This is a genomic window from Paenibacillus turpanensis (assembly GCF_011421635.1).
GTDB classification, from domain to species: domain Bacteria; phylum Bacillota; class Bacilli; order Paenibacillales; family YIM-B00363; genus Paenibacillus_AK; species Paenibacillus_AK turpanensis.
Window position 1 is genome coordinate 1 of the sequence record NZ_WTLI01000016.1, and the last position, 57,671, is coordinate 57,671.

Below are 57,671 nucleotides of genomic sequence, written 5' to 3' on the forward strand. Positions count from 1 at the left end.
GGCATGACTCCGGAATTAGGGGGCCTAACCGTTATCGGCATCAGATTTCGTGATTTTTGTAAATTAATACAAATAACTTGTATTAGCTAGTCGGGTGCATCGGGTCAACTAAGTGCAGCAAATGCTAACTAGGACTAGCTAGGACTAGCTAGGTATGGTCAAACAAACCAAGGCAACCAAGCAAAACATGACAAGCTAGCCATACAACCAAAACTACCAAAACAACCAAGCAGCAAAAGCAAACCTTAAACCAAGACACAAGACACAAGACACAAGACACAAGACACAAGACACAAGACACAAGATCAAACTAGCTAACCATGTAAACTAAGACAACAAGAGTAACCATAACTAACCAATTCATCTCAAATTTAGACAAGCAAAAAATCTAAGTAATTTCAGTCGAGTTTTCTAGATAAATACAAGTTCAGAGGAGCATGACGACTGCAACCAAGTCGACTCAAGTCCATTGGAATAGAAGAGTCTAACCACAGCCTATCGGATTGTAGACAGTCAGCCGGTCAAACCAAGTCCGGCGACCTTGCTTCATTTCTGATATAGTTCGAAGAGTTCTCATGCTTGGCTTTAAATAAACGTCTGGATGGATTCGAAACGGAAGACTAGAAGTTGGAATCTGAAATCTGAAATCAAAAATTGAGTTTGGAAGTTTGATTGGAAAGTCGGTATCTATTTCGTACGAGATAGGTATCGGCTTTTTGTTTTTTTTGAAGAGGAGGGCGGTGCATTTATACCTGTCGTGATATACGTCGTCCGTTTGTTTGTGTCGTCGGCAAAATCGTATGTTACCAGCCCTATGAAACTCCGCATCCACTGCGATGTGCGGGACGGCACATCCTTTTGAATGTTAGAAGATAAATAGTTCATGTTGTAGATCCAGTGTTGAGGCCTTCATTCATGCTAAGTGCCGCAAGATAAATAGATGGCCTATGAATGCAGCAATGAATGCAACAATGAATGCGACATTAACGAGCTGTTCTAAAAACGAAGTTACCAAAAAACCGAACATGCGATCCCTATTTTTGTATGTTAAAATAGCATAAAGAATCAAAAGCAGGAGAGTCTATTTGCCTTCATGAGATTTTGGGCTAAATATCTAGGCTTTTTTCATAGATCAGGGGTGTTGACATGGCAGTTCGGTTTATTATCGGCCGCTCGGGCAGCGGAAAGACGGAGCGATGCTTGTCGGAAATTCGCGACCGTTTGCGGGAAAAGCCCGACGGCGGGCCGCTTATTTTTTTAGTGCCGGAGCAGGCGACCTTTCAGGCGGATTATGCGCTGGTTTCTAACCCAGAGACAGCTGGTGTGCTGAGGGCGCAGAGCCTTAGCTTTCGGCGGCTTGCGTTCCGCGTGATGCAGGAGACAGGGGGGACGGCGGCAACGTACATAGACGATACCGGCAAAAAAATGCTGCTGTACAAGCTGTTCCACCGGAAGCAGAAGGAGCTGAAGCTGTTCCGGGGGACCTCACGTCAAGCTGGTTTTATCGATAAGCTGAACGATATGTTTAATGAGTTTAAACGGTATCGGGTAGGGGCGAAGGAGCTGCTTGACTACGCACAGGAGGCGGACGGACATGGGGCTGCCCTGCAGGACAAGCTGTCGGACATTTCGCTGCTGTACGAGGATTTTGAGCAGTCCCTAAAGGGGCTCTATGTGGATTCGGAGGATTACTTGGCGCATTTGGCGGAAGGGATTCCGCATTCACCGTCGATCCGCGAGTCGGAGATTTGGCTGGATGGGTTTAACGGGTTTACCCCTCAGGAGTTGGCCGTTGTCGAGCAGTTGTTCGTCCACTGCCGCTCCGTCACAGTATCGCTCTGCGTGGACCGGGAATACCGCGCGGGAGAGCAGCCGGACGAGCTGGAATTGTTTCATCCGACAGCTGTAACGATGCGGAAGCTGAACGAAATGATAGACGAGCGAGGCGTTACGAGAGAGCCGGCGCTCGTGCTGAAGGAGCAGGCAAGACATACGCACAGTCCGGTGCTAGCTCATGTGGAGCAGGGCTATGGACGGCGCACGGCTTCCGCATTCACCGCAGTGGGAGCAAATGTGGACAGCGAGCTCGCGCTGCGAGCGGCATTAAACCGCAGGGTTGAGGTTGAAGCTGCGGCGAGAGAGATTTTGCGCCTTGCAGCTGAAAACGGCCGCAGGTTTCGGGATTTTGCCGTTCTTGTGCGCAATGCCGAGGCTTATGAGGATTATATTTCGGCCGTGTTTACGGACTACGGCATTCCGTACTTTATGGATCAGAAGCGAAGCGTGCTGCATCACCCGCTTGCCGAGCTAATTCGCTCCGCCTTGGAGACGGTCACTGGCTACTGGCGGTACGACGCTGTTTTTCGCGCAGCGAAGACGGAACTGCTGTTTCCGCAGGAGGCGGCGAACAACGAAGAAGCGCTAGAAGCGGCGCGAACGGGAATGGACGCTCTGGAGAACTATGTGCTGGCGTTCGGCATCCAAGGCTCGCGCTGGACGGACGACAGGCCGTGGACGTATACGCATTCCGCCGGACTGGAAGAGCAGGATGAACAGAGCAGACAGGAGCGGAACGAAGCCTTTTTACAAAAAATCAACACGTATCGGCGGTGGATTGCCGGTCCGCTTGGAGCGTTTGAACGCAAGCTGAAGGGGGCCAAAACCGTACGAGACATGGCTGCCGCTCTGTATGCAATGCTGGAAGGGATCCAGGTTCCCGAACGGCTGGAAGCTTGGAGCGCACAGTGCGAGGAACGCGGCGAGCCGGAAAAGGCACGAGAGCACGGGCAGATGTGGGATCGCATTGTCGATCTTTTTGACCAGATTGTAGAAATGGCTGGGGATGACGAGCTCCCGTTGGAGTGGTTTGCAGGCATGGTAGAGACGGGGCTGGAGAGCATCAAGCTCGGCCTGGTCCCGCCTTCGCTGGACCAGGTGCTGGTGGGGAGCTTGGAGCGGTCTAAGACGTTCCGCATTAAGCATTTATTTCTGCTTGGCGTCAATGACGGCGTGCTTCCGGCTAAAGGCGCGGAGGGCGGCAGCTTGTTTTCCGAGCCAGAGCGGGAAACGCTGGCGGCTACAGGGCTTGAGCTGGCTCCGGGAGCACGGCGCAAGCTGCTGGATGAGCAGTATTTGATTTATACGGCGCTGTCGGCGGCCGAGGAGCGGCTGTGGCTTAGTTATCCTCTTGCTGACGAGGAGGGAAGAGGGCTGCTTCCGTCTGAGGTCATCCGCAGAGTGAAGCAGCTCGTTCCGGGCGTGCAGGAAAAGCTGCTGGCCGGCGAGCCGAACACCTGGGAACAGGCAGCGGCGCAGCTGCCTTTTATCGCGCATCCGAAAACGGTTCTGCCTCTCCTGCTGGCACAGCTGCGGAAGTGGAAGGCAGGGGAAAGCATTCATGCATTGTGGTGGTCGATCTACAATTGGTACTGCATGCAGCCGGATTGGCGCGAGGAGCTTCGCCTGCGGGTGCGCTCATTATTTTATACGAACGAGGAATCACCGCTATCCGGTACGTCGCCGGAGCTGCTGTATGGAGGCAGCCTGACGGCGAGCATATCCAGGCTCGAGCGGTTTGCCGCTTGTCCGTTTTCGTTTTTTGCGGCGCATGGGCTGCGGCTGCAGGAACGGCGGGTGTATAAGCTGGAAACGCCTGATATCGGGCAGTTTTATCATGCGGCGCTGCATGCCGTGCTGGCCGAGCTGGCGCGGCGGGGCATCGATCTGCGCGAGGTGACGGAGGAGCAGTACGCCGAGCTGGCCGCGCATGCGGTAGAGCAGCTGATTCCGCGGCTGCAAAACGAAATCCTGCTCAGCAGCAAGCGGCACGGCTATATTTCCCGAAGGCTGCGCGAGGTTGTTTCGCAAACGGCGGCGGTGCTCGGCAAGCAGGCCGGTTACGGGGAATTTGTCCCGGCGGGACTGGAGCTGCAATTCGGGCGGGGCGGGCATCTGCCCGCACTTGAGCTTCCACTGGAAGCGGGCCGGTCAATGCAGCTGGAAGGGCGGATTGACCGCGTAGACCGCGCCGTCATCGACGGTGACAGCTACTTGCGCGTCATCGATTATAAATCGAGCAGCCGCGCATTGTCGCTGGCTGAAGTTTATTACGGGCTGTCGCTGCAGCTGCTCGCTTATTTGGACGCGGCCGTGACCCATGCGCAGAGCTGGCTCGGTGAACCGGCCAGAGCGGCCGGAGTGCTTTATTTCCATGTGCACTATCCGATGCTTAAGCCGGGCAAGGCGATTGGGGCGGAGTCGGCCAAGGAGCTGCTGTTCAAGACATATAAAATGCGCGGACTGCTGCTGGAGCATAAAGAAGTGATCGAAAAAATGGACGGGACGCTCGAAAGCGGCTACTCCGAGGTCATTCCGGTGCGGCTGAAAAAGGATGGGGGCTTTGCTCACGGTTCCTCGGTTGCTCCGGAGAAGAAGTGGAACGAGCTTCGTACCTTTGTGCGGAAAAAGATGAGCGACATCGGCTCGAATCTTCTATCGGGTAATGTTGAGATCGCGCCGTACCGTCTCGGAAACAAGACAGCCTGCTCTTTTTGTCCCTACAAGCCGGTTTGTCAGTTTGATCGCTTGATGGAGGGCAATGATTATCGGAATCTCTCGCCTGTGAAATCAGAGCAGATATGGGAACACGTGGAAAAGGAGGCGGAGCGTGATGACATCGGCTAATCAATCTAACGCAGCGGGTCCGAAGTGGACGGATGATCAGTGGAATGCGATCACGGTACGCGACACGAATTTGCTGGTCGCTGCGGCAGCGGGCTCGGGCAAAACGGCGGTGCTCGTGGAACGGCTCATTCGCCGGATTACCGATCCCGATCGGCCGACCGATGTCGACCGCCTGCTGGTGGCAACCTTTACGAAGGCGGCTGCGGACGAAATGCGGCACCGGATTCGCGACGCCTTGGAAAAGGCGCTGGAGCGCACTCCGGAATCGAGGCATATCCGCAAGCAGCTGGCGGTGCTCAATCGGGCTTCAATCACAACGCTGCATTCGTTCTGCATGGAAATTTTGCAGCGGTATTCTCATGTAATCGGGCTGGACCCCGGCTTCCGCATTGCCAACGAAACGGAAGCGGCGCTGCTGCGTCAAGAGGTGCTGGGCGAGCTGTTTGAGGGCTATTACGGCGAAAACGGCGAGGAAAGCGGATTTTGGCGGCTTGCGGAATCGTTCGGGGGCGAGCGCGGCGATGAAGAGCTGTATGCTCTCGTAGAGCGGCTGTATGATTTTTCGCGAAGCCATCCATGGCCGGATTATTGGTTATCCGAAATGGCCGGACAGTTTTTGACCGATGGCGGCAATCAGCTGTGGATGGACAGCCTGATCGAGGATATTGCTCTGGAGCTTGACGGGATGCAGCAGCATGCCGAGCAGGCGCTGGCACTCTGCCGCAAGCCGGGAGGACCGGCGCCTTATGCGGCGGCGATTCAAGAGGATCTGGATATGCTCGCCCGGTTGACCGAGCAGGCGACGGCGCGTTCTTGGGACGGCCTCTATGCGCAATTCGCTGTAGGCGGCTTTGCCGCTTTCAAGCGTGTGAAGGCGGACGAGACGGACGCGCGGCTGCAGGAGCAGGTCAAAGCGCTGCGCGAGCAGGTGAAGAAGCAGTGGAAGGCGCTGAAGGATCAGCTGTTTGACCGGCCGCCTGAAGCCTATCTGGAGGAGGTTCGCGCGCTGGCGCCTGATATGGAGCTGCTGGCGCGAATCGTAAAGGAATTTTCAGCCGCATACAGCCGTGCAAAATCCGAGAAGGGGCTGCTTGATTTTTCCGATCTGGAGCATTTTGCGCTGGAAATTTTGCGGGATCCTTCTTCTGAGCCGGATCGTCTGCAGCCTTCTGAGGCGGCGCTCTCTTACCGCGAGCAGTTTGACGAGGTGATGCTGGACGAGTACCAGGATACGAACCGCGTACAGGAGACGATTGTGTGGCTGCTTTCACGGGAAGGTACGGGCAACCGGTTTATGGTCGGCGACGTGAAGCAAAGTATTTATAAATTCAGGCTGGCGGAACCGGAGCTTTTCATGGAGAAATACCGCACCTATGGCGATGGGAAGCCGAAGGGCCAAGTCCGTGAAGCAGCCGAACAGCAAGCAAGCGGACACGGTTTAGCGGATTTCAATGGCTTGCCAACGAGGGGAACGAACGGAGAAGAACAGGCTCTGTCCGGTGCTCAAGCGTCGTCTGCAACAGGACGCCGAATCGACCTTGCGCGCAATTTCCGGAGCCGTGCGGAGGTCGTCGACGCCGTCAACTTTATTTTCAAGCAAATCATGCATGAGCGCGCTGCTGAAATGGACTACGATGAGCGGGCGGAGCTGGTATGCGGTGCGGAATACCCAGATCCCGGCTTTAGCGGACATGATCTCAGCACCGAGCTGCTGCTCGTCGATCGTGACTTCGGAGACATTTCCGACGGCGAAGCTTCCGTGGAAAGCAGTGATTCCGCCGAAACGGAAGAAACGGCCGTGGACCGGATTGCCGAGGAAGCGCGGGAGCTGGAGACGGCGCAGCTGGAGGCGCGTCTGATTGCGGAGCGCATTCGGGCGCTGATGGGCCAGGTGCCGGGCATCGAAGCGATGCGTGTGGCGGATCGAAAACAAGGACTGCGCCCGATCCAGTTTCGCGATATCGTCATTCTGATGCGGGCAACCGAGCAGTGGGCGCCGGTATTCATGGAGGAGCTGCGCATGGTCGGCATTCCTTCCTATGCGGAGCTGAGCACGGGGTATTTTGCTGCGGTTGAGGTGGAGGTGGTGATCTCGCTGCTGCAAACGATCGACAATCCGCTGCAGGATATTCCGCTTGCGGCTGTGCTTCGCTCTCCGGTGGCCGGGCTAACGGCTGACGAATTGGCACGGATCCGATTAGCCGACCGCAAAGCGCCGTATTATGAGGCGGCCGCGGCTTTCGTCGCCAGCGAGGAAAACCGCTCGGAGCTGCAGGACAAGCTGGGCCGGTTTTTAGAAAAGCTCTCGGGGTGGAGAACACGAGCGCGGCAAGGCTCTCTGGCTGATTTGATCTGGCAGCTGTACCGCGAAACCGGCTATTACGACTTTGTCGGCGGCTTGCCGGGAGGCACACAGCGGCAGGCCAATTTGCGCGCGCTGTACGACCGGGCTAGACAGTTTGAGACAACCTCGATGCGCGGCTTGTTCCGGTTTTTGCGTTTTATCGAGCGGATGAAGGAAAGCGGAAGCGATCTGGGAGCGGCCAGGGCACTTGGCGAGCAGGAGGACGTTGTCCGCATCATGACCATTCACAAAAGTAAAGGCTTGGAATTCCCGGTTGTTTTCGTGGCGGGAATGGGCAAGAAATTCAATGAAATGGACTTGAACGGAAACTTCCTTCTGCATAAGCGGCTCGGGTTTGGGCCTCGGTATACCGATAGTGAGCTGCGGATCAGCTATCCTTCGCTTCCGGCAGTGGCGATTAAGCGGAGGCTGCGCAGAGAAATGCTGGCGGAGGAAATGCGCGTGCTTTATGTCGCGCTTACCCGCGCGAAGGAAAAGCTGATCCTCTGCGGCACGCTGCAAAATGCAGCGAAGCAGCTATCCCGCTGGTCGGCGCTGCTCAGCCGCGAGGAGCTGCAGCTGCCGGGGGCGGCGCTGCTTGGCGCCCGCAGCTACTTGGATTGGCTGGGCGCGTCCTTGATCCGCCATCCGGATGCGGCTGTACTGCGCGAAGCTGCGGCGGAAGGGTCGGAGGAATCGGCTCCGGCGGGTACGCGTGGCCGGCTTGCAGAAATGCTGCACGGCGAGCGCTCGCGCTGGCTGGTCGGCTTTGCTAAGCCGGAAATGCTCGCCCAGGCCGCCGTAGCGCTGAGCGCGGCAGATCCGGCGATGGAGGCTGCAGTTGCGCGAGTGGAGCCGGTGCCGGCAGAGGAGCTGCCGGAGGCACGGATAGCGGCAGCACGGCTGGAGTGGGCTTATTCCTACCCTAAGGCGCCGTATGTGTTTTCGAAAACGACGATATCGGAGATGAAGCGGCGCTTCTCGGAACGGGAAAACGAAGAAGAGGCTGCTCATTTCGATTTAATGCGTGCTAGAAGCGTCGACAAGGAGCGAAAACACATCGATCAGCCGCACCGCCGTCCAAAGTTTTTGGAGGCGCAGTCGCTCACCGCTGCGGAGCGCGGGATTGCTTATCATACGGTGATGCAGCTCATTCCACTGGATGGCTCGGACGCTATCGATTCGGAGAAAGCGGTAGAGGCGCTGGATGCGATGGTAGAAAAAAGGCTGCTGACGAAAGTACAGCGGGAGGCCGTTGATCCAGCGTTGATCACGTCATTTTTTGCCACGCCGATTGGACAGAGGCTGCTTTCTGCTAGAGATGTTCGCAGGGAGGTTCCGTTCTCACTTGGATTGCCCGCCGAAGAGGTATACGGTCAGGAGCTGGCAGAGCAGCTGCAGGGGGAAACCGTGCTTGTGCAGGGGGTTATCGACTGCTTGTTCCAGGACGAGCAAGGTTTGGTGCTGCTAGATTTTAAAACCGACGCGGTCTATGGCGGAAGGCTGGAAGAGCTGCGGGAACGGTACCGGCTGCAGCTTAGCGTGTATCGGAAAGCGGTGGAAATCGCCTGGAAACGCGAAGTTACGGAATCTTATCTGTTTTTCTTCAATGGAGCGCATTTAATAGAGATGAACTCGTAATACGGCCGTTCGAATACGGGGGCCTAGCATTTTATGCACCGATGAGATGATTGGATTTAGTAGAGAAACGAGATGAGGGGAGAGGGTTCCGATCCGAATTTTGCACACCGCGGACTGGCATTTTGGAAAAATGCTGGAGGGCCGCAGCCGGCTTCCGGAGCAGGAATTATTCATTGACGAACTGGAGCGCATCGTCCGTGAAGAGCGCATCGATCTTATTTTAATGGCGGGAGACGTTTACGACTCTGTGAACCCTCCGGCAGCGGCCGAGCAGCTATTCTACGACGCCTTGAATCGTCTATCAGACGGAGGGAAGGTGCCGATTGCGGCGATCGCGGGCAATCACGATCACCCGGACCGGCTGGCGGCTTCGGCGCCGCTTGCCGCCAAGCAGGCGATTACGCTGCTTGGACTTCCGGTTAAGGAAGCGGTAACGATTCCTGTCCGCCGGACGGGCGAGCAGGCTGTTCTGTACGGACTGCCGTATCCCTCGGAAGCACGGCTCAATGAACTATTGGAACTGGAAGCCGACGAGCGAAAGCTGCAGCAGGCGTATTCGGAGCGGATCGCCCGTCTTGTCGCGGGAGGAGCATCCGGGTTTCGAACGGACACAGTCAATCTCGTCATGAGCCATGTTTTTGCCAAGGGGGGCAAGGAAACGCCGGATTCCGAGCGCCCTATTCAGGTTGGCGGCGCATACACCGTGGATAGTGCGGCGCTTTGCGGCGTCCTCGGCGCATCCGGTCAGGAAGAGGACGGAGGCGAGGATGCGGGGGGGCAAGCGGGACTGTTTTCCCCGGCTTCTTCACTGCTGCTTCCGCAGTACGTTGCGTTAGGGCATTTACATAGGGCGCAGACGTTATCTGCCCCTTCGCTGGTCCGCTACAGCGGCTCTCCGATTGCTTACAGCTTCTCGGAAGCGGGTCATGCCAAGTCCGTTTCTATCGTGGAGGTATCCCTCGGCGGATCGCCGCTTGTTACGGAAATTCCATTATCGAGCGGCAGGCCGCTTGTGAATTGGAAAGCGAAAGGGGGGATCGCCGAGGTGTACGGCTGGCTGGAGGAAGGACGCGATGCCAATGCGTGGATCGAGCTGGATGTGATGATGACCGAGGCGCTCACGATGGAGCATATTCACAACCTGCGCAAGGCGCATCCCGGAATTACAGTGATTCGCCCGGTTTATCCGGATAAAGAGGAGACCGGTTCGTTCGGTGTGGATCGGGAACGTTTATCGGTAGACGAGATGTTCCGCCGCTTCTACGTCCGCCAAACTGGCGGAGCCGAGCCGGAGCAGGAGCTTGTACAGCTCTTTATGGAGCTGCTGCAGCATGACCAGAACGACGATGAGGAGGCGGCGGGATGAGACCGATCAAGCTGACCATTTCCGGACTGCAAAGCTATAGGGAACCGCAAACCGTCGATTTTCAAACGCTTACGGAAGCGGGCGTTTTTGGCATTTTTGGTCCTACCGGAAGCGGAAAATCCTCTATTCTGGATGCGATGACGCTGGCGCTGTACGGCACCGTGGAACGGGCATCGAGCGGTACGCACGGGATTATGAATCAGGCGGAGCAGCAGCTCGCCGTTTCTTTTGAATTCGAGCTTGCTTCCGCGAAGGGGCGCGAGCGTTACCGTGTGGAGCGGACCTATAAGCGGAAAAATGAAATTTCCATCGAGCAAAAGATCAGCCGCATGGTGCGGGTTGCTCTAGGGGATGAAGAGGATGCGGTGCTGGCCGACAAAGCAGGGGAAGTGACGCAGTCGGTCCAAAAGCTGCTCGGACTGTCCATGACCGACTTCACCCGGGCTGTTGTGCTTCCGCAGGGCAAATTCGCGGAGTTTTTGTCCCTCACCGGTAAAGATCGGCGGCTGATGCTTCAGCGTCTGTTTCATCTTGAACATTATGGAGATCTACTCTACCAAAAAATTAGTAAACGGTATAAGAACAATGAAGCGCTGCTGAAGGAGCTGGAGGCGGAGCAGGCAGGGCTGGGCCATGCTTCGGAAGAAGAAGTGCGCGAGCGTGAAGCGGCGTTAACGAGCCAGCGTACGGCAACGGCTGTACGGCGCACTCTGTTTCACAAGGCGGAGTCCGAGGAGCAGGAGGCACGCCGCTTGTGGGAGCATTCGGAAGAGAAGCGTAGGCTCACGATCCGGAAGCAGGCGCATCTAGAGCAGGTCGAGCGTATCGGTGTCATGGAGCGTGCGCTGGAGCGCAGCTTGCAGGCCGAGCAGCTGCGCGCGCTGCTTGCGGAGAAGGAGGCGGCGGGGCAGATAAGAGGCCTAGCCGCCGCTGAAAGCGAAGCCGCCGTGCGCCGCAAAGAGGCCTCGGCGGAGCAGACGGCTGCCGCCGGCCAGCGGCATGCCGCGGCAAGAGCGGCGCTGGAGGCAGGCGAAGCGCCGGCCATTGCGAGGCTGGCGAGGCTCCGCGACGCGCGGGAGCTGCAAAGCGAAATCGCCCGCCTCTTGGCGGAGCGGACCCGGCTGCAGCAGCGGCTCCAGGCCGAGCGCGGCGAGCTGAAGGCTGCGCTGGAGCAGGCGGCGCGCGAGGAGGAGCTGCTCGCGAAGGCGCAGCAGCGCCAGCAGGAGCTGCGAACGCAGCTCGCCGCCGTCGAAATCGGCGCCGAGCAGCGCAAGCGGGCGTCGCAGGCCGCCCGCCTGGAGCAGCAGCTTACGGCGGCTCAAGAGAGCCGCGCGGAGCTGCTGGAGCAAATCCGCAGCCGCAAGCAGCGGCACAGCACGCTGGCGGCTGCGGAAAGCGAGTGCCAGCAGCTGACGGCCGCGCTGCTGGACAAGCTTCACGCCGCCGATGCCGCGCTGCGTGAGCTCGACGCCGCCGGCGAAGGCCTGCTGCAGCTTGCGCAGCAAGCGGCGGAGCAGCTGCCCGCGCAAATCGACGCGCAGCGCCGCCTCCTGCAGGAGCAGGAGCTGCAGCAGCTCGCGTCGCGCTTGGCGCACGCCCTGCAGGACGGCGCGCCATGCCCCGTGTGCGGCTCCGCCGAGCACCCGGCGCCCGCGCACGGCACGGCCGGCGAGGACGCCGCCGCGCCATCGCCGCTGCAGCAGCTCGAGCAGCAGCTGCGCGAGGCCCATGCGGCCTTGCAGCGGCTCGAAAGCGACCGCCACCGCCTGCAGGCGCTGCAGCGCACGGTCGCGGCCGAGCTCGGCCAAGCCGCGGCGTCGCCGGAAGCCGCTGCCGCACGCGAAGCGGCGGCGGCAGCCGAGGCGCTGCGCCTACCGGAGGCTGCATCGCCTGCGCAGCTGGCCGCAGCGTTAGCGCAGCTCACGGCCGAGCGCCAAAAGCTGGTCGGCGCAATTGAGCAGGCGGAGCGCCAGCTCGCCGAAACCGTGCAGCAGCTGCATGCCTCGCAGCGCAAGCACTCGTCGGCCCAAGCCGAAGCACAGGCCGAGGCCGCCTTTCTCTTGGAGCTGGATCGTAAGCTCCAAGAGACTAACGCCAAAGCCGAATCGCTGCTCCAAGAGTGGACAAGCACCTTCCCGGAATGGAAGCCGGGAGAAGCGGCCGAGCAGCAGCGCCGCATCGAAGCGGCCGACGAACAAGCTGCGGACGTAAAGGAGCGGCTGAAAAAGAGCGAAACCTTTATCGCCGAGCGGGCGGAAGCCGGCGAACAGCTTCGTAAACGTTCGGCTGCGCTGGATAAGCAGCTTGCTCAAACGGAAACCGAGGAAACGGGTCTCGGCAAGCTAATTTTGGAAAAGCAAACCCGCCTTACCGAGTGGATCGGCGGTGAAGACGCGAATCAACTGATCGAGGAAACGGAAGCGCAGCTCAAGCAGCTGCGCGAAGAAGAGCAGCATTCCCGCGCCGCGCATGAGACGGCGCGTACCGCGCTCGAGGAGGCCTCCTCGGCGGCTTCCGCCGCTCAGCAGAAGCTTGCGCATGCGGAAGAAACGGATGCAAAAGCAAGCGGCCGCTGGCAGGAGGCGCTGCAGAGCAGCAGCTTTACGAGCGAGTCTGAGGTGCACGCCGCACTCCTAGCCGCAGACCGCAAGCAGCAAATGGAAGCTTCCATCACCGCCTACAGGGAAGAAGGGCAAACGATCGCGGCGCAGGAAGCACGCGTTGATCAGCTTTTGCAGGGACGCAGCATGGATGAAGCGCAGTGGAAGCTGGTTCAGCAGCAGCTGGCGGAAGCGAAGCAGGCATACGAAGAAGCCATTGAACAAATGGCGCGGGCGGAACGGGATTATGAGGACATTCGCGAAAAGCATTTGCGCTGGAAAGAGCTGGAACGGAAAAAAGAGGGCATTCAGGCCGAATACAGCCGCCTTCAACAGCTGCTCAGCGTATTCAGAGGCAATGCATTCGTAGAGTATATGGCTGAGGAGCAGCTGATGGCGGTCAGCCGAACCGCCTCGGAGCGGCTTCGCGGATTAACCCGCGGCCGCTATGCGATCGAAATGGACTCCTCGGGCGGCTTTGTCATCCGAGATGACGCCAACGGCGGGGTGCGCCGTCCGGTATCGACCCTTTCCGGGGGGGAAACGTTTCTGACAAGCTTAGCGCTCGCCCTTGCATTGTCTGCACAAATTCAGCTGAGCGGAAAGTACCCGCTTGAATTTTTCTTCCTTGATGAGGGGTTCGGAACGCTCGATCCCGACCTCTTGGAAACGGTCGTCAGCTCGCTTGAAAAGCTGCATGTCGACCGTCTCACGGTCGGTGTGATTTCCCACGTGCCCGAGCTTCGCGCACGGCTCCCGAGAAAGCTTGTCGTAGAGCCGGCTGAGCCTTGGGGGCGGGGGAGCAGGGTGCGCTTAGAAACGTTGTAATCTAAGCGCGATTTACCTTTCCCTTTTCTAGGAATGCTTTAAAATAATCGCTTGGAGCACGTCGGCTGCGTCCTCGCAGCGGTCTGTCGTTTCCTCGAGGCGCTCGTACAGCTCCTTCAGCTTGAAGTCGTGGTACGGATCACTCTTCGACAGGAAAATGCTGCGGATGCCTTCCCGCATAAGGATGTCCGCCTCGTGCTCCAGCTTATTGATCTCAACCGTGTTTTCGCGCATTTGAATATACTTTTTCGCGGAAAGCAGCTTAAAGGCTTCGACCAGGTGATGGCAGCAGGAAACAATTAATGCGGAAAACTGCTGCATAATTTTATCGCTAAAGCCGATATCCAAGTAGTCGAAGCGAGCCATTGCCGCTTCAATACCGTCCAGAACGTCATCGATGCACTGGGCGAGCTCCATCAAGGAATCGCGTCCGATCGGGGCGGTCTGAACCGTGCTTAAGCCGGAAAGCAGCTGCTGAGTCAGTTGATCTCCCTTGCGCTCGTATTCCACAATCGTTGGAAAATAGGACGCGGGAGGATTTCCGCTGGTCATGGCCGCACGGAATTCATGGGCGGCATGCATTAAGTTGTCCGCTGCTTTAAGAAGTAGCAAAATAAATTCTTCATCATTGGTTTTACCGAAAATAGCCAATTATGGACCTCCATTCAATAACTAGCACTTTTTGTAAAGGTTTTCACTCGTAAATTCGTAGTAATCGAGTATACCATATCCTTATGGTTTTCCAAAAAACGTTATGTATGCAGGGTAGATTATTAAATTGATCATGCTTTCTTCAAAACGTCACGCCTGCATTGTGAATAAGGGCATTCGCCCAAAAATAACCGGGACAGTCGCCGTTTCGGGCGCACCGCATATACTGCGAGGGAAAGGCTGAGGAAACTGCCCAGCCGACTTTAAGAACTGCGGGAGGCGTAAAGCAAACATGGTAACAAAAGAAACGGCGTTGTCGATGTGTCAAGAACATATGAAAAAATATGTACTCATGCAAATGGCTGACGGTACAGAAATTGACGGAATTATTGATCATGTGGATGAAGAAAATGTGTATTTGATTGTACCGGCCAACGAAGCGGAATTGGCTGCTGCTGCTCAGGCTCCGAATCCGATGCGTGCTGTGGTCAGCGGTTATCCGGGTCTTGGCTATGGAGCCGGCTACGGCCCTGGTTACGGCTATGGTCCTGGCTACGGTTATGGACCGGGTTATTATCCAGGCTATGGCACTCCTTACGGATATCCGTATGGCGGTTACCCGCGCCGCAGATTCCGTCGTTTGGCGCTCCCGCTGGCAGCGCTGTTCGGCTTGACGGCACTATCTTACTTGTAAACATATAGAAAAAAGACCGTCTTCCAAAGCCCCTGTTTCCTTTCGGGCGGCTTCGGAGTCGGTCTTTTTTTTATGGGCTTCGGCTAAACCAAAGGCTTCCGCCTATCCGTGTTACCGGAATTCGCGGGGGATCCGGCGGGCAAGACCTGAGTCAATCGCCGCTCTCACCACTTTGTCGCGAATCAGCTTCACGACATCCTGATTGAATACGGTTGGAATGATATAGAACCGGTTCAGTTCCTCTTCCTTCACAACCGAAGCGATTGCTTCGGCTGCCGCCAGCTTCATGCTCTCATTTATTTCTGATGCTCTGCAGTCAAGCGCCCCGCGGAAAATGCCCGGAAAGCAAAGCACGTTATTGATTTGATTCGGAAAATCTGATCGCCCTGTTGCGATGACGCCCACGATATCCTCGCATTCCTCCGGGCGAATTTCCGGCACTGGATTGGCCATGGCAAATACGATCGGATCACTCCCCATGGTTTCGACGTAATTCCGTTTCAATACGCCGCCAGCGGATAGGCCGATAAATACATCGGCGCCTTTAATTACTTCCTCAAGAGAGCCTGACACCCGTTTCGGGTTCGTGTTTTCGGCGTACCACTGCCATACCGGATTTGAATACGTTTTGTCCGCGGTAATCGCCCCTTCGCGGTCAACCCCGATTAATTCACCAACTCCAGCGGCAAGCAGGATTTTGCTGCAGGCGACTCCCGCGGCCCCGATACCGCAAACAACGACCCTCACGTCTTGAATTGATTTATTCACGAGCTTTAGCGCATTGATGAGGCCGGCGTATAAAACGACCGCTGTTCCATGCTGATCGTCATGAAATACAGGAATGTCGAGCTCCTCACGCAGCCGCCGCTCAATTTCAAAGCAGCGAGGAGACGAAATATCTTCTAAATTAATGCCTCCGAAGGCGGGAGCGATCCGTTTGACCGTTTCAATAATTTCTTCGGTATCCTGAGTATCCAGGCAGATCGGAAAAGCGTCAACATCGGCAAATTGCTTAAACAGCATCGCCTTACCTTCCATGACCGGCATCGCCGCATAAGGGCCGATGTTCCCGAGTCCAAGCACTGCGGTTCCGTCCGACACGACGGCAACCGTATTTCGTTTCACCGTCAGTGTGAACGCTTTTTGCTGATTCTCATGGATCGCCATGCACACCCGTGCGACATCGGGGGTGTACACACGTGACAAATCATCACGGTTTTGGATCGGATGCTTTGGCTTTGTCTCAATTTTTCCGCCGAGGTGCATTAAGAACGTCCGGTCGGATACGTTGACGACAGAGACCCCGGGTGTTGTCTGTAACGTTTCCGTAATTTTGTCGATGACGGCCATGTCGCTGACCGTGACGGTAATGTCGCGGGTCGTTGAGGTTCGGTCGGTGTGAATAACGTCAATTGCAATCGTATCGCCGCCGGCTTCTGCGATCACCGCTGCAACCGTTCCGAACGAAACGAGTGCGGTCTGCAGCTCAAGCCGCATAATTACACTTTTGCCTCCGATAGCGGGATTTGCCATAAATACCTCCTTCAAAATTGGACGTGACACGTAATCTTTTGTAAAATCATGTTAGGCAGATAGGACGAAAGGGGTCTTTTGATGGACTGCATTTTTTGTAAAATTGTAGAGGGGACAATCCCTTCAAAAAAGGTGTTCGAGAATGAATATGTTGTTGCGTTTCACGACATTCAGCCGGCGGCTCCAGTACATATTCTTATTATTCCAAAAAAGCATATTCCTACGATGAATGACGTCTCGGATGAGGATGCGGCAGTCATAGCGGAAATATTCAAGGCGGCCCGCACGATTGCCAAGGAGCAGGGGATTGCAGAGAACGGATACCGTTTGATCAACAACTGTAACGCGGACGGCGGACAAGTTGTGTACCATCTTCATATTCATCTGTTAGGCGGAGAAAAGCTTGGTCCTCTGCTGTCCAAATAATCCATGAATAAGAAAGTTGACACTTGGTTTTCTTTTCGCCTATAATGAAGTTTAATGAACCGCGTTTGTCTTGGACGGTCTGTCCGGAGGGAGGGAAAACTGGTGTCTGAAACGAAAGTTCGCAAAAACGAAACGATCGATGCCGCTCTCAGACGTTTTAAAAAGTCTATTGCGAAAGACGGCGTTTTGGCTGAAGTAAAGAAGCGCAAGCATTACGAGAAGCCAAGCGTAAAGCGCAAGAAGAAGTCTGAGGCCGCGCGTAAGAGAAAGTTCTAGGAGGATTTGGCTGGGAATGACCTTAAGTGAACGACTGAACGAAGATATGAAACAAGCCATGAGGAACCAGGATAAGTTTTCACTTTCCGTCATTCGCATGGTTCGTGCTTCGATCAAGAACGTTGAGATCGACCAAAAACGGTCCCTCGAAGATCATGAAGTGCTTGATATCTTGAATAAAGAAGTTAAGCAGCGCAAAGACGCCCTCCAAGAGTTTGAAAAAGCCGGTCGAGAAGACCTGATTGACAACGCGAAAGCCGAAATTGAAGTAATTTCCAAATACTTGCCTCAACAGCTTTCTGAGGAAGAAATCCGCGCCATCGTTCAAGAAACGATTCAGGAAGTAGGAGCTTCGTCGAAAGCCGATATGGGTAAGGTCATGGGTGCCTTGATGCCCAAAGTGAAGGGTCGTGCCGATGGCAAACTGGTCAACCAAGCGGTTCAGCAATTGCTTCAATAATCACAAATGAACGCTGCTTTCGCAGCGACAAACGAAAAGGGAACCCGAAATCCATCCGGACAAGGGAGCCCTTTTTTGTTATGTATTGAATCCTTAATCATTACTTTGACGTATATACGGATATATTGATAAAGACTGTACAGCAAGGAGGGTCGATACATTTGATGAGAAAATGGTTTTTTATGCTTTTTACCAGCGTGATGCTGTTAGCCGGTGTTTTACCTGCAGCGATGGTTAGAGCGGAGACGCAGCCTGTGCCAGCTGCAGGTGTTACTGTTGTGATCCCGGTTGAACAAACGATTGAAACCGGACTTGAGAAGTATGTTAGACGGGCGTTTGCCGAAGCGGAAGCGCTGAATGCTGACCGTGTCGTGCTGGAAATCAATACGTACGGGGGGCGGGTGGACGCAGCCGAAAACATCGGCGCACTAGTTCAAGCATCCAAGGCGGAGACGATTGCGTTTGTACGAGAAAAGGCGGTTTCCGCCGGTGCATTCATTGCGATTAACGCAGACCGGATTATCATGACGCCTGGCAGCTCGATCGGATCTGCCGCGGTCGTTGATCAATCCGGGACTTTGGTTCAAGATCCAAAGACGGTTGCCCACTGGGTCAGTAAAATGAGATCCGCTGCAGAATCCAACGGGCGTAAGCCGGATATTGCCCATGGTATGGTCGACACGTCGATTGTTGTGGAAATGCCGGAGATTGCCCGTACCAAGCAAAAGGGAGAGCTCGTCTCGCTCACAGCGGAAGAAGCGGTTAAAGTAGGCTATGCTCAAGGCATTGCTTCAAGCCGCCAGGAAGTGCTGGCCTCGATCAATGCGGAGCAGACCACAGTGGTAGTGATTGAACCGACGGCTGCGGAGAAGGTCGCCAGATTTTTGACCAATCCGGCAACGATGGCGATTTTATTCATCATCGGAATTGCAGGCATATTGATTGAGCTGTTCGTACCGGGCTTCGGCATTCCGGGCTTGGCGGGAATGGGGGCTTTCGCTTTATATTTCTTTGGTCAGTACATTGCTGGCTTTGCGGGGGTGGAGGACGTGATCCTCTTTATAGCGGGTATTATTCTGCTGCTGCTCGAATTATTTGTGCCAAGCTTTGGTATTCTTGGTATTCTAGGCTTTGCCGGAATTATCGGTGGGGTGGTTCTCGCCGCATACGACAGCCAAAATGCTTTGGCGACGTTAGGTTACGCTTCCTTGGCGGCTCTCGTGATTGCAGGTGTCTTTATATGGTATTTTAGACATAAGGGCATTTGGAACAAATTTATTTTGAGGGATCGTCTCGGCGATGAGGAAGGGTATTTTTCTTCTGAATCGAAGAAGCATCTGGTGGGATTGAAGGGGATCACGGTCACTCCGCTTCGTCCATCGGGCACTGCCGAGCTGGAAGGGGCTCGTTACGACGTTGTGTCGGAAAGCCAGTTTATCGGTGCGGGTGTTTCCATTGTTGTCGTAAAGACCGACGGAACGCGGATTGTCGTAAAAGAAGTAAGAGAGTAAAAAATTCTATCTAACTTGTGGAGGTTTTCAAATCATGGATCCGATGTTTTCTCTTTTAATTACGATTGCGTTAATTGTAATTGGTCTTTCCATTCTACTTAGTGTCGTTCCGGTCATGCTCTGGATTTCCGCACTGGCTTCGGGTGTACGAATCGGCATTATTACGCTGATCGCCATGCGTCTTCGCCGCGTTATCCCGAGCCGCATCGTCAACCCGATGATTAAAGCAACCAAGGCTGGGCTTGGCTTAACGATAAACCAGCTGGAAAGCCACTTCTTGGCGGGGGGGAACGTCGACCGTGTCGTGAACGCGTTGATTGCCGCACAGCGTGCGGACATTCCGCTCGGCTTCGAACGTGCGGCTGCGATCGATTTGGCTGGACGCGATGTCTTGACGGCCGTTCAAATGAGCGTTAACCCGAAGGTGATCGAAACTCCGATTGTCGCTGCAGTAGCGAAGGACGGCATTGAGGTAAAAGTACGCGCAAGGGTTACGGTCCGCGCAAATATCGACCGACTTGTCGGCGGTGCCGGCGAGGAAACGATCATTGCCCGTGTAGGGGAAGGGATTGTTACGACTGTTGGTTCTTCGGATACGCACAAAGGCGTGCTTGAAAATCCGGACATGATTTCCCGTACCGTTCTTGGCAAGGGCCTTGATGCAGGAACAGCGTTTGAAATTTTGTCCATCGATGTTGCGGATGTTGACGTAGGCAAAAACATCGGTGCGCATCTTCAAACGGAGCAGGCGGAGGCCGATAAGCGAATTGCACAGGCTAAAGCGGAAGAACGTCGTGCAATGGCGGTGGCGCAGGAGCAGGAAATGAAGGCGCGTGTCGTAGAAATGAGAGCGAAGGTTGTCGAAGCGGAATCGCAGGTGCCGCAGGCAATGGCCGAGGCGCTGCGTGACGGCAAGCTGGGTGTGATGGATTATATGAACTTGAAAAATATCGAAGCAGATACGCAAATGCGCGGCTCGATTGGGAAATCCGGCGATGCGAAGAACGATAAGGCCTAACGGCAAGCAAAGCTGCCGCCAACCGGCTGTAAAGGAGGCTGATCGCCGTTGCTGGAACGAATAATTGATTTTGTGATGGGCAATATTTTCTTCATTGCCGTCGCATTATTTTCACTATTTTCGCTGTTTAAGAAGACGGTGCAGGGCGAGCAGGAGAAAAAGCCGCAGCAGTCGATGCCGCCCTTCGGCAACGGGGGACCGGGGCCGCAGAAGACAGGGCGGCCGCGGGCGGCTCAGGCCGAGCGCAAGGAGCAGCCCGAAGGGCCTCGCTCGAGCCCGTTCGGCTCGCCGGAGCCAGCGCAAGCGGCTCCGGCGCAGTCTTCCGCTGGGCGGGAACCTGAGCCGTCCAGCGCCCGGATGAGAGCCGCGGAAGCGCCGGCGCCTTCCCTGCTGAGCGGGGAAGGTGTCGGCTCCGGCGAGGGCGGCTTCGGCCCGGAAATCGGCGAAGGCGGCTTTTCTGTCGCCTCGGTGAAAACGGAAAGCGGCGCCATTGCCTTTGCCGATGAGGAAGCAGGGGCGGCCGTATCCGTGGACGACGCCCGTCAAGGATTGATTTGGGCGGAGGTTTTCGAACCTCCGCGTGCAAAAAGGCCTCTCTCCGGCCCTAGAGGAGGCTGGCCAAGATGAATCGAAGCCAGCGGGTTCGGCTGCTTACAGCAGCCGGACTCTTCGCTATGTTCGCAATGGCTGCAGCACTGGCAGGCTGCAGCAAAGGGGTTCAAGCCCCGGGAAATGAAGGCTCAGCCGAGGTGAAGATCTCCACGGAAGTGATCGCATCGGGCTTGACGGCCCCTTGGTCGATTGCTTTTGCCCCAGATGGGCGAATCTTTGTCACGGAGCGCCCTGGAGCGCTGCGGGTGATCAAGGACGGCAGGCTGCAGCCTGAGCCGGTCGCGGTCATGCCCGAGCCGTTTGAAGCGAAGGGTGAAGGTGGACTGCTTGGTGTCGTGCTCGATCCGGCGTTCGCGGAAAATCAGAGCTTGTATTTGTATTACACGTATGAGGAGCCGGATGGCCGAATTTTTAATAAGGTGGTTCGTTACAAGGAAAACGGCGGCAAAGCAGAGCCGGACAAGGTGCTCCTCGAAGGCATTCCAGGGAGCATCAACCACAACGGGGGCCGGATGAGGTTCGGTCCGGACGGTCATCTTTACATTACAGCCGGCGATATGTACAAGCCGACCTTGGCCCAGCAGAAAGACTCGCTTGGCGGAAAGATCCTTCGTATCACTTCAGACGGGGGCATTCCGAAAGATAACCCGTTTCAGGGCTCCCCGGTATACAGCTACGGGCACCGTAATCCGCAAGGCTTGGCATGGCATCCGGTAACGAAGGAGCTGTATGCTTCCGAGCATGGGCAGTCCGCACATGACGAGATCAATAGAATTCGTCCGGGAGCCAATTACGGATGGCCGGAAATCGAGGGCGACCAAACGGCGCCCGGGAAGGAAGCGCCGCTGCTTCATTCCGGTACGGTGACCTGGGCTCCGTCGGGCCTAACCTTTATCAGCAGCGGGCCGTGGAAGCATCGACTGCTTGCTGCTAACCTGCGTGGCACACAGCTTCTCTCCGTTGAACTGAACCCCGCCGGCGACAAAGTTGTTGCTGCAGAAGGGCTCCTAAAATCGGAATACGGCCGCATCCGCGATGTTGCCGAGGGGCCTGACGGCAGTATTTATTTCATCACAAGCAATCGGGACGGCAGAGGGAATCCGACAGAGCAAGACGACCGTCTCATTCAATTGCGCTTATCCAAGCCGTAAGGCTGGATAGGCGCTTTTTTTCGTTTTCATAAATCTTTTCGGCGGCGCATATGGTGTAAGAGTACAGGGGAGGGGGCTCGTATTACATGCGCAAGTGGCGCCGTCAATTGAATCAATGGGCAGCGGGCATGATGGACCTGCCCCAGGACGTCATTTTTGATCTGCCGCGCGTTACCATGATCGGGGACATGCAATTATATATCGAAAACCACCGGGGTGTCCTCCATTTTTCAAGTCAGGAATTGCAGCTTGCACTTAGTAAAGGGACGTTGCAGGTTTTAGGGAGCGACCTCGTTATTCGTGCGATTTTGCCGGAGGAAGTGTTTATTGAGGGTAAAATCATCGGGGTCCGCTATATCTAAACAGGGAGGGTTTGCGCGATGCTTTCGCATTTAATGCTGTCCGCCGTAGGCTTTATCCGCGTGCGGATTTTGGCCGGTCGTAAAAAGAGACTACCACAAGGGCGCTTCGAGCATTTCGTCAATGAGGCGCTTGCCCGCAAGCTAACGATTTGGGATATTCGCCGCGATTCCAGCGGCGAATATGTTGATATGTGTATCGCATTGCCGCATTTTTTCAAGCTGCGTCCGCTGTTAAAGCAGACAGGCTCCCGGATTCGGATTTTGGAAAGAAGAGGCCTGCCTTTTATGGTGGACAAACTGCTGAGGCGCAAAGTGCTGGCGTTCGGCGTCCTCGCCTTTTTAATCGGTCTTTATACCTTATCCTCCGTCGTATGGCAGGTGACCGTCAGCGGAACGGACAAAATCCCCGAGGAGGATGTTCTGCTGGCCGCAAAGGCCAACGGCATTCATTCGCTGCAGTGGAAATTTCGACTCGACGAACCGGACGTGCTTGCCAAGCGTCTGCAGACGGCGCTGCCGGGCACTTCCTGGGTCGGTGTTGAGGTAACGGGCACACGCGTACATATTAAGGTCATCGAAGCGACGATTCCGGAAAAGAAGCCGCTATTAAATCCAAGACATATTATTGCCGACTCTGATGCTGTAATTTCCGAAATTCAAGCGGAGCGCGGACGCCCTTTAGTACAACCGAATCAGCATGTGCGAAAAGGGGATATTCTGATCTCCGGTATTCTTGGGGACGAGGAATTCAGCGAGACCGTAGTAGCCAAGGGAGAAGTCCGAGGACTTGTTTGGCACCAATATACGATCGAAGCGCCTCTAACGAAAAAATATAAGGTGTTTACAGGCGACGAGCGAAAGCGGTTTTATGTCGTATTCGGTGACAGAGGGCTTCAGCTGACAGGCTACGGGAAGCTCGAATTTTCCCAATATGAATCGCTCCAGGACCGCAATGCGCTGCAGTGGCGGGAATGGGTGCTGCCGATCGGCTGGATGAACGAGACGCTGAAGGCGTATGAGATTGTCGAGCAGCCGATTTCTGAAGAAGAGGCGAAGGCGGTTGCTTTGGAGCAGGCTCGGGCGGACGTGCTGCAGAAGGGCGGAGAGGGCGCCGCGGTGCGAAGTGAAAACATTTTGCATGAAAAGTCGGAGAATGGTAAAGTTTATATGACAGTACTTTTCGAAGTGGAAGAAAATATTACGGCTGAGCTGCCGATCGTACCTGAAGCCGAGTCTCAAGCCGAATCTCAAGGAGAATGATGCACTGTTGACGTTACAAGCGCGTATAGCCAAGATCAAACTGAACAGCACGAATGAAGGATTGGCCCTTTTCGGTCCACAGGACAAATTTTTGCACATTATCGAAAACGAGTCGCAGGCGACCATCTTCACAAGAGAAGCGGAAATTGTGATTCAAGGTCCCGATGAAGAGGTCGAACGTCTGGAACATCTGTTCACCGTTTTACTTGCGTTGGTACGCAATCAATACGTGTTATCGGAACGTGATATCTCTTATGCCCTCGAGCTTTCAAAGACGCTTCAAGCCGATCAGCTGCTTGATTTGTTTAAGGGCGAAATCGCGACGACGTTCAAAGGCAAGCCGATCCGCGTCAAGACGCTTGGACAGCGTCACTATGTGTCGACCATTCGCAAGAAGGACATCGTGTTCGGCGTCGGCCCTGCCGGTACGGGGAAAACGTATTTGGCCGTCGTGCTCGCTGTTGCAGCGCTCAAAGAAGGCAAGGTGAAGCGGATTATTCTTACCCGCCCAGCCGTCGAAGCCGGTGAAAGCCTTGGATTTTTGCCGGGTGATCTGCAGGAAAAGGTTGACCCTTACCTTCGCCCGTTATATGATGCACTTAACGACGTTCTCGGTCCGGAGCAGGTGCTCAAATCGCTGGAACGCGGCTTAATAGAAATTGCCCCGCTTGCATATATGCGCGGCCGGACACTCGATGATTCGTTTATTATTTTGGACGAGGCGCAGAATACGACACCAGAGCAAATGAAGATGTTTTTGACCCGCCTCGGCTTTGGCTCCAAGATGGTCATTACCGGCGACGTCACGCAGATCGACCTTCCTAGGGGCAAGAGCTCCGGATTGATCGAAGCGAAGCGGATTTTGCAAAATATCGATGAAATTGGTTTCGTCATTTTTGCGGAGCAGGATGTTGTACGTCACTCTCTCGTTCAAAAAATTATTGTGGCCTACAACGTGGAGAGTGAAAAACAAGGCTAATGGAGGGAGGACCTCCCATGTCGAATAAAGAGATGATTATTAAAGGAAAATTCCGCTACCGCCCGACCGGTTGGAAATTCAGCAACTCGGTGCGGTTTTTGCTTTTTGTTGCTCTTGCTTTCTTTTTGTATACGGCGCTAGCTGGGGAGATGCTGAAGGAAACGTATGATATTCGGCTGAACAGCGTGGCGGACCGCAATATCCTGGCGCCGGAGCAGATTGAGGATAAGAAAGCGACAGCGAAGGCAGAAGAGGAAGCGGCTCAAAAGGTTCAACCGGTGTACACTGCGGTTTCTCTGCCCAACGAACAGCTCGTGGATTCGATCTTCCGCGAGCTGGAGCAGATTAACGCGGATGAGCAGGTAACCTTCGAGGATAAGGTTAACATTTATAAGACAGTGCTGCCTCGGATGTACGATGAGTTTTTTGATTCTTGGATCCGCTCCAGCAAATCTAAAGGATTATACAGCGAGCAGTTTTACAAGGAAATGAAGTCCAAGCTGGAGGAGCAAAAATACCGGCTGCAGGAAGAAACGTTTTTTAAGCTCCCGCGTCTGACACGGGAGGAGCTTGCCGAAATGAAGCCGGTGGCGATGGGGATCGTAGAGCGGCTGATGACGGAATCGGTTGTTGATGCACAGACGGTAAGAGCGAAGGTGCCGGAAATGGTCAACACCTCGTCTCTGACTAAAAAGGTGACCCGTGAGCTTGTTCAAGAAATTGCCCGGTTTAGCGTAAGCGCGGGTAAATTTGCCGATACCGATGCCACGGAGCGGGAACGGGCAAAGGCTAGAGAGAATACGCCAACGGTCTACATAAGCAAAGGTGATATTCTCGTAGCGGAGGGTGAAACGATTACCGAAGACCTTTATCAGAAGCTTGCTGATTTAGAGCTTTTGAAGGATCGCGTCCAATATTGGCCGCAGCTTGGTCTTGGCATGCTGGTTGCCGTATTATCGCTGCTGCTCTACTTGTTCGTACGGGACAGCCGGCTGCCGGTACGTACGAATAACGCGCAGTTGATTATGCTCATGCTCATCGTCGTTATTAATGTGCTTGTGCTTAAGCTGGTATCGATTGGGCAGGGCTTTAATGCGCCGCTTGGGCTCATTGCTCCGGTAGCGATGGGAACGATTTTGATCGCGATTTTACTGGATGATCGTCTTGCTTTCATATCTTCGATTCTTTTTGCTATTGTTTCAAGCATTATGTTTAACCAGAATCAGGTCGAGCTGTTTAATTTCAAGTATGGCTTTATTGCCATTGCGGTGTGCATTATCTCGATTTTCGCCATTCAAAAGGCGAGTCAGCGGTCCTCGATTTTGAAAGCGGGCATTTTGATATCGCTGCTGGCCTGCTTCAGCCAAGGTGCCCTGCTCCTGCTTGAAGACAACTACGACCCGCATTTACTGCTGCTGTCGCTTGCCTACGCCTTTGGCGGAGGACTGCTGACGGCGGTGCTGGTCATCGGCATTATGCCGTTCTTTGAGGTTACCTTTGGCATTCTATCACCGCTGAAGCTGGTGGAGCTGTCGAATCCGAATCATCCGCTGCTGCGCAAGCTGCTGACCGAAACGCCGGGCTCCTACCACCACAGCATCATGGTCGGCAATTTATCCGAAGCGGCCGCAGAAGCGATCGGCGCCAACGGACTGCTTTGCCGGGTCGGCTCGTTCTATCACGATATCGGCAAGACGAAGCGGCCGGGTTATTTTATTGAAAACCAGATGGGCGGAGACAATCCGCATGACCATATTAATCCGGAGCTGTCTAAGTCGATTATTATCGCACATGCCCGGGACGGCGTGGAAATGCTGAAGGAGTACAAAATTCCGAAGCAAATTTGCGATATTGCCGAGCAGCATCACGGAACAACCCTGCTTAAATATTTTTACGTAAAAGCGAGAAAACTTCAGGAAGAGCGCGGTGAAGAGCCGAATATTCCGGAGGAAACGTATCGGTACCCTGGACCAAAGGCGCAAACGAAGGAAGCGGCCATCGTCGGAATTGCAGACTGTGTCGAGGCCGCGGTGCGTTCGCTGCGAAGCCCGACGATTGAACAGATCGACTCCACCGTTCAAAAAATTATTAAAGGACGGCTGGACGACGGGCAATTTAACGAATGTGATTTAACGCTGAAAGAGCTTGACGTTGTTGGCAAAACGTTAAAGGAAACGGTGCTGGGCATTTTCCACTCGCGCATTGAGTATCCTGAAGACTTAACCGCTAAAAAACCGAGCGATAATGAAAAAGGAGGCGTAAGCGCGTGAGCTTAACGCTGGAATGGTCTAATGAGCAGGAGCAAATGCAGCTTCCGGAGCAGCTGATCGGACATTTGGAACAAATATTGCAGCTGGCCGGAAAGGCGGAGGGCATCGAAACGGGCGAGGTTTCCCTCACCTTTGTCGATAATGAAACGATCCATGAGCTTAACCGCCAATACCGGGGCATCGATAAGCCGACGGACGTGCTATCCTTTGCGATTCAGGAAGATGGCGAAGGTGAGATTGACATCATGTTTGAAGAAGATGACAATCTCGATGATATGCAGGACCTGCTCGGGGATATTATTATTTCCGTTCCGAAGGCGAAGGAACAAAGCGAGGAATATGGACATTCCTTAGAGAGGGAGCTTGGCTTCTTGTTTTTACACGGATTCCTTCATCTGATCGGTTATGATCATGAGGACGAGGCTTCCGAAAAGGTGATGAATGATAAACAGGAGGCCATTCTGCTTCAAGTAGGCTTAACGCGATGAGAAAATGGCTCCTTTCCGTAGGATATGCTTGGGAGGGCATTGCTCAAGCGGTCTCAACCCAACGCAACCTGCGTATTCATCTGGTTGCAGCGGCTGTTGCGGCCGCTTTCGCATTGTGGCTTGAAGTAAGCCGGACGGATTGGCTCATCTTATTTTTAACGATAGGGTATGTGATCACTGCAGAGCTAGTCAATACAGCAGTAGAGTATGCAGTCGATTTGGCTTCGCCTCAGCGTTCTCCGCTTGCGAAGGCGGCTAAGGATGCCGCTGCAGGCGCCGTATTGGTGGCCGCGTTCATCTCGGTTATTGTTGGGGTTATCATTCTAGGAATTCCGCTTATACATAAGGTGTTTGGATAAGGAGCAGCGCATATGATCAACGAAAAAGAAGTGAACCGTCTTCTCGAAGCCGCAGGAGAAGCGATGAAAAAGGCTTATGTCCCGTATTCCCAATTTCAAGTGGGTGCGGCCTTGTTGGATTCACAAGGTAACGTTCATCTCGGCTGCAATATCGAAAATGCAGCTTATGGGCCGACCAACTGTGCCGAACGGACGGCGATGTTCCGGGCCGTTGCAGACGGTCATCAGCCGAGATCTTTCCAAGCAATGGCCGTCATTGCCGACACGAAACGGCCGATTTCTCCTTGCGGCGTATGCAGGCAGGTCATGATTGAGCTTTGCGGACCGCATATGCCCGTGTTTTTAACCAATTTGCAAGGCGATCTGCAGCAAACCACGGTTGCGAAGCTGCTTCCGGGAGCATTCAACGAGGAGGATCTGCATGAGCGCCCATAATAAAAATGCATTTAAATCCGGTTTTGCGGCGATGATTGGAAGACCGAATGTGGGGAAATCGACGCTGCTGAATCAAATTGTCGGCCAAAAGATCGCGATTATGTCGGACAAGCCGCAGACGACCCGCAATAAAATTCAAGGCGTGTATACGACTGACGACAGCCAGATCGTATTTCTGGACACGCCGGGCATCCATAAAGCGAAGCATAAGCTTGGTGACTTTATGGTGCAGGTGGCTACGGGCACGCTCAAGGAAGTTGATGTGGCGCTGTTTCTCGTTGATGCCGAGGAAGGCATGGGGGGCGGAGATCGGTTTATTGCCGAGCAGTTTGCCGGGCTGAAGACTCCTGTTTTTCTGGTTATTAACAAAATCGACAAGGTTCATCCTGACCAGCTCCTGCCTTTGATCGACAGCTATAAGGAGCTGCATGATTTTGCTGAGGTCGTTCCGGTATCGGCACTGCAGGGCAACAATGTGAATACACTGCTGCAGCAAATTACCCGTTATTTACCAGAAGGACCGCAGTATTATCCATCGGATCAAGTGACGGATTATCCGGAGCAGTTTATTTGCGCGGAGCTGATTCGCGAGAAAATTTTGCAGCTGACGAGAGAAGAGGTTCCGCATTCGATCGCCGTGACCATCGAGGATATGAAGGTGGAGGACAATGGCGTGGTCCATATCTCCGCTGTTATTTTCGTAGAGCGCGATTCCCAAAAGGCAATCGTCATCGGCAAGCGCGGCGCATTGCTGAAGGAGGTTGGCAAGCAGGCTCGTGGGGACATCGAGGCGCTGCTCGGCTCGAAAACCTTCCTGGAATTATGGGTTAAAGTGAAAAAGGATTGGCGCAACGAAATGCGGGTGTTGAAGGAGCTCGGTTTCCGGCACGACTAAGCTGGAAATTGCCTTCCACTTTTTTCATGGATAGTGTCGTCGGGTTCGTACCATCCTATAAATACAACTGCATAGTCATTCCCTTACAACCGAAAGGATGAATACGAATGCGCGATTTTTCCTGGAAGTACTTTGCGATGACCGGTGACGTAGAGTCCTATCTGCTGTATAAAGAAGTGGATCGACCGGAGCCGTTAACGCTGGAAGACTATGAAGACCAATGGCAGAACGATGCCGATGACGAAGTATTGATGTAATTGTGCAGCATTTTTTGATTTGAAATGGAAGTTGGCGAAGCAGTGCTGTATCGAGTCGAAGGAATTGTGGTCCGCAGCATGGACTACGGGGAAGGCAACAAGATTGTAACGCTATATACAAAACAGACGGGTAAGATCACTGTCATGGCTCGCGGGGCGCGAAAGCTGAAAAGCAAATTTGGCGCTCTCGCGCAGCCGCTTACCCATGGGGAATTCGTTTTTTTTAAAACGGGCTCCGGGTCCATGGGGACATTAAATCACGGTGAAATTGATCGTTCTCACAGCCGCCTGCGCGAGGATCTAACGCTGGCGGCTTATGCTGCATACATAGCCGAGCTGACTGACCGTTTAACAGAGGATGGAGAGGCGAACCCTTTTTTATTCGAACAGTTAAAAGCGAGTCTCGTCTCGCTTGAAGAAGGGAAGGATCCGCAGATTGTCACCCATCTCTTCGAGTGGAAAGTAAGCGCGGCAGCAGGCTACGAGCCGATGCTGGAAGCCTGTGCCGCATGCGGAGCGGACCCTTCGGAGGGGCTTGCCTTCAGCGCGGCAGCAGGGGGCTGGCTTTGCCGTATCCATAGGCTCCAAGATCCGCAAAGCATACCCATGGATGGTTCAGCATTCAAGCTGCTGCGGCTGCTTGTCGCCTTGGATGCACGGCGGATGGGCAGTATTGCCGTAAAACCGGAATCCAAGCTGCTGATGAAGCAAATGGTCAGACTGTGGTTCGAACATCATATCGGGATTCGTTTCAAATCCCTCCATTTTCTCGATCAGCTTGAGGGCTTGTTCGACAAAAAAGAGTGAATCTTGTTTTTCCTTGTGGAAAAGCAGGATTTTTTTTCTTAGGAGCGTATATAATAATACGACTAGGGCTTTGATAAAGCTGGTGATATGACAATGAACCATGTAAAGATTAAAATTTTGGTTGACGCGGACGCCTGTCCCGTCAAAGAGGAAATCGCCGGCGCCGCCCGGCGATTCGACATCGAAGCATGGTTTGTCGCTTCCTACGCACACCGAATTCCGCCCATGGACGGGGCTAAGGTGATGCAGGTCGACGACAGCAGCCAGTCGGCCGATTTATTTATTGCCAATCATTTGAGCAAGGGAGATATCTTAGTCACTCAAGATTACGGGCTTGCAGCGATCGGTTTAGGCAAAAAGGCGGTTGTGCTTTCGAATCGGGGCCAACAGTACGAAGAAGAAACGATTGACTTCATGCTGGCGCAAAGGCATGAAGCGGCTAAACAGCGTAGAAACGGAAGGTATGGGAAAGGGCCAAGACCTTTTACAAACGTAGACCGGGACAAGTTTCTACAATGTTTGACAAAAGTTTTACGTTCTATGCAGGAAAACGGGGTCTTATAGCGAATACTATTACGTGTTAATGCGGGTGTGGTGATATTTAGGTGTTACGGGGAAACATACCGGATGAGATTATAGAGGCGATCCTCAAGCACCATGATATTGTCGAAACCGTCGGGAAATACGTGAGCTTGTCGAAGAGAGGCAAAAACTATTTAGGATTGTGTCCGTTTCATTCGGAGAAAACACCATCCTTCACGGTATCTCCAGACAAACAAATTTTCCATTGCTTCGGATGCGGTGCCGGAGGTAACGTCATTAAGTTTGTTATGGACGTTGAGGGCATGTCGTTTCCGGAGACGGTGCGCCAAATGGCGGAGGATATCGCCCTTCAGGTCAGTTGGGAGGATTCGGCGGAAGACTCCGGGGCACAACGGGATGCGGATTTATACGAGGCTCATGAGCTTGCAGCGAAATGGTTCCATTATATATTGCTGAATACCGAATACGGTCGAAGAGCAATGGACTATTTGCGAAGCAGAGGCTTTAGCCAAAAGCTGATCGATACGTTTCGCATCGGTTATGCGCCGGACAGCTGGGATTCACTGACGCAATTTTTAGCCAAGAAGGAATTCGATTTAAGCCGGATGGAAAAAGCGGGGCTGCTTGCAGCCAAGCAAGACGGGAGCGGATATGTCGACCGCTTCCGTGACCGAATCATGTTTCCAATCGCCGATCCCAAGGGGAAGGTTATCGCGTTCGGCGGCCGGGTTTTGCAGGACGGACAGCCAAAGTATTTAAACAGCCCGGAAACACCGCTCTTCACGAAAAGCCAAAGCTTGTACAATTTTCATCAAGCGAGGGCAGCGATTCGCAAGAAGGGCAGTATCGTGCTGTTCGAGGGTTATGTCGATGTCATCAAAGCCTGGTCGGCCGGAGTAGAGAACGGTGTCGCTACTTTAGGAACGGCGTTAACCGAGCGTCACGCCGGCATTTTGAAGCGCAATGCAGAGCATGTCGTTCTGTGCTATGACGGTGATAACGCGGGGCTTAATGCAGCGGGCAAGAGCATACCTTTATTGGAAGCGGTTGGACTGAAAGTGACCGTCGCTCAGCTTCCGGACAAAATGGACCCGGATGAATATGTAGCGGCATACGGGGCGGACCGTTTTGTAAAAGATATTATAGAAGCTCCGGTTTCCGTCCCGGCGTTCCGCCTTTCCATGATGAAGCGCGGGTACCGGCTTCATGATCACGAAGATCGGCTGCGCTACATAAAGTCTGCCGTGAAATTCGTATCCGAGCTTGCTTCGCCAACGGAAAGGGAACACTACTTAAGGCAGATCTCAGAAGAATTTCAGTATTCTTTTGATGCGCTTAAGCAGGAAACCAATGAAATCAGGTCGAATTATCAAAAAAAACAATCCTCCGGGGATAATAACGAGATTCCGTGGAATAATGTTATGAATGTAAAGCGTTCTGTGCGCAATGACATTCCCCCGCTGCGTCCAGCCTATTACAATGCAGAACGACAACTGCTATTTGTAATGATGAGCGACAGGGATGCGGCTATGCATGTGCAATCTCACCTTGGCGACCGATTCAACGTAGATTCACATGCGGCCATAGCAGCGTACTTATACGCTTATTATGCTGAGCATGACGAACTGAATCTAGGTTCTTTTTTGTCGGCGCTGCAGGACGCGAAATTGGAACGGGAGGCAAGCTCGATATCGCTAATGGATATTAACGCTTCAGCCGGCTTGAATGTGTTGGACGATTTGATCGGCGTTATAAAAGATCGTTATGAGGGACATACGGTCATCAACCGGCTAAAAGAAGAGGTAAAAGAAGCGATTCAGCGCGGCGACGATATTCGAGCTGCACAAATTGAACTTGAGATTATAGCCCTAGAAAGAAAGTTGAAGAAACAAGACGTCTAGGGAGGAGGAGCAGAAAGATGGCGAACGACCAACATACTGAACTGGAAACGGAGCAGACGCTGGCCCAAGTCAAAGACCAGCTAATTGAGCTCGGCAAAAAAAGATCTTCCTTAACATATAAGGACATTATGGAGAAGCTCTCTCCATTTGAGCAGGATCCGGAGCAAATCGATGAATTTTTCGAGCAGCTTGCCGACCTTGGGATCGAAGTAGTAAATGAGTCCGAGGAAGATCGTATGCCGATCGGTGCGGATGATAGCGATCACGAGGATTTTCAGTTTGACGAAGATTTTGCCCTGCCGCCAGGCATTAAAATCAATGACCCTGTGCGGATGTACTTAAAGGAAATCGGCAGAGTGCCGCTGCTGTCTGCTGACGATGAGGTGGAGCTTGCGAAACGAATCGAAACCGGCGATGAGGAAGCGAAGCGCCGATTAGCGGAAGCCAACCTTCGACTTGTCGTCTCGATCGCAAAACGTTATGTTGGGCGAGGTATGCTGTTCCTCGATTTGATTCAAGAAGGAAACATGGGTCTGATCAAAGCTGTAGAAAAGTTTGATCATACGAAGGGCTACAAGTTCAGTACGTATGCGACATGGTGGATTCGCCAAGCAATTACACGGGCCATTGCGGACCAAGCGCGGACAATCCGGATTCCGGTTCATATGGTTGAAACGATTAATAAGCTAATCCGCGTATCGAGACAGCTCCTTCAGGACCTTGGGCGCGAGCCGGCACCGGAAGAAATTGCAAAGGAAATGGATTTAAGCACGGATAAGGTTCGGGAAATTATGAAAATCGCTCAAGAGCCTGTTTCCTTAGAAACACCAATCGGTGAAGAAGACGATTCTCATTTAGGGGATTTTATCGAAGACCAGGAAGCTCTTGCACCAGCCGATGCAGCTGCATACGAACTGCTGAAGGAACAGCTTGAGGATGTACTGGACACCTTGACCGAGCGGGAAGAAAACGTCCTTAGACTTCGTTTTGGCCTTGATGACGGACGCACCCGGACATTGGAGGAAGTTGGAAAAGTATTCGGTGTTACTCGGGAACGGATTCGTCAAATTGAGGCTAAAGCGCTTCGTAAGCTGCGCCATCCTAGCCGGAGCAAACGCTTAAAGGATTTTCTTGAATAGATCGGAAACCGTAGACTTTCTGCTTGCAGAAGGTCTTTCTTTTTAACTGTAGCCAGGGAGTGACAGACGATGGATGCCGACAAAAAACAGACGATTATAAAAGAAATTGAAAGGTGGCGGAGAAGCAAGCTGCTTCCGGAGCACTACTGCGACTTTTTATTAAATTTATATTTGGACGAACATACCGAGAAGGAAAAAAAGGTGCTTGGAATGTCGTCAACGCAAATTCAAAGCAGCAGCCCGAAATGGTGGATTCTGTTCGCTGTAGGAATTGGTATCCTCGCCTACCTTATTCTTAATTTTACTTTGTTTCCAGACTATGTGCAAATCGGGATTTCTGCCGCTTCCGTCGGGATTCTTTACATCATGGGTTTCCGCATGCGGGATACGAAACCGATTGGTTCCCTTGTGCTGACCGCTTCAGCTTCCGTACTTATTTTAGTCATTGGTATGCTACTGTTATATTTGCATGGGTTGCTCGGAGAAGCTTCAGCAGTGATCGCTTATTTATTGTTTTGCAGTGTGGTATGGGTGGTTTCCGGGATTGCCCTGCGGCAAGGGATATTTCATTTATGCGGTTGGATTGGATGCTCTTTTGTTTATGCATGGCTGCTGCATCATCAAATTGATGCCATCTCATGGCCGATTGCACAGCTTTGCTGGCTTCCTCTATCTTTTTTATTCGGTTGGATTGCTTGGCTCGTACACCATCGCTCCAAAAAGAACGCCGTTGTGTTATTCATAACCGCACTCCTTCTTTGGTTTATGCCTGAAATTTATGTTATGGTTTTAACGCAAGAGTCGGCTTCCGTGATGCAGCTTTCGTTATTTGGTAAAATAGGAGCTGCAGGCGTACTGCTTTTTAGGTTTCGAAAAACATGGACAGAATGGGTTGTATAAACATGATTGTAAAGCTTTCAAAGCGATTGCAAACGATAGCGGAGCTAGTGCTCCCCGGTTCGAAAACCGCCGATATCGGCTCGGACCATGCTTTGCTTCCGGTGTATCTTGTTCAGCTTAACAAAATTCCTTTGGCCATAGCAGGGGAAATTAATGAAGGACCTTATGATGCGGCGGTCCGCGGGGTGGCGGAGGCAGATTTGAGCAAACAAATCACCGTCCGTCGGGGAGATGGCTTATCGGTTCTTATTCCCGGTGAAGTCGATGCTGTTACGATTGCAGGCATGGGCGGAGCATTGATTTCGCACATTTTAGAGAGTGGCAAGGAGAAGCTTGCTGGAGTGCGGCAGCTGGTCCTTCAGCCTAACGTTGGAGAAACATTTGTCCGGCAATGGCTGCGGGCGAATGATTGGTATTTGCAAAGTGAAACGATCTTAGAGGAAGATGGAAAGATCTACGAGGTGCTGAATTCGGTAAGAGCACCGGATGCTCATCAGCGTAATGCGGAGCTGTATTGCGTGGAATCGGAGGCCGGACTACAGATTCACGAAGAAATGAAGCTAACCTTTGGTCCATACTTACTTTTTCAAGAAAACTCTGTCTTTGAGCAAAAATGGAACGGTGAGCTCGCTAAGCTGCAAATGATCGCCAAGCAGATGAAGGAATCCGATTCGGAGCAATCCAAACGGAAGCTGCAGCAGTTTGAAGAAGAGATGAAGCAAATTACGGAGGTGCTTGCATGGCGGCAAAAGGCCAGACGATCATCCAAGTAATGGAGAAGTTTGCTCCGAAGCATTTGGCGATGGAGGGGGATAAAATTGGACTGCAGCTGGGCACTCTGCAAAAAGAGATCAATAAGGTGCTTATAGCGCTTGATGTCACGGATGCGGTAGTGGATGAGGCAATTCGTCTCGGCTGTGAATTAATCATTGCACATCACGCCATTATCTATCGTCCCCTTTCATCGATCCAAACGGATACGCCGGCAGGACGCTTGTATGAGAAATGCATTCGCAACGATATTGCGGTTTACATCTCACATACGAATTTAGATGTGGCCGAGGGCGGAGTCAACGATATGATGGCCGAAGCAATCGGGCTGAACGGTCCGTTTGCGGCGCTGGAAGAGGTACATACGGATAAGCTGTTTAAATTGGTGGTCTTCGTGCCGGAAGATCATCATGAACGGGTGCTGAATGGATTGTTTTCGGCAGGTGCGGGATGGATCGGCAACTACAGCCACTGCAGCTTTAATATCCCAGGTACGGGCACGTTCGTTCCTCGGGAGGGCACAAACCCATATTTAGGCGAGCAGGGGAAGCTGGAGCGCGCTTCAGAGGTGCGGGTTGAAACCATTGTTCCGGATAGCGTGAGGAAGGCGGTCATTCAAGCCCTGCTAAAAGCTCATCCTTATGAAGAGGTTGCTTATGATCTGTACCCGGTAGATTTAAAAGGCAGATCGTTTGGAATCGGGCGGGTAGGCAAGCTGGAGCAGGCGGAAAGCCTTGCGGATTTTACGGACAGAGTAAAGAAGGCATTGGGGGTCAACGCGGTTCGCGTAGTAGGTAGCCTGCAGAAGCCGGTGCGCAAAATCGCTGTTCTTGGAGGATCCGGCAGCAAGTATGTGCGCCATGCGCTTTTTGCGGGAGCGGATGTGCTTGTAACCGGGGACATCGACTATCACACCGCACATGACGCTGCGGCAGCGGGGCTGGCGATCGTAGATCCGGGTCATAATGTAGAAAAGATCATGAAGGAAGGCGTGGCTAAAGTGCTCCGGCGTCAATTGGCAGAGCGGAAAATTGAAGCGGAGGTCATCGCATCTGCCATCGATACGGAAATCTTTCAATTTTTGTGAGTTGTGATTTCGGGTGAAACCCGTTATACTAAGGTTCGTGTCAATTGGAACGGGAAGTTTGACAGACAATCGCCGGCGGCTTGGCCGCGGGAGGAAAGTCCGGGCTCCATAGGGCAGGGTGCTGGATAACGTCCAGTCAGCGCGAGCTGAAGGATAGTGCCACAGAAATGGACCGCCGATGGCGCGAAAGCGCACAGGCAAGGGTGGAACCGTGGTGTAAGAGACCACGAGGGGTACTGGTGACTTTACCCCTGGTAAACCCCACCTGGAGCAAGACCGAAGAGGGACGCAGTGTACAGGCGGCTTGCCGCCGAGAACACAGCCTCGGCCCGAGGCGCGTCCGGGTTGGTCGCTTGAGCCAGTCAGCAATGGCTGGCCTAGATAGATGATTGTCGCTCCCAATGGTGGGAGGGCGCTTTATGCGTTCGTTTGCACCACTGGGGAGAACAGAACCCGGCTTACGGCAAACTTTCTACATGACACATCAATTAACTAATGAATTGAAAAAAAGCTGTCGTTTGCAGTTCACTGCTGACGACAGCTTTTTTGATTTCGTTGGTGTTCTTCTTTTTTGTACAGAGATCTAACCGGCTTGACCCGTCTGCTCGCGGGCAATTTCCTGTTCCACATCGTTCAACTCCCGGCTGAGCCAATCATCCTGAAAGAGGATCGATTGGCGGCTTTGACCGGCCAGCTGGAGCGCTTTGGGCACGTTTATTAACCCGAAGCCGAAGTAAGGGTCCTTCCCCTGCGTACCAAGATCCTGGGCTGTCTGCCTCATGATCTCGTAGACCTCGGTATTTTTAAGCTCAGGGTTGACGGACCGAATGAGAGCCGCCAATGCAGCGACGTGCGGGCTCGCCATAGAAGTGCCCGAGAGAGCTGCGTATTGATTGCCGACATACGTGGAGGCAATGCCTACGCCCGGAGCTGCTACGTCGATGTAATCGCCGTAATTGGAGAACGATGCCTTGCGATTCCGGCTATCCGTCGCTGCCACCGCGAATACTTCCGGATAAGCTGCGGGGTAACCCGGCTGCTGCGTATTGTCGTTGCCGGAAGCCGCGATCAGCACGACATCCTTATCGAAGGCGTAGCGGATGGCGTCATGTAAAAATCGAGCATTGGCGTAGTTGCCGAGGCTCATATTTATGACCTTGGCTCCGTTATCAGCTGCCCAAACGATGCCTTGAGCAACCGAGTATGTGCTTCCTGCACCGGTTTGGTCAAGAACTTTCACCGGCAGGATGCTGTTGCGCCATGTCATGCCGGCAATGCCCTCCCGGTTATTGGTAATGGCACTGATTACGCCGGCTACATGCGTGCCGTGACCTACATCATCCTCCGGGGTGGTGTTTTTGCCGACGGCATTATAGCCTGCAAGCAAATGACCGCGCAAATCCGGATGATCCAGATCAACTCCAGTATCGACTACTGCTACCGCAATTTCGTCATTTCCGGTTGAGACGGTCCAGCCGTCCGGCGTTCCGGTAATCGGCAAATTCCATTGATATCTTGAAAAGAGAGCATCATTTGGCAATACGACGTCTTTTCCAGGTCCGGCATCGAATCCCCTCAAAGCAGCCCTGTTATCCTGCGGGATGTTTTCATTAGTCATATATAAGAAATGCGGCTCCGCATACTCGACCCCGCGTTTTTGGAAGTATTCAATCATGTCATCCGTCGTTGTATCCACGGATTGTATAACATAGGTGTAGCCTAACTTTTGAATGCTCGTTGCTTTAATATCGGAACGGACCTTCTCAAGATCTTCTTCCGAAGGTTCATCCCGGAACTTCACAACAACCTCGCGGCGGTAATAATGGCTTGTTCCTTCGTTGTCCTCAGGGTGATCTACCTCGACTTGTTCTAACGTCTTGGGATCCACCGCTTTAATGCCGAAACGCCCCTCCGAAGGGTAGGGCACCATTCGTAAATTTCGCACTTGATGCTGCTTTACCTCATGCAGGATGGACTGGCGAACGATCGCGATCAGACCCTTTCCTTCGCTTGCAGCTGCTGCCAAAACAAAATGCGGCTCATGCTGTACGTTAAACGTAGGAGACTGGTAGCTGCTGCCGCTAGAAACCGCCTGTCTGGCTTCTGTAAGATAGGCCGCCGTTTGCCGTTCGTTTTCGGGATCGATGGTGCCTGCGGTTAATGCAGGAGCCTCTTGATCCAGCCAAATTAACCGCAGCATATGCGGATGCTCGGCAATCATTTCCACTAAGTATTGCTGATTGGCTGCAGCACTTTGATTTGGCTTGGAGAGCTCGGCCGCGGCCATACTTAAATCGGTGCGGCAGCTAATCCGGCAAAGTGCATTTGTTTTCGTAACGTCGTCTTCCATAATATGCTGCTTCACGGCAAGCTCTTGGTTCGGACCGAGACGCTGGGACGGATTGTCATTCCCTAACCAACGCTGCCCGGCAGGCAATACAAGAGCGGCGCCAAACAATATTAGTAAAAATGCACCGAATTTATGCTTCATCTCGTTTTCCTCCAGAGGCAATTTATCTTTAGCTTGAAAATCCGTCAAAGGAATTATGCATCGTGTATTCAGTTCCGAGCGGATTTGTGATAGGATGATACATAAATGCTTTTGTCCTAACCACTTCAAGGAGGTCTATAGCTGCATGGCTGTATACAAAGTTCAAAGTTTATGTGAAACGACCAGCGCCAAACTGAAGGAAGCCATTCAAAAGCTGGAATTGTTTTTGAATACGAATTCCTTGACCCAATTAAATCCTGAGCAAGACGCCTCCATGGAAGAGTTTTACCGTGACTACCTATCCGATCTTCGCCGTCTTTCCGTGTTCTCTGAAGTATGCTATGAGAAAGTCGGATTGAACCTGCGCCGTCCAAGCTTTAATGTGGATCAAGCTGAAAAGGCCCTCTACGAAACGTATCACAACTGTGTTAACAACTTTTTCTACCCGAAAAATGAATGTTATTCCGAAGACGGGCGTTACGCTTACACCGGTCAGGATGCGATCCGTTTCCGGAAGAAGCCGTCGCGGGAAATTCGTGATTTAACGCTGGAGCTGTCCAAGGTGTTTGAAGTGCTTCGTGAAGAGCTTGCTTATTACGAAACTGACTACATTACCCAGCGCCGCATGCAAGGGGAAAAGGTGTAAAAATAAAGTACGTTAATTTAGCCGCTGGGGCAAACGCCGGCGGCTTTTTTTTCTGCCCCCGGTCATAAAACCGCCCTTAGAAGGGAATAATATTGCCGGGGGTGATAGGAATGCCACAAGTAAAATGTGCGGTATCCAACTGCGAGTATTATGCTGAGGGGAATCGCTGCAATGCCGACATGATTATGATCGAGATCGACAAACATGCGGACAAAACGTTTGACGCTGAGTTCGCAGGTGAAGGCTTCGATTCGGATCATCAGGACGTTGCAAAAAACGCGTCGACGACATGCTGCCACACGTTCAAACCGAAAAAGGGATAAATATCCCCGATAGGAGGTTTTTCACGTGGAAGAGCGTAACAACCGCAAGCAAACTGTCATAACGGGTGATGAGGGCACACGTTATGTAATTGCTGATGTACCGGATGTTGAAACCGAGGTGTCGGCGGGATTGGGAAGTGAGGAGCTTCCGGAACCGGAGGATCATCGCCTTTATGACGATCTTGCTCCGGCGGTACGTCCGTCCAATCAGCGCGACATGGAAGCCGCTGCAGAGCTGACCGGCGCAGCGCCTCTGATTCAACCAGAAGACGATCGTCCGGCAGATATCCGCAGGACTAACGCTCAAGCAAATGCTGGAGCATTGGATCAGAATGGAGCAATGATGGGATGGTTGGCCCTAGTATTGGCCATTGCATCTTTATTTGTTTGGCCTTCTGTATTAGGTCCTTCCGCAATTGTTGTCGGTTTTATTTCGTACGTTCGCGGTACTCGTGCGCTTGGTGTATGGTCGATGGTTTTAGGGTTAATATCGTTTGTCACATTTTTAGCGATACTCAATATAACCCGATAGCAGCAGGCAGCCGTATCTTCGTATACGGCTGCTTTTTTGCATAAAATGGCGAATTGCGCCTCTTTGGGTAAAGGTGTACAATACATAGTAGTATGTGAAAAGGAGCATGAGCGATGAGTATCGATCCACGGCTGCTGCAGACAATGATCCAGATGCAATTCATGAGTAATTTATCAGCCGCGGGCTCCGCACGCTCTCCATTAGGAGGCAGTGTTACAGGAGGGCTGGACTTTGCTTCGCTGATCCAGCTGGCTATGCAGGCCGAGCCGCAGCAGGCAGCTGCACCAGAGCTAAAGACGGCGACTATTCCTGCGAATTTCGCAAGTGCTGGAGGAATTTCTGGTTACTCGACTTCCTTAAAGCAGGTCAAAGGCGAAAATTCGGGATATGACAGCTTGATCAATCAAGCGGGGCAGCGACACGGGGTGGATCCTTCGCTTGTGAAATCCGTTGTTCACGCGGAATCCAGCTTTAATCCGAATGCGGTATCCCATGCTGGGGCAAAAGGATTAATGCAGCTGATGGATGGAACGGCGCGGATGCTTGGCGTAACCAATTCGTTTGATCCGGTGCAGAATGTAGATGGTGGAACCCGCTTCCTTAAAAATATGCTTCGTAAATTTAATGGGAATATCGGGACGGCCTTGGCGGCTTACAATGCGGGTCCGGGTCGAATAAATCGCCTTGGCATCAGTAACGATGCTGAGCTGCAGGAAAAATATCATCTTCTCCCTAAGGAAACGCAGGGCTACGTTCGCAAGGTGTTGAACTTATACAACCAGTATCAGGCGTAACAGTTTTATTTTATTGCTATTATAACGTTTACGGAGGCGGACGAAACGGTTGACTGAAGTTCAACCGCTTCGTGCGCTATTTTTATTGAATTGTGGTGATCTGCAAATGAAATACTTCGATTATAGTGCAACGACGCCGCCTTTTCCTGAGGTGGCTAATGCTGTGAAAGATGCGATGCTTCAGCTTTATGGCAATCCTTCTTCTTTACATAAGCTAGGGGTGCAGGCCGAGCGTCTTCTTGAGCAAGCGCGGGACGCCATTGCAGGTCAATTGAAGCTGCCTGAGGGGTACAGGGTCATTTTTACTTCCGGAGGGACGGAAAGCAACAATTTGGCGATCAAAGGCGCTGCGTTTGCTGCTATGGAGGCAGGGAGAGGGAAGCATGTCATTACGACTGCTGTCGAGCACGCTTCGGTTCTGGAGAGCTTTACGCAGCTTAAGGAACGCTTCGGCTTTGAATTAACCGTGTTGCCGGTGGACCACCACGGCAGAGTTTCCCCGGTAGAGGTTGCTGCTGCTCTACAGAAAGATACCGTATTGGTTAGTGTAATGCACGTGAACAATGAGGTGGGGGCGATTCAGCCGATCGACGAAATCGGCAAAATCGTCAAAGCGGCGGGTAGGGCGCTGTTCCATGTTGATGCCGTGCAAAGCGTTGCGGCCGGAGGCCTTTCTTTGTCCGGCGGATGTATTGACATGCTCAGCATGTCTGCGCATAAATGCAAGGGGCCCAAAGGCATCGGGCTGCTTGCCATGAAGGAGCATGTGCAACTGCTTCCGCTCTTGTCCGGAGGCGGCCAGGAATTTGGACTGCGCTCCGGGACCGAGCAGCCGGCTGCAGCGGCCGGGTTTGCAAAAGCGCTCCGTTTGAGCGCTGAGCGAACCGAACGCGAGCCTGACCTGCTGATGCGTTATCATGGTTTGGTGACGGAGTGCATCCGCAAGCTGCCAAACCTTATCCTCAACGGAGGCGAGGCGGGAGAAGCATTTTCGCCGCACATTATTAATTTTTCGTTTCCCGGGATGAAGTCGGAGGTCATCGTTCATGCCCTTGAAGAGGAGGGTATTGCGGTATCGACTCGTTCGGCCTGCTCATCGGGGGAAGACAAGGCAAGCCATGTGCTCGCAGCGATGGGGGTTGGAGAGGCGAGGGCCAAGAGCTCCATTCGGATTAGCGTAAGCCATGATCATACGATGGAAGATATGGAGCATCTTTGCAGAGCGCTTGAAAATGTAAGCAGGAGGTTTTCTTAACGGATGGATTGGCTTATTGTTCGATACGGCGATTTAACCTTGAAAGGAAAAAATCGCGGCAAGTTTGAAAAAGCGCTCTACCGGCGTTTGCGCCGAAGTCTTGAGCGTTATCCTCTTGTCTCGGTTCGTAATGAGTTTGGAAGAGCCTACATTCAGCTGAATGCACAACCGATGGAGGAGATCATTGAGGAACTTCGTCGAATTCCAGGGTTGTCCTCCTGCAGTCCGGCGCTGCAATGCGAGCCGGAGCTTGAGCAGATGAAGGGTGCGGCTCTGAGCGCCTTCCGCACCGGCTATAAGCCGGGACAGACGTTTAAGGTGTCCGTGAGGAGAGTGGATAAAACCTTCCCTCAGGATACCAACGAGCTGCTTCCGATATTAGCTGGGCATATTTTGAAAAACTCGGAACAGGTTAAGGTCGATGTAAGGAACCCTGATTTTGATTTAAAGGTGGAGATTCGGAGCAGCCAGGTGTTTGTTTACGGTGAGCAAATTGATTTGCTTGGCGGCTTTCCATACGGCTCCAATGGCAAGGCTGTGTTAATGCTGTCCGGCGGCATCGATAGTCCGGCGGCCGGCTTTTTAGCAATACGCCAAGGGCTGGAGGTGGAAGCCATCCACTTTCACAGCTATCCTTACACCAGCGAACGAGCGAAGCAGAAGGTCGTTGATTTGGCGCGTAAGCTGACGGATTATACCGAATCGATTACGCTGCACATGATTCCGTTCACAAAAATTCAGGAGCGGATTCGCTCGAGCTGTCAAGAAAAGCTATGGATTACCCTGATGCGGCGTTCTATGCTGCGAATTTCGGAAAAGGCCGCTATTGAGCTTGGCGGGCTTGGAATTGTTACGGGGGAAAGCATTGGGCAGGTCGCGAGCCAGACGCTACCCAGCATGAACACGATCGGCAGGGGTACGGCTTTGCCTGTGCTGCGGCCTTTAATTACGTCCGATAAGCTGGAAATTATGGAAATGGCGAAGCGGATTGGAACGTATCCGATTTCGATTCTGCCGTATGAGGACTGCTGTACGCTGTTTATGCCGCAAAATCCAAGCACCAACCCAAATCTTCATATTGTGGATAAAATCGAGCAGTCCATAACCGATTTGCCTGAGCTGCTGGATGAAGCGTGGAAAGAAAGAGAAGTCCTCCACCTTCACCGTCAAGAGAAGGAAGAGGACTTCGCTGAGTTTTTATAAATTTACTTCGGAGGCGGTGACTGGTTCACTGCCTTTTTCTTTTTGCTTCTTATTGTTAGCGGCTCTGCCTAACAGAAGAACCGCGACGATGACGATAACTTCGAAGCCGTACTTCAAGTATGTATTTGCGAAGAACGGCGTTAGGAAGTGCTCGGCAACAATCATTTTAGCGGCGGTGTAAGCAAGAATTCCTGCACCCGCATAAATAATCCAGCCGTATCTGTTTACAAGCTTGATGAATAAGGTGCTGCCCCAAACGACGAGAGGTACGCTGATGAGCAGACCGAGAATAACAAGCAGCTCTGTTCCGTGTGAGGCCCCTGCTACTGCAATCACGTTATCGATTCCCATGGCCGCATCCGCTACAATGATCGTCTTAATAGCTGCGCCAACGGTGCTGCCCGCTTTTACATCGTGTCCGTCATTATCGTCAATGAGCAGTTTATAGGCAATCCATAAGAGGAGTAGCCCGCCTACCAAATGAAGTCCGGGAACCTCAAGTAAGTATACAACGAGCAGCGTTGCCACGATCCGGATTGCTACAGCGCCGAACGTTCCCCAGAAGATAACCTTCTTTTGCTGTTCCTTCTTTAAGTTTCTTGCCGCCAATGCGATAACAATCGCGTTGTCGCCCGCTAACACAAGATCGATGCCGACGATGATAAGTAGTGCAACGATAAACTCCATTCCTGTCACGAGAATCCACCCTTCCTGTCTTGTCTGCTTTGGCACAAAAAGAAAAGACCTGTGCCTCGCGGCAAAGGTCTTGCGAACAACGTTTGACGTTGCCATTAAAGCCGGGGAAAAATTTTCCCGTAATGACGACTTTAATGTACAGCTACTCCCCTTTGATGAATATGATTATAAAGAAGCCAACCTGTCCTCGTCAAGCCTGCGATAGGCGGGAAAGGCGACAAAAATATCGATTTTTCTATTTGGGAGGAACCATCATGGAAACGCTTTTGCTTTTGCTGCAGATTTTACTTATTAATATCGTATTAAGCGGGGATAACGCGGTCGTTATCGCTCTAGCCAGCAAAAAATTGCCCGAAGAGCAGCGTAAAAAAGCGGTATGGTGGGGAGCGACGGGTGCTGTTCTGTTGCGAATTGTTTTAACGTTTGCCGCCGTGCTTTTGCTGGATGTTCCTTATATCCAAGTTGCGGGTGGCATTCTTTTGCTTTACATAGCCGTTAAGCTTATGCTGGACGATGGCGGGCATTCGGACGTGAAGGCGGCGCCGGGTTTATGGTCTGCGGTATGGACGATTATCGTTGCGGACTTTGTCATGAGTCTGGACAACGTGCTTGCCGTGGCCGCGATCGCAAAGGATAATGTGCTTGTGCTTATCTTAGGAATTGTGCTCAGCATCCCCTTAATCATTTGGGGAAGTCACATAATTATGAGGTTGTTGTCACGCTATCCGGTATTAAATTACTTAGGAGCGGGCATTTTAGGCTTTGCTGCCGGAGAAATGATCATCGCCGATCAAGCGATGATCCATTTTATGGAGGGAAGAAGTCCGAGTCTGCATTGGCTGTTTCCAGTAGGCTTTCCTATTATCGTTATTGCTTCAGGGTTGATGAAGAAGCTGCTGGCTCCGCGGGCAATCTAGTTTTTTCTAAGGTTTTCCTGTACAATATTTGGTAGTCGGTGTCGCATCGCGTCGATTTGCCGCTACCATGTACAGAATTGGAGTGGAGACTTATGAATCGCAACTTTTCTCTTGGTGTATTGATCCTTGTACTCGGCTTTTTTATTTTGCTCGGGAAGCTTGGCCTGTTTAGTTTTCTCGGAGCAATGCTGTGGCCTGCATTTGTTTTAATACCGGGGCTGATTTTGCATTTTTTATATTTTTCGAAGGTGCTTCCATCGGGGGTGTTGATTCCCGCCGGGATTCTAACTACATACTCCTTCTTATTTTTCTTCTGCAATATTTTTGGCGGGCACCTATACAAATATTTATGGCCTGTGTTTATTTTAGGCGTTGCGATTGGGCTGTACGAGTTTTATTTGTTTGACCGCAGCCATCCTCGCGGAGTATTTATCGCATCGGCCATTCTAGCCGGGATTGCTTTGGTCTGTTTTTCAATTGTTTTGCTTTTTTCGTCAGCAGTCTATTTAATTGCCTTGGGCTTAATCGCTTTTGGATTTTTCCTTATTTATCGCAGGCCCAAAGCTTGGTGATTTGATTTTTCGACGAATTTTGCTTATACTATAGAAAACGGCGTCGGTCACACAATGTACCGACGCTTCATTTTTGTTCGAGGGAGAGAATCACAACAATGCATTCAAGGGATAAGATTCGAAATATTGCGATTATCGCTCACGTTGACCATGGTAAAACGACGCTAGTCGATAAATTGCTGCAGCAATCCGGTACGTTTCGCAATAACGAGGCACTGCAGGAACGCGCGATGGATTCCAATGATCTGGAAAGAGAGCGCGGAATTACGATCCTTGCAAAGAATACGGCGGTTCATTATAAGGATTATTTGATTAATATCGTGGATACGCCTGGGCACGCGGATTTCGGCGGCGAAGTAGAGCGCATTATGAAGATGGTTGACGGCGTTCTTCTGCTCGTGGATGCTTTTGAGGGCTGTATGCCGCAAACGAAATTCGTACTCCGCAAAGCGCTGGAGCAGCATCTTAAGCCGATCGTTGTTGTGAACAAGGTTGACCGTCCTAATGCTCGTCCGATTGAGGTTGTGGATGAAGTGCTCGACCTGTTTATCGAGCTTGGTGCCGACGATGAGCAGCTGGAGTTCCCGGTTGTGTACACTTCGGGCTTGCAGGGAACAAGCGGTAAAAATCCGGAAGAGCTTGGCGAAAATATGCTCACACTCTTTGAAGAGATTGTAGACCGTATTCCTTCCCCGACGGAAAGTGTATCGGATCCTTTGCAATTCCTGGTTACATTGATGGACTACAACGAATTCTTAGGCCGTATTGCCATTGGCCGTGTGAACCGCGGCGTTATTCGCCAAGGACAGCCGCTCGCAGTATGTACGCGCGAAGGCAATATAAAGCAGGGCAGAATTGAAAAGCTGTTCGGCTTCCAAGGGCTGAAGCGTATTGAAATCGAAGAAGCTGCAGCTGGCGATATTGTAGCGATTGCTGGGATTAAGGACATCAATATCGGTGAAACGCTGGCCGACATGAATAACCCTGAACCGCTTCCGGTGCTGAAAATTGACGAGCCGACGCTGCAAATGACGTTTGTAGTCAATAACAGCCCATTTGCCGGTAAGGAAGGCAAATACGTAACGTCCCGTAAGCTTCGTGAACGCTTATATAAGGAATTGGAAACCGACGTAGCGCTTCGTGTTGAAGACACGGACAGCCCGGATGCATTTGTTGTTTCCGGACGCGGTGAGCTCCACCTTGGTATTCTGATCGAAAACATGCGCCGCGAAGGCTACGAGCTTCAGGTTTCCAAGCCGGAGGTTATTATTAAGGAAGTTGACGGTGTGAAGATGGAGCCGCTCGAACGCCTTCTTATTGACGTGCCGGAGGATTCCATGGGCGCAGTTATGGAAAGCCTTGGAACACGCAAAGCGGAAATGGTGAACATGGTCAACAACAGCGGTCAGGTTCGCTTAGAATTCCTGATTCCTGCTCGCGGCTTGATCGGGTACCGCACATATTTCTTGACGCTGACACGCGGCTACGGTGTTATGAACCATGCTTTTGACAGCTACGCGCCTGTCGTTGGCGGTCAGGTCGGCGGACGCCATCAAGGCGTACTCATTGCAAGCGACAGCGGAACCGCAACCTTCTATGGCTTGATGTCGGTAGAAGACCGCGGCATCATGTTTATCGAGCCGGGTGCTGAGGTGTATGAGGGTATGATCGTCGGCGAGCATACGCGCGACAATGATATTATCGTTAACGTATGTAAGGAAAAGCAGCTGACGAATATGCGTTCCGCGAATAAGGATGAAACAGTGAAGCTGAAAACGCCTCGCCTCATGAGCTTAGAGCAGGCGCTGGAGTACTTGAATGACGACGAGTACTGCGAGGTTACTCCAAAGTCGATCCGTATGCGTAAGAAAATTTTGAACAAGAGCGAACGCGACCGTGCCGAAAAGCATCGCAAAATGTCCGAAGCAGGCGTGTAATCTCGCTGCGGAAAGGTTGAGCTTTTAATGAACGCATGGTTCGCTGAGCATGAGCTCATCAGCTACATCTTGATTTTTGTATTGGTCACTTTTGTCTATAACAAAGTATTCCGCCAGTCCAGGCTGCCCATTTTGAAGGAAGTTGTCGTTGTATTTCTTCTTTTGATTGGCTCCTATATGCTTTTGTTTTTCCAGGTTGCGGCGGGATTACCTATTATACCGAGCTTGCTTGTCGCCGTATTCCTCATGTTTCTTACTAAGGTGCGATACATCGTGGAAGACAAGCAGAAGAAAAGCCAGAGCGGGGACAACAATTAACGGCGATTTTGCAGGGAATACGAAATTGTGTTGATGAAACGATCGGGGTAAGGAGGAGTGGATATGGCCGGATACTGGTGCATACCTATCAAAACCTTGCACCCGGTCGTTTTTAGTGCAATGCGGATTTTTATGGCGGGCGAGGAGGCGGAAAGCTTCCGGATGAGGCTACAGCAGCTGCATCCAAGGATGCTGCTTAGCTTTAAGGCAAGCCTGCTGCTTGACTATGACGATGGGGCCTGTGGGGGCGAGGACATCGATTTGGATTTTGAACAGACGAGAGATATCGTTTTTGACGGTAACCCGCTCGCCTTATCCCACTGCGCCGAGGCATTCTTCGATCGTCTTTTAGCACCTGCAGAGGCGATGCTTTTACTGAATCAGGCCATGAAGGAAGAATGGCTCCCAATACAAAAGCAGTGGCTGGAGCAAGTTTTGACTTGGTATGAATCGGGTTACGAGGTTGTTCTGCTTAAGGAGGGCACATAATTATGAATTTTCAAGACGCCTTGTTTAATTGGCTGCAAATCCGCATCGTTGCTAATGCTCGTCCGTCTGATCATGCCGCATTGGAGACGGCGCGGTTTTTCTCGGAAATTTTGCAGGAGGACCATGGGCTAGATACGTTTGAAATTAGTAAGGTTGACGATACAATGGTATATATTAAATACATGAAGGATGGTGCATCCAAGCTGCAAATGTTCGATCGTGAATCGGCAGAGCAGCTGCTTCGAGATATTGAAGCGGAGCCCAAGTATAACAACTAGGCAGGTGACAACACTATGGCTTCAAATGAACCAATGCCAATTCCTCCGAGAACGAGGAAACAAAAGCCGAAATCGTCCGGTGCGGTATGGAAATGGCTGCTTACAATATTGGCTCTGCTGCTGATCGGCGGGGCGGTGTATGCCGGTATAATTGTAAAGCAAGCAGCGGATACGGTGAAGGAAATTGGTACGGATGAAAAGGTAGCGCCAGGTAATTCAGCAGCTGTTAAACCGTTGACCTTTTTGCTGTTAGGCCTCGATACCCGAAAGGAAACAGGCAGCTTAAACACGGATGTCATAATGGTGGCTTCGGTAAATCCAGCTAGCAAGAGTGCAACGGTTGTTTCCATTCCGCGCGATACCTTATTAAAAACGAAAAATAAAACCGGCAAAGCGAATTCATTTTACTCTTCCTATATGCGCTCCAACGGCAATGATTCCGCCAAAACAGCTGCTTCAATGAAGAAGGCCTTCGGAGAATACTTAGAAGTACCGGTAGATTATGTAGCGGTTGTCAATTTTACCTTTTTTTCAGGACTTGTTGATAGTGTAGGCGGGATAACGGTAAACGTAGACATGGACATGAAATACCGCGATAAAGCGGATGGAACGAATATCAATCTTTCCAAGGGTGTCCAGAAATTAAATGGGGAGCAGGCGCTGGACTTTGTGCGATACCGTAAGTCGAACGACGGTACGAATGAGTCCAGCGATTTCGAGCGGAACGAGCGGCAACAGCAGGTTATAGCCGAGCTGCTAGGCAAACTAAAATCGGTTCAGGGACTTGCCAATTTGGATAAAGTACTGAGCGCAGCCGGTAAAAATATTAACACTGACATCCCTTCTCAGCAAATTTATGAGCTGTTACGGACATATCTCGGCATTTCAAACGATAAAATAAATTATATCCATTTATCGGGCGATTGGAAAAGTCCTTATGTTTATATCGATCAAGCTCAACTTACAGAAGCTCGCTCGCGACTGAAGGAGCAATTGAAATAAACGGGTAGAAGGTAATTTCCCGCCTATGTTATAATATGGTTAATCGCACTGAAATCAGGAGGATTCGCTGGATGTCCGATATTGTCACTGAACTCAATGAAGCTTTACTGGAAGCGCTGAAAGGCGAAACACTTGTGTTACTCGGAACGGTGGATGCAGAATCCAACGGTCCATCTGTGAGTGCTATTTCGTGGATGACGGCGGTTGATTTCCGTCTGCTTCGTTTTGCCGTGGATGCACGTTCCCGTATTGTAGGAAATGTGAAGCAGAACCCGAAGGTTTCCGTGACCTTGTTTGCAGGTGAATCTGTTCATACTGTATATGGGACAGCGAATGTTATCAGCGATTCGCTGGCGGATGTTCCTTTCCCATTGGCATGCGTCGATATCCGTGTGGAATCGGTACGCGATGCGATGTTCTACGGCGCGAAAATCGCTGTCGAACCAAAATACGAAAAGACCTACGATAAGCGTGCCGCGGAGAAGCTGGACAATCAAGTATTTTCCGCTATGAATAAAGCCTAGTCCATTCGTGGACTAGGCTTTTATTTTTAAAAATTGTCGAATCATCACGAACTTGGCTGTTGAACAGCCCCGTTTTTGCCCTGCTGCTGCATAGCCGGTGGATCATACTCCGGAGCAACATCCTGCGGCAGCTGAGGAATAATTCTTCCGATAATATCCGCCATTTCGTTAGCTAGACCGCTAAAGGGTTTACCATTCGCGATATCCTCACGGATTTCACGAATCCGGTCAGCTAAATCCATATCTGCAGTTACAATGGCATTCACGCCGTACGGATCCTTACGTAGCGCCTCGGCTACGGAATATTTTATTGTGCCGACGCGGGAACGATCCGCCGTACCTTCAATATCAATGCCGACAACGGCTGTGTTTCCCATAACCACACAGTTGGCGGACTTGACTTGAGGAACGCTTGCTGCAAGCCGTTCTAACCTTTCTGTAACCTCTTGCGGGTTAGCCGGCATTTGTTGTTTTATCCGGTTTGGGGCTGTTTGCTCGGTGTTGACTTTATAATTCTCACTTTGGGGAGGGGAAGCATCATTCGTTTCATTACGGCTGCAGCCGGCAAGCGCCAAGCCAATACACAAAAGCATAATCGCATATCGCATGAAAATCGTCCTTTCTATTCTTGAAATGTTCCAAATTAGCTTGTCCGACTTGCAGCTCTACTATGTATTCCGCCAGACCAAGCGATGGAGGGGACTCAAATGAAAAAAATCTACGTACTCGACACTAACGTGCTGCTGCACGATCCGAATGCGATTTTTGCTTTTGAGGACAATGAAGTAATTATACCGGCGGTTGTACTGGAAGAAATTGATTCCAAAAAACGTAATGCGGATGAAATCGGCCGAAATGCCCGGTTTGTATCCAGGCTTTTAGATAGCTTACGAGAAACAGGAAGACTCCACGATGGGATTCAGCTGGAGAACGGCGGATCGATTAAGGTGGAGCTCAATCATCGCAGCTTTGCGAAAATGCAAGACTTTTTCGGGGAAAATACGAATGATAACCGCATATTGGCGGTCGCTGTTAATTATCACTTCGAAGAAATTGCGAAGCCAGAGCCGCGGCCCGTTGTGTTGGTAAGCAAGGATACACTAGTCCGCATTAAGGCAGATGTGCTTGGCGTAAACGCTGAGGATTACATGAATGACCGGACCGTCTCGCTGTCGGAAATGTATATGGGCTGCAATACGATTCACGTGCATCCTTCGGTCATCGATGAATTTTATACCTTTCGGCAGCTGAATGTGTCATCGCTGGCGGGAAAATGCGAGCTGTATCCGCATGAATTTGTCATTCTAAAAGATGAGCTGGGAACTTCGAAATCGGCGCTGCTTAAAGTGTCTAAGGATGGAAAAAAGTTGGAGCCGCTTTATTTAAGCAACGATCCGGTCTGGGGGATCGGAGCAAGAAATGCCCAGCAGCGTATGGCATTGGAGCTCTTGCTTAACGATGATATCCCTCTTGTGACGCTTACAGGCAAGGCGGGTACCGGCAAAACCCTGCTGGCCCTTGCTGCCGGTCTGCACAAAGTGGAGGATGAGCGCAAATATAAAAAGCTGCTGATTGCGCGTCCTGTTGTTCCAATGGGAAAAGATATCGGTTATTTGCCTGGGGAAAAGGAAGAGAAGCTGCGGCCATGGATGCAGCCGATTTATGATAATTTGGAGTTTTTATTTGACACGAAAAAATCCGGTGATATCGATAAGATCCTGGCGGGACTTGGTTCTATCCAGGTGGAGGCGCTCACGTACATACGGGGAAGATCGATTCCGGGCCAGTTTATTATTATCGACGAAGCGCAAAACCTGAGCAAGCACGAAGTGAAAACAATTATTACGCGTGTTGGAGAAGGCAGTAAAATTGTATTGATGGGGGATCCGGAGCAAATCGATCACCCGTATTTGGACTCCACCAGCAACGGCCTGACCTATACGGTGGAACGCTTTAAGAGGCAGGCGGTAAGCGGACATATTACGCTGGAGAAGGGCGAACGCTCACAGCTTGCGCAGCTTGCTACGGAAGTGATGTAATCATACGCAAAAAAGAGATCGTTGTGTTCAGAATGGACACAACGATCTCTTTTCATTTAATGAACCTCCGCGATCGTACAGCCGTAAGCAGAGGAGGTTTTCTCCATAAGCTGATCCAAGTGGCGCTGCGTTACGTATACCCGCTGACCGTTCTCTACCCAATGCGCTAGAAGATGCTCTTCCATTTGCTCAAGCGCCTGCTGCGGATCGCTGTCTGCCGAACCGGGCAGCAATTGAAACAGGAAAGCAAGCTCCGTGTCCATATAATAGCGTCCTGTCTTTCCAGTAAATATATAGTCATCGGAAGCCGGACGCAACTGAGCCTGGTCGGGGATAACGTAAAGCTCAACGGTATCGTACTCAATGTTATATTTATTCATGATTTCCGATACAGTGTTAAGATCGCTCGCATTTTCCAAAATCAGCGTTTCTTTCGAACGGTCAAACAGTGCAGCCGATCCTGCCAACGCTTTTACAACCTGTGCGTAAAACCCTGGCAGTTTTCCCTCGGGCATAGACATGGCGACGGCAGTCTTTTTCATTACGATCTCCTCCTCTTGAATATCCATTATGTCTGATCGGAAAAACGATGGCAAGCGCTTCACCATTTTGTTAAGATGGTTGTAGAGTACAGGTATGGGAGGAATCGTCAGCATGCTGAAGCGAAGAGGCGTGGCGCTTCTGATCTCAGTTATGATTGTTGTTTTTGTTTTATTAAATCGTTATACCGATAGTCCCGTCCCATATCCGGCCATTATGATTCCAGGCATTCAGTCTTCCGGTACAGAACGTGCGGAAACGCCTGGACCTGCGGTTCCCCAAGAGATTACAGTGTCGGTGCCGCTTCGTTTGGAAGAAACAACGCGATTAAGGGAGTTTATTGCGCAGTACGAGGTAAACCATCCTGATATTCGTGTTCGGGTCATTCAGCAGCCGGTTCCAGCCGAGTATGATTCGTCTTTGACGGTGCTTCGCATGGGGGAAGCACCCGATATTATGCTTGTGGATAATGTATGGGTGAGTGAATGGGCTGCGCAGGGATATTTGCAGCCGCTGGATTCGTATTATACTCCCGAGCATCAAGTAAAGCATGCCGATGACATGGTAAGCCAGCTGAAATGGAATGGATACATATGGGGGATTCCAAAGGATATGGATCCTTATATTATCGTCTATCATAAACAGACGTTTGCGGATGATCCGGGAGGTGTGCCTCCTAATTTCGGTGAACCATTGTTGTCTGTACATAAGGAGCTCTCTAATGCGGAGAAAGGAACGTTCGGCTTATGGGCGGACCCGGATGACCCCTATGCGGTGATTTCCCTCTTGTGGGCGCTGGGCGGCTCGGTAGAGCGTGCGCTTAATGGCCAGGATGGAGGGGCGCTTTCCTCAAGTAAAGAGGAAAGTATAAAGCTGCTGGAGGCGTATTTATCCGTTCCTCATCCGGCTGAGCCGTTAACTGTGGAAGAGGCGTGGTCCTATTTGCAAAATGGTACGATAGCGATGATGATTGCGCCATCCAGCATTGTGAAGCTGCTGCCGAAGGATGGCTTGGAATCGATCGAAATCGGAGGTCAGGCCGGGGCCGCTAATGATTCCATTCCGAAAGGAACGGCAAGGACCGTGCAAAGATCAGGAGGCTGGATGAAAGGACGAAGCTTTGTCATCACAGCCGGATCCGATCATGCCTCCGAATCGGCGAAATTTTTATTAGAGCTATCCGGTCGGGAAGTGCAGTCCAGATTAGTAGAAGCGGGGACAGGTCAGCCGGCGGCTTTACCGGAGTTTGATTGGCTGACGGGAAGGAGTGCTCATGTATCCAAAGCAAGGGTGCTTCCCGCCGACCCGCAGCAGCCAATGAGGATGCGCCGTCTGGCCGAGCGAACGAAAGAGTTATGGGCAGGAAACATAACGGCACGTCAGTATATGGAACCCGAAAAAGAACAAAAGGCCGGAAAGCTTGAAATGGCTTCCGACCGTTAACCGAACGTAAACTGCAGTACGAGCTTGCCTGGTGTAATTTGAATCGAAGCCGGTTCAAGAGTAGGCATTAGCAGTTTGGGATTTATCGTTAATTGGTATTGCTCCTCCAGTTCTCTTGCCGTATTGTCCGGCAGCTCGAGTCCGTTAAAGTAAAGCCTGTCAATTTGGAAACGAATGAGGTCCTGATCTAATACGTACTTTCCTTCTATTTTTGCCTCTATATCACCGTTTGCCCCTTCAATGATCATTTGCTTATCGGCGAATGTGAAGGAAAAGTTTTCCAAGCTTTTGTCCTGCTCCCTTAAAAAATCGTTAAGCGATTGATCGGAGAGCTGCACGGACAGCTTGAAGCCGTCGAGCTTCAGGCTGTTTTTTTCTTTCTGCAGCAGCTGCGGGAACTGCATGGAGAGCTGGCTGAGTGTGCGAAAGTATTGGTCGAATAAAGGCCGGCCTTCGTTCTGCCATGCCATCGTTACGCGCTCCATCTCCTTTTGCTGCTGTTCACGCTCATCCGAGCTTAGTTGAGCCATAGCCGCTTCGACTTCACGATTCACTGCTTCCAGGCGCTCGCGTTCTTGGATGAATAAAGAGCGAAGCTCTTCTATCTCTTTCTGGTTTTGCTTTTGCTGCTCAGACACGGCGACAAGCTCCCGGTAGGCCTCCCGGTATCCGCGAAGCAGCCGGGCATCATGCTCCATAATAGCAGCAATGTAGTCTAGTACGGCCAGCGCCTCGCTAAACGAGCGGGACGAAAACAGCAGGAGCCATAAATGGTCCCGTTCTCCCATGTAATACGCGCGGAGCACAGAGGAAGCATGCTCTCGTTTGGCAGCGGCTGCTTGCTCATTACGGGCGAGCACGGCTCTTGTTTCTTCCATTTTCGAGAGGAGGGCCTCTTCCTGAACAGCCAATCTGTCCAGCTCGCGGTCGATCTCTGTTATCGTTAAGCTTTGTTCAAGCAGCTTCTTCGCGTCAAGTATTGAGGGCTCTGCTATGGAAAGGCTTGGCCCAACACTAGTTAGGAAAGCCGTTAATACGAGAATGACGATGAATCGCACAGACAGTTTATTCCCCATTGAGCATCCCCCGCAGTTTGTCCTTATATCGCTCTTATTAAAAATATCGATCCGCTAGAGGATTCATGACAAAAAAATGCTCCCGGGCATGTGACAGCCGGGGAGCAAATGCCGCAGCTTACTTCGCTGCTGCAGGGGAAACGGCCGGAATAAGCCTCTTCAGAAGATCTTCGAGCGGAAGAACTTTCGCCGGAACTTCCTTGGTGATCGGCGGGTTTCCGTTAATTTGGTCAAGTGCAACGTCCCATTTGATCGATTGTGAGCTTTGGCTGCCGGACGAATCCTTAAGCAGCAGCTGAAGGTCAATCACGGTACGCTGGATGAAGCCTTCATTGTTCAAGTACAGCATGATGCTGCCTGGCTTTTCAAGCTCAGCCGAAGCGATCGAGCTGATCATGGTTTTCCATTGTTCGGCTTGGGCAGCGTTGATCCAATTCTGGGAGACCCACTGGTCAACCGTAGCCGGCCACTGCTTGGCGAATTCCGCAAGGGCTGCCATGCCGGACTTGCCTTCCAGCTTAATGCTGATCACCGGCGGAGCGTCTTTCTCCTGTGCTGTATTCGCAAATAAGGAAGGATCAATCGCTTTCACCCAATTCCCTAATGCTGCGTTAAGCATTTGGTTCAGCGTATCCATCGATGCTGCGGTGAGGGGGTTCGCCGAGCCTGACGCTTTGCTTGCCTCCTCTAAATCAATCGAAATATATTCGTCTGCTTGATTTAAAATTGGCATCGACGTGTACAATTTGTTATCTTTGATGAGCAAAGGAATGTTGTAGGATTGCGCGCCGCCCTGCAGGGAGACCGTTACATCGGCTTCCAGCTGGACAGGCTGGCGGGAAGAAACACCCTTGAACGCGATGGACGATTTCAAGAGCATCGCATTCAGCGTGTTGGCAATAGAAAACCCGCCGGATTGCGGTTTAGCCAAAGGCTTCAGGTTAAGGTCGGCTTTCCCGGAGAAAGCGTAGTTGCTTACTTCATTTTGTTTTGTAAATGCCTGTACGGCAGCATCCTGCCACTGTTTATTATCTTTGCAGCCTGCAGTAAATGCAGTTAATGCAACAGTCGCCGCCAACAGGGCAGCTGCGGTCGTTTTTTTCATGATTGTTCCCCTTCCGAACATTCTTCTCTACCGCATTATTATACAGGTTCCGGTTGGCTTTGTCTTCTGATTCATAATCGACAATTAATGGAGGGACATGTTATGCAGGATCAGGAGCTGCAGCTCGGGAAGCAGGAGCTGTACGAAGAAATCCGAGGGCGGATCCGTTCATCGGAGCGTCAGGCAATTCCGTTCTCGGAGTATATGAGACTTTGTTTATATCACCCGCTATACGGTTACTATTCCACGGCAGGCACTACCGGAGCGATCGGTAGAGAGGGGGACTTTTATACCAGCTCGAACATTGGGACGGTTTTCGCGGATACGATTGTTCACTTTATAATAGAAGAAACTCGGAAGCGCTTACCAAAAGGGAAGCTGCGTCTCGTCGAATGGGGCGGGGGCACCGGCCGGCTGGCCGCTCAAATTATGGATCGGCTGCGCCAAGAGGCTTGTAGTTTATACGATGAAACGACGCTTTGGATGGTGGAGTCCAGCACCGCGCTGCGCGCGAAACAGCAGGAGGCGCTCGCCTCTCATGAAGCGCTGCGGATCATAGATCCTTGCGAATGGGACAAGGCTGCGGAGGGGGAAGCCCCCGATACGCTGACGATTGTTTATGCCAATGAGCTGCTCGATGCGTTTCCGGTTAGGAGAATACGGCGTTCAAAGGGAAGGATTGTCGAGCTATTTGTGGGCTGGAATGAAGCAGCAGAGAGCTTTATGGAGCTGGAGCTCGATCTGGGGGACGAGAGTGTTTTACTCTATATGGAGAAAAGAAACATCAGGCTGCTTGAAGGACAAACGATTGAAATCAACGATGGGGTTGAGGCATGGATTCAAGCGCTTGCACGCGGCATTGACGGTCCAGCGACGGCAGTTGTGATCGATTATGGAGATACGACCAAAGAGCTTACGGCTTCTTACCGTATGAACGGCACGCTGCTTTGTTATTACCGACATCAAGCGTCTGACGAGCCTTATATCCGGGTTGGGGAGCAGGATATAACCTCTCACGTAAATTTTGACGATGTATTGCAGGCGGGGACTGCCGCGGGCTTTGAAGAGAACGAATACATGAGTCAAAAGAAATTTTTGATGGATAACGGGATTTTAACCATGCTTGCTGATCATTATGATCCAAACCCGTTCAGTGAGGTGGCCAAACGGAATCGTTCCATTCGCCAGCTGCTCTTGAGCGATGGAATGAGTGAGCTGTTTAAAGTGTGCATAATGCGCAAAAA

General features: G+C 52.0%; 53 protein-coding genes, 1 other RNA gene and 1 riboswitch (1 of these 55 running past the window's edge). Of the genes, 46 read left to right on the forward strand and 8 right to left on the reverse strand.

The genetic code is table 11. The features are described 5' to 3' along the window. The first annotated feature begins 1,146 nt into the window (after positions 1 to 1,146). The 4 genes from addB to GQS10_RS15280 all read left to right on the forward strand — a co-directional run bounded on the left by addB (position 1,147) and on the right by GQS10_RS15280 (position 13,462). Positions 1,147 to 4,683 (forward strand): helicase-exonuclease AddAB subunit AddB, encoded by a 3,537-nt coding sequence (gene addB / locus GQS10_RS15265; protein WP_166243701.1) that lies wholly within the window; start codon positions 1,147 to 1,149, stop codon positions 4,681 to 4,683. Continuing rightward, positions 4,670 to 8,668, forward strand: coding sequence for a helicase-exonuclease AddAB subunit AddA (gene addA / locus GQS10_RS15270; protein WP_166243703.1), 3,999 nt, complete (start codon positions 4,670 to 4,672; stop codon positions 8,666 to 8,668). Before addB ends, addA begins: the two co-directional genes overlap by 14 nt. A gap of 91 nt (positions 8,669 to 8,759) precedes the next feature. Further along, positions 8,760 to 10,034 (forward strand): exonuclease SbcCD subunit D C-terminal domain-containing protein, encoded by a 1,275-nt coding sequence (locus GQS10_RS15275; RefSeq protein ID WP_166243928.1) that lies wholly within the window; start codon positions 8,760 to 8,762, stop codon positions 10,032 to 10,034. Next, a complete protein-coding gene (locus tag GQS10_RS15280) occupies positions 10,031 to 13,462 on the forward strand; it encodes an AAA family ATPase (RefSeq protein WP_166243705.1) in 3,432 nt (1,143 codons plus the stop codon). The genes GQS10_RS15275 and GQS10_RS15280 overlap by 4 nt, the downstream gene beginning before the upstream one ends. Positions 13,463 to 13,489: 27 nt before the next feature. Here GQS10_RS15280 and GQS10_RS15285 read toward each other — a convergent pair whose 3' ends face one another. Beyond that, on the reverse strand, positions 13,490 to 14,113 hold the full coding sequence (locus GQS10_RS15285) for a DUF47 domain-containing protein (RefSeq protein WP_166243707.1): 624 nt from the start codon (positions 14,111 to 14,113) through the stop codon (positions 13,490 to 13,492). Between the two features lie 292 nt (positions 14,114 to 14,405). On the opposite strand from GQS10_RS15285, the gene GQS10_RS15290 reads away from it, so the two are divergent. Next, complete coding sequence (locus tag GQS10_RS15290; protein ID WP_166243709.1) at positions 14,406 to 14,807, forward strand: hypothetical protein; 402 nt, start codon at positions 14,406 to 14,408, stop codon at positions 14,805 to 14,807. A gap of 111 nt (positions 14,808 to 14,918) precedes the next feature. Here GQS10_RS15290 and GQS10_RS15295 read toward each other — a convergent pair whose 3' ends face one another. Then, positions 14,919 to 16,340, reverse strand: a complete 1,422-nt coding sequence (locus GQS10_RS15295) for an NAD-dependent malic enzyme (protein ID WP_166243711.1) — start codon at positions 16,338 to 16,340, stop codon at positions 14,919 to 14,921. An 81-nt stretch (positions 16,341 to 16,421) separates the two neighbouring features. On the opposite strand from GQS10_RS15295, the gene GQS10_RS15300 reads away from it, so the two are divergent. The 24 genes from GQS10_RS15300 (at position 16,422) to rnpB (ending at position 36,723) form a co-directional block, all read left to right on the forward strand. After that, positions 16,422 to 16,766 (forward strand): histidine triad nucleotide-binding protein, encoded by a 345-nt coding sequence (locus tag GQS10_RS15300; protein WP_166243713.1) that lies wholly within the window; start codon positions 16,422 to 16,424, stop codon positions 16,764 to 16,766. A gap of 102 nt (positions 16,767 to 16,868) precedes the next feature. Beyond that, on the forward strand, positions 16,869 to 17,042 hold the full coding sequence (rpsU, locus tag GQS10_RS15305; protein ID WP_166243715.1) for a 30S ribosomal protein S21: 174 nt from the start codon (positions 16,869 to 16,871) through the stop codon (positions 17,040 to 17,042). Between the two features lie 16 nt (positions 17,043 to 17,058). Further along, a complete protein-coding gene (locus GQS10_RS15310) occupies positions 17,059 to 17,502 on the forward strand; it encodes a GatB/YqeY domain-containing protein (protein ID WP_166243717.1) in 444 nt (147 codons plus the stop codon). 164 nt (positions 17,503 to 17,666) lie between these two features. Further along, positions 17,667 to 19,013: an NfeD family protein gene (locus GQS10_RS15315; protein WP_166243719.1), complete on the forward strand. Its 1,347-nt coding sequence runs from the start codon at positions 17,667 to 17,669 to the stop codon at positions 19,011 to 19,013. 34 nt (positions 19,014 to 19,047) lie between these two features. Further along, on the forward strand, positions 19,048 to 20,031 hold the full coding sequence (floA, locus tag GQS10_RS15320) for a flotillin-like protein FloA (RefSeq protein ID WP_166243721.1): 984 nt from the start codon (positions 19,048 to 19,050) through the stop codon (positions 20,029 to 20,031). Positions 20,032 to 20,079: 48 nt separating this feature from the next. Beyond that, positions 20,080 to 20,658, forward strand: a complete 579-nt coding sequence (locus GQS10_RS15325) for a hypothetical protein (RefSeq protein WP_166243723.1) — start codon at positions 20,080 to 20,082, stop codon at positions 20,656 to 20,658. Next, positions 20,655 to 21,794 (forward strand): PQQ-dependent sugar dehydrogenase, encoded by a 1,140-nt coding sequence (locus tag GQS10_RS15330; RefSeq protein WP_166243725.1) that lies wholly within the window; start codon positions 20,655 to 20,657, stop codon positions 21,792 to 21,794. The genes GQS10_RS15325 and GQS10_RS15330 overlap by 4 nt, the downstream gene beginning before the upstream one ends. An 86-nt stretch (positions 21,795 to 21,880) precedes the next feature. Beyond that, positions 21,881 to 22,156 (forward strand): sporulation protein YqfC, encoded by a 276-nt coding sequence (gene yqfC / locus GQS10_RS15335; protein ID WP_166243727.1) that lies wholly within the window; start codon positions 21,881 to 21,883, stop codon positions 22,154 to 22,156. Between the two features lie 18 nt (positions 22,157 to 22,174). Further along, positions 22,175 to 23,416 (forward strand): sporulation protein YqfD, encoded by a 1,242-nt coding sequence (gene yqfD / locus GQS10_RS15340; RefSeq protein WP_243735198.1) that lies wholly within the window; start codon positions 22,175 to 22,177, stop codon positions 23,414 to 23,416. A 7-nt stretch (positions 23,417 to 23,423) separates the two neighbouring features. Then, entirely contained in the window at positions 23,424 to 24,395 is a 972-nt protein-coding gene (locus tag GQS10_RS15345) for a PhoH family protein (protein WP_166243729.1), read from the forward strand. A 17-nt stretch (positions 24,396 to 24,412) separates the two neighbouring features. Continuing rightward, positions 24,413 to 26,665, forward strand: a complete 2,253-nt coding sequence (locus GQS10_RS15350) for an HD family phosphohydrolase (RefSeq protein ID WP_166243731.1) — start codon at positions 24,413 to 24,415, stop codon at positions 26,663 to 26,665. After that, complete coding sequence (gene ybeY / locus GQS10_RS15355; protein WP_166243733.1) at positions 26,662 to 27,153, forward strand: rRNA maturation RNase YbeY; 492 nt, start codon at positions 26,662 to 26,664, stop codon at positions 27,151 to 27,153. The genes GQS10_RS15350 and ybeY overlap by 4 nt, the downstream gene beginning before the upstream one ends. After that, positions 27,150 to 27,512, forward strand: coding sequence for a diacylglycerol kinase family protein (locus tag GQS10_RS15360; protein WP_166243735.1), 363 nt, complete (start codon positions 27,150 to 27,152; stop codon positions 27,510 to 27,512). Before ybeY ends, GQS10_RS15360 begins: the two co-directional genes overlap by 4 nt. Positions 27,513 to 27,524: 12 nt before the next feature. Next, positions 27,525 to 27,947, forward strand: a complete 423-nt coding sequence (locus tag GQS10_RS15365) for a cytidine deaminase (protein ID WP_166243737.1) — start codon at positions 27,525 to 27,527, stop codon at positions 27,945 to 27,947. Further along, the gene (gene era, locus GQS10_RS15370) at positions 27,934 to 28,842 is read left to right on the forward strand and encodes a GTPase Era (protein ID WP_166243739.1); all 909 of its coding nucleotides are present in this window, start codon (positions 27,934 to 27,936) and stop codon (positions 28,840 to 28,842) included. The genes GQS10_RS15365 and era overlap by 14 nt, the downstream gene beginning before the upstream one ends. A 107-nt stretch (positions 28,843 to 28,949) precedes the next feature. Further along, positions 28,950 to 29,099, forward strand: a complete 150-nt coding sequence (locus GQS10_RS15375; RefSeq protein ID WP_166243741.1) for a YqzL family protein — start codon at positions 28,950 to 28,952, stop codon at positions 29,097 to 29,099. Between the two features lie 24 nt (positions 29,100 to 29,123). Beyond that, positions 29,124 to 29,906, forward strand: a complete 783-nt coding sequence (gene recO, locus GQS10_RS15380) for a DNA repair protein RecO (RefSeq protein ID WP_207952291.1) — start codon at positions 29,124 to 29,126, stop codon at positions 29,904 to 29,906. 93 nt (positions 29,907 to 29,999) lie between these two features. Then, positions 30,000 to 30,470 (forward strand): YaiI/YqxD family protein, encoded by a 471-nt coding sequence (locus GQS10_RS15385; RefSeq protein WP_166243743.1) that lies wholly within the window; start codon positions 30,000 to 30,002, stop codon positions 30,468 to 30,470. A 41-nt stretch (positions 30,471 to 30,511) separates the two neighbouring features. Further along, entirely contained in the window at positions 30,512 to 32,350 is a 1,839-nt protein-coding gene (dnaG, locus tag GQS10_RS15390; protein ID WP_166243745.1) for a DNA primase, read from the forward strand. Between the two features lie 17 nt (positions 32,351 to 32,367). Further along, positions 32,368 to 33,489: an RNA polymerase sigma factor RpoD gene (gene rpoD, locus GQS10_RS15395; RefSeq protein WP_166243747.1), complete on the forward strand. Its 1,122-nt coding sequence runs from the start codon at positions 32,368 to 32,370 to the stop codon at positions 33,487 to 33,489. Positions 33,490 to 33,558: 69 nt separating this feature from the next. Next, entirely contained in the window at positions 33,559 to 34,389 is an 831-nt protein-coding gene (locus GQS10_RS15400) for a hypothetical protein (RefSeq protein WP_166243749.1), read from the forward strand. A 2-nt stretch (positions 34,390 to 34,391) separates the two neighbouring features. Further along, complete coding sequence (locus GQS10_RS15405) at positions 34,392 to 35,162, forward strand: tRNA (adenine(22)-N(1))-methyltransferase (RefSeq protein ID WP_243735199.1); 771 nt, start codon at positions 34,392 to 34,394, stop codon at positions 35,160 to 35,162. Continuing rightward, complete coding sequence (locus GQS10_RS15410; RefSeq protein ID WP_166243751.1) at positions 35,129 to 36,247, forward strand: Nif3-like dinuclear metal center hexameric protein; 1,119 nt, start codon at positions 35,129 to 35,131, stop codon at positions 36,245 to 36,247. The genes GQS10_RS15405 and GQS10_RS15410 overlap by 34 nt, the downstream gene beginning before the upstream one ends. 53 nt (positions 36,248 to 36,300) lie before the next feature. Beyond that, positions 36,301 to 36,723: RNase P RNA component class A (gene rnpB, locus GQS10_RS15415), an RNA gene on the forward strand. Between the two features lie 107 nt (positions 36,724 to 36,830). Here rnpB and GQS10_RS15420 read toward each other — a convergent pair. Further along, a complete protein-coding gene (locus tag GQS10_RS15420) occupies positions 36,831 to 38,738 on the reverse strand; it encodes a S8 family peptidase (RefSeq protein WP_166243753.1) in 1,908 nt (635 codons plus the stop codon). Positions 38,739 to 38,883: 145 nt separating this feature from the next. Between GQS10_RS15420 and GQS10_RS15425 the strand changes: the two genes are divergently transcribed. From GQS10_RS15425 to thiI, 6 genes are all read left to right on the forward strand, one after another. Next, complete coding sequence (locus GQS10_RS15425; RefSeq protein ID WP_166243755.1) at positions 38,884 to 39,384, forward strand: DUF3907 family protein; 501 nt, start codon at positions 38,884 to 38,886, stop codon at positions 39,382 to 39,384. 110 nt (positions 39,385 to 39,494) lie between these two features. Further along, the gene (locus GQS10_RS15430) at positions 39,495 to 39,707 is read left to right on the forward strand and encodes a DUF1540 domain-containing protein (protein WP_166243757.1); all 213 of its coding nucleotides are present in this window, start codon (positions 39,495 to 39,497) and stop codon (positions 39,705 to 39,707) included. Between the two features lie 25 nt (positions 39,708 to 39,732). Then, complete coding sequence (locus tag GQS10_RS15435) at positions 39,733 to 40,239, forward strand: hypothetical protein (protein WP_166243759.1); 507 nt, start codon at positions 39,733 to 39,735, stop codon at positions 40,237 to 40,239. A gap of 113 nt (positions 40,240 to 40,352) precedes the next feature. Next, entirely contained in the window at positions 40,353 to 41,033 is a 681-nt protein-coding gene (locus GQS10_RS15440) for a lytic transglycosylase domain-containing protein (protein WP_166243761.1), read from the forward strand. A gap of 49 nt (positions 41,034 to 41,082) precedes the next feature. Next, positions 41,083 to 42,288, forward strand: a complete 1,206-nt coding sequence (locus GQS10_RS15445) for a cysteine desulfurase family protein (protein ID WP_341805080.1) — start codon at positions 41,083 to 41,085, stop codon at positions 42,286 to 42,288. 3 nt (positions 42,289 to 42,291) lie between these two features. Further along, entirely contained in the window at positions 42,292 to 43,491 is a 1,200-nt protein-coding gene (thiI, locus tag GQS10_RS15450) for a tRNA uracil 4-sulfurtransferase ThiI (protein ID WP_166243763.1), read from the forward strand. On the opposite strand, the gene GQS10_RS15455 is transcribed toward thiI, so the two are convergent. Then, positions 43,486 to 44,178 carry a TerC family protein gene (locus GQS10_RS15455; RefSeq protein ID WP_207952299.1) on the reverse strand — a complete coding sequence of 231 codons (693 nt, stop codon included), beginning with the start codon at positions 44,176 to 44,178 and terminating at the stop codon, positions 43,486 to 43,488. The genes thiI and GQS10_RS15455 overlap by 6 nt on opposite strands. 83 nt (positions 44,179 to 44,261) lie before the next feature. Continuing rightward, positions 44,262 to 44,350: riboswitch (yybP-ykoY riboswitch) on the reverse strand. Positions 44,351 to 44,438: 88 nt separating this feature from the next. Here GQS10_RS15455 and GQS10_RS15460 point away from each other — a divergent pair. The 8 genes from GQS10_RS15460 (at position 44,439) to GQS10_RS15495 (ending at position 50,224) form a co-directional block, all read left to right on the forward strand. Beyond that, entirely contained in the window at positions 44,439 to 45,104 is a 666-nt protein-coding gene (locus GQS10_RS15460; protein ID WP_166243940.1) for a YjbE family putative metal transport protein, read from the forward strand. A 92-nt stretch (positions 45,105 to 45,196) separates the two neighbouring features. Further along, the gene (locus GQS10_RS15465) at positions 45,197 to 45,676 is read left to right on the forward strand and encodes a hypothetical protein (protein ID WP_166243765.1); all 480 of its coding nucleotides are present in this window, start codon (positions 45,197 to 45,199) and stop codon (positions 45,674 to 45,676) included. 98 nt (positions 45,677 to 45,774) lie between these two features. After that, the gene (typA, locus tag GQS10_RS15470; protein WP_166243767.1) at positions 45,775 to 47,613 is read left to right on the forward strand and encodes a translational GTPase TypA; all 1,839 of its coding nucleotides are present in this window, start codon (positions 45,775 to 45,777) and stop codon (positions 47,611 to 47,613) included. A 27-nt stretch (positions 47,614 to 47,640) separates the two neighbouring features. Further along, complete coding sequence (locus tag GQS10_RS15475; protein ID WP_166243769.1) at positions 47,641 to 47,931, forward strand: YlaH-like family protein; 291 nt, start codon at positions 47,641 to 47,643, stop codon at positions 47,929 to 47,931. A gap of 63 nt (positions 47,932 to 47,994) precedes the next feature. Further along, entirely contained in the window at positions 47,995 to 48,420 is a 426-nt protein-coding gene (locus tag GQS10_RS15480; RefSeq protein ID WP_166243771.1) for a hypothetical protein, read from the forward strand. Positions 48,421 to 48,422: 2 nt separating this feature from the next. Beyond that, complete coding sequence (locus GQS10_RS15485; protein ID WP_166243773.1) at positions 48,423 to 48,698, forward strand: hypothetical protein; 276 nt, start codon at positions 48,423 to 48,425, stop codon at positions 48,696 to 48,698. Between the two features lie 15 nt (positions 48,699 to 48,713). Beyond that, positions 48,714 to 49,700 (forward strand): LCP family protein, encoded by a 987-nt coding sequence (locus tag GQS10_RS15490; protein WP_166243775.1) that lies wholly within the window; start codon positions 48,714 to 48,716, stop codon positions 49,698 to 49,700. A gap of 71 nt (positions 49,701 to 49,771) precedes the next feature. After that, positions 49,772 to 50,224: a pyridoxamine 5'-phosphate oxidase family protein gene (locus GQS10_RS15495; RefSeq protein ID WP_166243777.1), complete on the forward strand. Its 453-nt coding sequence runs from the start codon at positions 49,772 to 49,774 to the stop codon at positions 50,222 to 50,224. 44 nt (positions 50,225 to 50,268) lie between these two features. On the opposite strand, the gene GQS10_RS15500 is transcribed toward GQS10_RS15495, so the two are convergent. Beyond that, positions 50,269 to 50,817: a YhcN/YlaJ family sporulation lipoprotein gene (locus GQS10_RS15500; protein WP_243735200.1), complete on the reverse strand. Its 549-nt coding sequence runs from the start codon at positions 50,815 to 50,817 to the stop codon at positions 50,269 to 50,271. Positions 50,818 to 50,931: 114 nt separating this feature from the next. Between GQS10_RS15500 and GQS10_RS15505 the strand changes: the two genes are divergently transcribed. Beyond that, on the forward strand, positions 50,932 to 52,263 hold the full coding sequence (locus GQS10_RS15505; protein ID WP_166243781.1) for a PhoH family protein: 1,332 nt from the start codon (positions 50,932 to 50,934) through the stop codon (positions 52,261 to 52,263). A gap of 56 nt (positions 52,264 to 52,319) precedes the next feature. On the opposite strand, the gene GQS10_RS15510 is transcribed toward GQS10_RS15505, so the two are convergent. Beyond that, positions 52,320 to 52,805, reverse strand: a complete 486-nt coding sequence (locus tag GQS10_RS15510) for a hypothetical protein (RefSeq protein WP_166243783.1) — start codon at positions 52,803 to 52,805, stop codon at positions 52,320 to 52,322. Between the two features lie 112 nt (positions 52,806 to 52,917). On the opposite strand from GQS10_RS15510, the gene GQS10_RS15515 reads away from it, so the two are divergent. Beyond that, a complete protein-coding gene (locus GQS10_RS15515; RefSeq protein WP_166243785.1) occupies positions 52,918 to 54,246 on the forward strand; it encodes an extracellular solute-binding protein in 1,329 nt (442 codons plus the stop codon). Here GQS10_RS15515 and GQS10_RS15520 read toward each other — a convergent pair. Both GQS10_RS15520 and GQS10_RS15525 read right to left on the reverse strand, forming a co-directional pair. Then, positions 54,243 to 55,322, reverse strand: a complete 1,080-nt coding sequence (locus GQS10_RS15520) for a hypothetical protein (RefSeq protein ID WP_166243787.1) — start codon at positions 55,320 to 55,322, stop codon at positions 54,243 to 54,245. The genes GQS10_RS15515 and GQS10_RS15520 overlap by 4 nt on opposite strands. A gap of 118 nt (positions 55,323 to 55,440) precedes the next feature. Beyond that, the gene (locus GQS10_RS15525) at positions 55,441 to 56,427 is read right to left on the reverse strand and encodes a hypothetical protein (RefSeq protein WP_166243789.1); all 987 of its coding nucleotides are present in this window, start codon (positions 56,425 to 56,427) and stop codon (positions 55,441 to 55,443) included. 102 nt (positions 56,428 to 56,529) lie between these two features. Between GQS10_RS15525 and GQS10_RS15530 the strand changes: the two genes are divergently transcribed. Then, positions 56,530 to 57,671: the 5' portion of a class I SAM-dependent methyltransferase gene (locus GQS10_RS15530; RefSeq protein WP_166243791.1), read on the forward strand. 16 nt of this gene lie beyond the right edge of the window; only the first 1,142 of its 1,158 coding nucleotides appear in the window; its start codon is at positions 56,530 to 56,532; its stop codon lies beyond the right edge, outside the window.

Coding starts and splice junctions, on each gene's coding strand:
- GQS10_RS15410 (WP_166243751.1), top strand. CDS start 35,129: ATGGCGGCAAAAGGCCAGACGATCATCCAAGTAATGGAGAAGTTTGCT.
- GQS10_RS15485 (WP_166243773.1), top strand. CDS start 48,423: ATGAATTTTCAAGACGCCTTGTTTAATTGGCTGCAAATCCGCATCGTT.
- GQS10_RS15475 (WP_166243769.1), top strand. CDS start 47,641: ATGAACGCATGGTTCGCTGAGCATGAGCTCATCAGCTACATCTTGATT.
- GQS10_RS15465 (WP_166243765.1), top strand. CDS start 45,197: ATGAATCGCAACTTTTCTCTTGGTGTATTGATCCTTGTACTCGGCTTT.
- typA (WP_166243767.1), top strand. CDS start 45,775: ATGCATTCAAGGGATAAGATTCGAAATATTGCGATTATCGCTCACGTT.
- era (WP_166243739.1), top strand. CDS start 27,934: ATGAGCGCCCATAATAAAAATGCATTTAAATCCGGTTTTGCGGCGATG.
- GQS10_RS15350 (WP_166243731.1), top strand. CDS start 24,413: ATGTCGAATAAAGAGATGATTATTAAAGGAAAATTCCGCTACCGCCCG.
- yqfD (WP_243735198.1), top strand. CDS start 22,175: ATGCTTTCGCATTTAATGCTGTCCGCCGTAGGCTTTATCCGCGTGCGG.
- floA (WP_166243721.1), top strand. CDS start 19,048: ATGGATCCGATGTTTTCTCTTTTAATTACGATTGCGTTAATTGTAATT.
- GQS10_RS15440 (WP_166243761.1), top strand. CDS start 40,353: ATGAGTATCGATCCACGGCTGCTGCAGACAATGATCCAGATGCAATTC.
- GQS10_RS15300 (WP_166243713.1), top strand. CDS start 16,422: ATGGACTGCATTTTTTGTAAAATTGTAGAGGGGACAATCCCTTCAAAA.
- recO (WP_207952291.1), top strand. CDS start 29,124: ATGGAAGTTGGCGAAGCAGTGCTGTATCGAGTCGAAGGAATTGTGGTC.
- GQS10_RS15360 (WP_166243735.1), top strand. CDS start 27,150: ATGAGAAAATGGCTCCTTTCCGTAGGATATGCTTGGGAGGGCATTGCT.
- GQS10_RS15310 (WP_166243717.1), top strand. CDS start 17,059: ATGACCTTAAGTGAACGACTGAACGAAGATATGAAACAAGCCATGAGG.
- GQS10_RS15400 (WP_166243749.1), top strand. CDS start 33,559: ATGGATGCCGACAAAAAACAGACGATTATAAAAGAAATTGAAAGGTGG.
- GQS10_RS15330 (WP_166243725.1), top strand. CDS start 20,655: ATGAATCGAAGCCAGCGGGTTCGGCTGCTTACAGCAGCCGGACTCTTC.
- GQS10_RS15515 (WP_166243785.1), top strand. CDS start 52,918: ATGCTGAAGCGAAGAGGCGTGGCGCTTCTGATCTCAGTTATGATTGTT.
- GQS10_RS15425 (WP_166243755.1), top strand. CDS start 38,884: ATGGCTGTATACAAAGTTCAAAGTTTATGTGAAACGACCAGCGCCAAA.
- GQS10_RS15520 (WP_166243787.1), bottom strand. CDS start 55,322: ATGGGGAATAAACTGTCTGTGCGATTCATCGTCATTCTCGTATTAACG.
- GQS10_RS15490 (WP_166243775.1), top strand. CDS start 48,714: ATGGCTTCAAATGAACCAATGCCAATTCCTCCGAGAACGAGGAAACAA.
- GQS10_RS15420 (WP_166243753.1), bottom strand. CDS start 38,738: ATGAAGCATAAATTCGGTGCATTTTTACTAATATTGTTTGGCGCCGCT.
- GQS10_RS15280 (WP_166243705.1), top strand. CDS start 10,031: ATGAGACCGATCAAGCTGACCATTTCCGGACTGCAAAGCTATAGGGAA.
- GQS10_RS15525 (WP_166243789.1), bottom strand. CDS start 56,427: ATGAAAAAAACGACCGCAGCTGCCCTGTTGGCGGCGACTGTTGCATTA.
- thiI (WP_166243763.1), top strand. CDS start 42,292: ATGGATTGGCTTATTGTTCGATACGGCGATTTAACCTTGAAAGGAAAA.
- GQS10_RS15430 (WP_166243757.1), top strand. CDS start 39,495: ATGCCACAAGTAAAATGTGCGGTATCCAACTGCGAGTATTATGCTGAG.
- GQS10_RS15505 (WP_166243781.1), top strand. CDS start 50,932: ATGAAAAAAATCTACGTACTCGACACTAACGTGCTGCTGCACGATCCG.
- GQS10_RS15295 (WP_166243711.1), bottom strand. CDS start 16,340: ATGGCAAATCCCGCTATCGGAGGCAAAAGTGTAATTATGCGGCTTGAG.
- GQS10_RS15495 (WP_166243777.1), top strand. CDS start 49,772: ATGTCCGATATTGTCACTGAACTCAATGAAGCTTTACTGGAAGCGCTG.
- GQS10_RS15375 (WP_166243741.1), top strand. CDS start 28,950: ATGCGCGATTTTTCCTGGAAGTACTTTGCGATGACCGGTGACGTAGAG.
- GQS10_RS15405 (WP_243735199.1), top strand. CDS start 34,392: ATGATTGTAAAGCTTTCAAAGCGATTGCAAACGATAGCGGAGCTAGTG.
- rpoD (WP_166243747.1), top strand. CDS start 32,368: ATGGCGAACGACCAACATACTGAACTGGAAACGGAGCAGACGCTGGCC.
- GQS10_RS15290 (WP_166243709.1), top strand. CDS start 14,406: ATGGTAACAAAAGAAACGGCGTTGTCGATGTGTCAAGAACATATGAAA.
- GQS10_RS15315 (WP_166243719.1), top strand. CDS start 17,667: ATGAGAAAATGGTTTTTTATGCTTTTTACCAGCGTGATGCTGTTAGCC.
- addB (WP_166243701.1), top strand. CDS start 1,147: ATGGCAGTTCGGTTTATTATCGGCCGCTCGGGCAGCGGAAAGACGGAG.
- GQS10_RS15385 (WP_166243743.1), top strand. CDS start 30,000: ATGAACCATGTAAAGATTAAAATTTTGGTTGACGCGGACGCCTGTCCC.
- GQS10_RS15480 (WP_166243771.1), top strand. CDS start 47,995: ATGGCCGGATACTGGTGCATACCTATCAAAACCTTGCACCCGGTCGTT.
- GQS10_RS15500 (WP_243735200.1), bottom strand. CDS start 50,817: ATGCTTTTGTGTATTGGCTTGGCGCTTGCCGGCTGCAGCCGTAATGAA.
- GQS10_RS15365 (WP_166243737.1), top strand. CDS start 27,525: ATGATCAACGAAAAAGAAGTGAACCGTCTTCTCGAAGCCGCAGGAGAA.
- GQS10_RS15455 (WP_207952299.1), bottom strand. CDS start 44,178: ATGGAGTTTATCGTTGCACTACTTATCATCGTCGGCATCGATCTTGTG.
- yqfC (WP_166243727.1), top strand. CDS start 21,881: ATGCGCAAGTGGCGCCGTCAATTGAATCAATGGGCAGCGGGCATGATG.
- GQS10_RS15510 (WP_166243783.1), bottom strand. CDS start 52,805: ATGAAAAAGACTGCCGTCGCCATGTCTATGCCCGAGGGAAAACTGCCA.
- addA (WP_166243703.1), top strand. CDS start 4,670: ATGACATCGGCTAATCAATCTAACGCAGCGGGTCCGAAGTGGACGGAT.